60 protein-coding genes, 3 tRNA genes and 1 other RNA gene (1 of these 64 cut by a window edge) are annotated in these 52,009 nt (G+C 68.9%); 28 read left to right on the top strand and 36 right to left on the bottom strand.

Annotated features, from left to right (window positions below; translation table 11 throughout):
- Nucleotides 1–116 precede the first annotated feature (116 nt).
- The 3 genes from ACK4JY_RS06575 to ACK4JY_RS06585 all read right to left on the bottom strand — a co-directional run bounded on the left by ACK4JY_RS06575 (nt 117) and on the right by ACK4JY_RS06585 (nt 3,849).
- Nucleotides 117–389, bottom strand: a complete 273-nt coding sequence (locus tag ACK4JY_RS06575) for a hypothetical protein (protein WP_409603984.1) — start codon at nt 387–389, stop codon at nt 117–119.
- Between the two features lie 60 nt (nt 390–449).
- Nucleotides 450–526 (bottom strand) — tRNA-Val (locus tag ACK4JY_RS06580).
- Nucleotides 527–537: 11 nt separating this feature from the next.
- Nucleotides 538–3,849, bottom strand: a complete 3,312-nt coding sequence (locus ACK4JY_RS06585; protein ID WP_409603986.1) for an autotransporter domain-containing protein — start codon at nt 3,847–3,849, stop codon at nt 538–540.
- A 199-nt stretch (nt 3,850–4,048) separates the two neighbouring features.
- Between ACK4JY_RS06585 and ACK4JY_RS06590 the strand changes: the two genes are divergently transcribed.
- The 3 genes from ACK4JY_RS06590 to ACK4JY_RS06600 all read left to right on the top strand — a co-directional run bounded on the left by ACK4JY_RS06590 (nt 4,049) and on the right by ACK4JY_RS06600 (nt 6,519).
- Nucleotides 4,049–4,939, top strand: a complete 891-nt coding sequence (locus ACK4JY_RS06590) for an SPFH domain-containing protein (RefSeq protein ID WP_409603988.1) — start codon at nt 4,049–4,051, stop codon at nt 4,937–4,939.
- Nucleotide 4,940: 1 nt separating this feature from the next.
- Entirely contained in the window at nt 4,941–5,135 is a 195-nt protein-coding gene (locus ACK4JY_RS06595; protein ID WP_409603990.1) for a hypothetical protein, read from the top strand.
- Between the two features lie 133 nt (nt 5,136–5,268).
- Nucleotides 5,269–6,519, top strand: a complete 1,251-nt coding sequence (locus ACK4JY_RS06600) for a glycosyltransferase (protein WP_409604209.1) — start codon at nt 5,269–5,271, stop codon at nt 6,517–6,519.
- A gap of 28 nt (nt 6,520–6,547) precedes the next feature.
- Here the strand turns inward: ACK4JY_RS06600 and ACK4JY_RS06605 are convergent, their stop codons facing one another.
- The 4 genes from ACK4JY_RS06605 to ACK4JY_RS06620 are packed head-to-tail and all read right to left on the bottom strand — an operon-like array spanning nt 6,548 to nt 10,550.
- Entirely contained in the window at nt 6,548–6,895 is a 348-nt protein-coding gene (locus ACK4JY_RS06605) for a type II toxin-antitoxin system PemK/MazF family toxin (protein WP_409603992.1), read from the bottom strand.
- Nucleotides 6,882–7,097, bottom strand: a complete 216-nt coding sequence (locus tag ACK4JY_RS06610; RefSeq protein WP_409603994.1) for an AbrB/MazE/SpoVT family DNA-binding domain-containing protein — start codon at nt 7,095–7,097, stop codon at nt 6,882–6,884. The genes ACK4JY_RS06605 and ACK4JY_RS06610 overlap by 14 nt, the downstream gene beginning before the upstream one ends.
- A gap of 23 nt (nt 7,098–7,120) precedes the next feature.
- On the bottom strand, nt 7,121–9,232 hold the full coding sequence (parE, locus tag ACK4JY_RS06615; protein WP_409603996.1) for a DNA topoisomerase IV subunit B: 2,112 nt from the start codon (nt 9,230–9,232) through the stop codon (nt 7,121–7,123).
- Complete coding sequence (locus ACK4JY_RS06620; RefSeq protein WP_409603998.1) at nt 9,198–10,550, bottom strand: O-antigen ligase family protein; 1,353 nt, start codon at nt 10,548–10,550, stop codon at nt 9,198–9,200. The genes parE and ACK4JY_RS06620 overlap by 35 nt, the downstream gene beginning before the upstream one ends.
- A gap of 179 nt (nt 10,551–10,729) precedes the next feature.
- Here ACK4JY_RS06620 and ACK4JY_RS06625 point away from each other — a divergent pair, with 179 nt between their 5' ends.
- The gene (locus ACK4JY_RS06625; RefSeq protein WP_409604000.1) at nt 10,730–10,972 is read left to right on the top strand and encodes a DUF378 domain-containing protein; all 243 of its coding nucleotides are present in this window, start codon (nt 10,730–10,732) and stop codon (nt 10,970–10,972) included.
- A gap of 39 nt (nt 10,973–11,011) precedes the next feature.
- On the opposite strand, the gene ACK4JY_RS06630 is transcribed toward ACK4JY_RS06625, so the two are convergent.
- Complete coding sequence (locus tag ACK4JY_RS06630) at nt 11,012–13,351, bottom strand: ATP-dependent helicase (RefSeq protein ID WP_409604002.1); 2,340 nt, start codon at nt 13,349–13,351, stop codon at nt 11,012–11,014.
- Between the two features lie 119 nt (nt 13,352–13,470).
- Between ACK4JY_RS06630 and ACK4JY_RS06635 the strand changes: the two genes are divergently transcribed.
- Together ACK4JY_RS06635 and ACK4JY_RS06640 are read left to right on the top strand one after the other, a co-directional pair.
- A complete protein-coding gene (locus ACK4JY_RS06635) occupies nt 13,471–13,680 on the top strand; it encodes a hypothetical protein (RefSeq protein ID WP_409604004.1) in 210 nt (69 codons plus the stop codon).
- Nucleotides 13,681–13,683: 3 nt separating this feature from the next.
- The gene (locus ACK4JY_RS06640) at nt 13,684–14,013 is read left to right on the top strand and encodes a hypothetical protein (RefSeq protein ID WP_409604006.1); all 330 of its coding nucleotides are present in this window, start codon (nt 13,684–13,686) and stop codon (nt 14,011–14,013) included.
- Between the two features lie 4 nt (nt 14,014–14,017).
- Here ACK4JY_RS06640 and ACK4JY_RS06645 read toward each other — a convergent pair whose 3' ends face one another.
- Together ACK4JY_RS06645 and ACK4JY_RS06650 are read right to left on the bottom strand one after the other, a co-directional pair.
- The gene (locus tag ACK4JY_RS06645; RefSeq protein ID WP_409604008.1) at nt 14,018–14,734 is read right to left on the bottom strand and encodes an SIMPL domain-containing protein; all 717 of its coding nucleotides are present in this window, start codon (nt 14,732–14,734) and stop codon (nt 14,018–14,020) included.
- Nucleotides 14,735–14,777: 43 nt separating this feature from the next.
- Nucleotides 14,778–15,014: a ribbon-helix-helix domain-containing protein gene (locus tag ACK4JY_RS06650; RefSeq protein WP_409604009.1), complete on the bottom strand. Its 237-nt coding sequence runs from the start codon at nt 15,012–15,014 to the stop codon at nt 14,778–14,780.
- A gap of 114 nt (nt 15,015–15,128) precedes the next feature.
- On the opposite strand from ACK4JY_RS06650, the gene ACK4JY_RS06655 reads away from it, so the two are divergent.
- Complete coding sequence (locus tag ACK4JY_RS06655; RefSeq protein ID WP_409604011.1) at nt 15,129–15,875, top strand: Coq4 family protein; 747 nt, start codon at nt 15,129–15,131, stop codon at nt 15,873–15,875.
- 90 nt (nt 15,876–15,965) lie between these two features.
- On the top strand, nt 15,966–16,910 hold the full coding sequence (locus ACK4JY_RS06660; RefSeq protein ID WP_409604013.1) for a DMT family transporter: 945 nt from the start codon (nt 15,966–15,968) through the stop codon (nt 16,908–16,910).
- Here ACK4JY_RS06660 and ACK4JY_RS06665 read toward each other — a convergent pair.
- Both ACK4JY_RS06665 and ACK4JY_RS06670 read right to left on the bottom strand, forming a co-directional pair.
- On the bottom strand, nt 16,907–17,074 hold the full coding sequence (locus ACK4JY_RS06665) for a hypothetical protein (RefSeq protein ID WP_409604014.1): 168 nt from the start codon (nt 17,072–17,074) through the stop codon (nt 16,907–16,909). The genes ACK4JY_RS06660 and ACK4JY_RS06665 overlap by 4 nt on opposite strands.
- A gap of 1 nt (nt 17,075) precedes the next feature.
- Nucleotides 17,076–17,252 carry a DUF4169 family protein gene (locus tag ACK4JY_RS06670; RefSeq protein WP_409604016.1) on the bottom strand — a complete coding sequence of 59 codons (177 nt, stop codon included), beginning with the start codon at nt 17,250–17,252 and terminating at the stop codon, nt 17,076–17,078.
- Between the two features lie 70 nt (nt 17,253–17,322).
- Between ACK4JY_RS06670 and ACK4JY_RS06675 the strand changes: the two genes are divergently transcribed.
- A complete protein-coding gene (locus ACK4JY_RS06675; RefSeq protein ID WP_409604018.1) occupies nt 17,323–17,556 on the top strand; it encodes a DUF2171 domain-containing protein in 234 nt (77 codons plus the stop codon).
- Nucleotides 17,557–17,662: 106 nt separating this feature from the next.
- Complete coding sequence (locus ACK4JY_RS06680) at nt 17,663–18,058, top strand: YccF domain-containing protein (protein ID WP_409604019.1); 396 nt, start codon at nt 17,663–17,665, stop codon at nt 18,056–18,058.
- A gap of 13 nt (nt 18,059–18,071) precedes the next feature.
- Here ACK4JY_RS06680 and fumC read toward each other — a convergent pair whose 3' ends face one another.
- Nucleotides 18,072–19,463 (bottom strand): class II fumarate hydratase, encoded by a 1,392-nt coding sequence (gene fumC, locus ACK4JY_RS06685; protein WP_409604021.1) that lies wholly within the window; start codon nt 19,461–19,463, stop codon nt 18,072–18,074.
- An 84-nt stretch (nt 19,464–19,547) separates the two neighbouring features.
- On the opposite strand from fumC, the gene ACK4JY_RS06690 reads away from it, so the two are divergent.
- Together ACK4JY_RS06690 and ACK4JY_RS06695 are read left to right on the top strand one after the other, a co-directional pair.
- Entirely contained in the window at nt 19,548–20,159 is a 612-nt protein-coding gene (locus ACK4JY_RS06690; protein WP_409604023.1) for a peptidylprolyl isomerase, read from the top strand.
- Nucleotides 20,156–20,509, top strand: a complete 354-nt coding sequence (locus ACK4JY_RS06695) for a RusA family crossover junction endodeoxyribonuclease (protein ID WP_409604025.1) — start codon at nt 20,156–20,158, stop codon at nt 20,507–20,509. Before ACK4JY_RS06690 ends, ACK4JY_RS06695 begins: the two co-directional genes overlap by 4 nt.
- A gap of 21 nt (nt 20,510–20,530) precedes the next feature.
- Here ACK4JY_RS06695 and ACK4JY_RS06700 read toward each other — a convergent pair whose 3' ends face one another.
- Together ACK4JY_RS06700 and ssrA are read right to left on the bottom strand one after the other, a co-directional pair.
- Entirely contained in the window at nt 20,531–21,016 is a 486-nt protein-coding gene (locus tag ACK4JY_RS06700) for an SspB family protein (protein WP_409604027.1), read from the bottom strand.
- A gap of 149 nt (nt 21,017–21,165) precedes the next feature.
- Nucleotides 21,166–21,529, bottom strand: a transfer-messenger RNA (tmRNA) gene (gene ssrA, locus ACK4JY_RS06705).
- 60 nt (nt 21,530–21,589) lie between these two features.
- On the opposite strand from ssrA, the gene ACK4JY_RS06710 reads away from it, so the two are divergent.
- The 3 genes from ACK4JY_RS06710 (at nt 21,590) to ACK4JY_RS06720 (ending at nt 24,557) form a co-directional block, all read left to right on the top strand.
- Nucleotides 21,590–21,979: a hypothetical protein gene (locus ACK4JY_RS06710; protein WP_409604029.1), complete on the top strand. Its 390-nt coding sequence runs from the start codon at nt 21,590–21,592 to the stop codon at nt 21,977–21,979.
- A gap of 64 nt (nt 21,980–22,043) precedes the next feature.
- The gene (locus ACK4JY_RS06715) at nt 22,044–22,439 is read left to right on the top strand and encodes a hypothetical protein (protein WP_409604031.1); all 396 of its coding nucleotides are present in this window, start codon (nt 22,044–22,046) and stop codon (nt 22,437–22,439) included.
- 54 nt (nt 22,440–22,493) lie between these two features.
- Nucleotides 22,494–24,557: a TonB-dependent receptor family protein gene (locus ACK4JY_RS06720; protein WP_409604033.1), complete on the top strand. Its 2,064-nt coding sequence runs from the start codon at nt 22,494–22,496 to the stop codon at nt 24,555–24,557.
- A 22-nt stretch (nt 24,558–24,579) separates the two neighbouring features.
- On the opposite strand, the gene miaA is transcribed toward ACK4JY_RS06720, so the two are convergent.
- A complete protein-coding gene (miaA, locus tag ACK4JY_RS06725; protein ID WP_409604034.1) occupies nt 24,580–25,455 on the bottom strand; it encodes a tRNA (adenosine(37)-N6)-dimethylallyltransferase MiaA in 876 nt (291 codons plus the stop codon).
- Between the two features lie 76 nt (nt 25,456–25,531).
- On the opposite strand from miaA, the gene ACK4JY_RS06730 reads away from it, so the two are divergent.
- Nucleotides 25,532–26,602, top strand: coding sequence for an Mrp/NBP35 family ATP-binding protein (locus ACK4JY_RS06730; protein WP_409604036.1), 1,071 nt, complete (start codon nt 25,532–25,534; stop codon nt 26,600–26,602).
- Between the two features lie 64 nt (nt 26,603–26,666).
- Nucleotides 26,667–27,764, top strand: a complete 1,098-nt coding sequence (locus tag ACK4JY_RS06735; protein WP_409604038.1) for an NADH:flavin oxidoreductase — start codon at nt 26,667–26,669, stop codon at nt 27,762–27,764.
- Between the two features lie 119 nt (nt 27,765–27,883).
- Here the strand turns inward: ACK4JY_RS06735 and ACK4JY_RS06740 are convergent, their stop codons facing one another.
- From ACK4JY_RS06740 to ACK4JY_RS06755, 4 genes are read right to left on the bottom strand one after another with little or no spacing between them, the layout of a single operon-like run.
- Nucleotides 27,884–28,402 (bottom strand): dihydrofolate reductase, encoded by a 519-nt coding sequence (locus ACK4JY_RS06740; protein WP_409604040.1) that lies wholly within the window; start codon nt 28,400–28,402, stop codon nt 27,884–27,886.
- The gene (locus tag ACK4JY_RS06745) at nt 28,399–28,698 is read right to left on the bottom strand and encodes a phosphoribosyl-ATP pyrophosphohydrolase (protein WP_409604042.1); all 300 of its coding nucleotides are present in this window, start codon (nt 28,696–28,698) and stop codon (nt 28,399–28,401) included. The genes ACK4JY_RS06740 and ACK4JY_RS06745 overlap by 4 nt, the downstream gene beginning before the upstream one ends.
- Nucleotides 28,695–29,549: a TIR domain-containing protein gene (locus ACK4JY_RS06750; protein WP_409604211.1), complete on the bottom strand. Its 855-nt coding sequence runs from the start codon at nt 29,547–29,549 to the stop codon at nt 28,695–28,697. Before ACK4JY_RS06750 ends, ACK4JY_RS06745 begins: the two co-directional genes overlap by 4 nt.
- Complete coding sequence (locus ACK4JY_RS06755; protein ID WP_409604043.1) at nt 29,549–30,406, bottom strand: thymidylate synthase; 858 nt, start codon at nt 30,404–30,406, stop codon at nt 29,549–29,551. Before ACK4JY_RS06755 ends, ACK4JY_RS06750 begins: the two co-directional genes overlap by 1 nt.
- 156 nt (nt 30,407–30,562) lie before the next feature.
- Here ACK4JY_RS06755 and ACK4JY_RS06760 point away from each other — a divergent pair, with 156 nt between their 5' ends.
- A complete protein-coding gene (locus ACK4JY_RS06760) occupies nt 30,563–31,087 on the top strand; it encodes a hemerythrin domain-containing protein (protein ID WP_409604045.1) in 525 nt (174 codons plus the stop codon).
- 12 nt (nt 31,088–31,099) lie between these two features.
- Here the strand turns inward: ACK4JY_RS06760 and ACK4JY_RS06765 are convergent, their stop codons facing one another.
- The 3 genes from ACK4JY_RS06765 to ACK4JY_RS06775 form a co-directional block, all read right to left on the bottom strand.
- Nucleotides 31,100–31,684 (bottom strand): peptidase S14, encoded by a 585-nt coding sequence (locus ACK4JY_RS06765; RefSeq protein ID WP_409604046.1) that lies wholly within the window; start codon nt 31,682–31,684, stop codon nt 31,100–31,102.
- A gap of 7 nt (nt 31,685–31,691) precedes the next feature.
- On the bottom strand, nt 31,692–31,877 hold the full coding sequence (locus ACK4JY_RS06770; protein ID WP_409604048.1) for a hypothetical protein: 186 nt from the start codon (nt 31,875–31,877) through the stop codon (nt 31,692–31,694).
- Between the two features lie 77 nt (nt 31,878–31,954).
- Nucleotides 31,955–32,677, bottom strand: coding sequence for a sterol desaturase family protein (locus tag ACK4JY_RS06775; RefSeq protein WP_409604050.1), 723 nt, complete (start codon nt 32,675–32,677; stop codon nt 31,955–31,957).
- Between the two features lie 185 nt (nt 32,678–32,862).
- On the opposite strand from ACK4JY_RS06775, the gene ACK4JY_RS06780 reads away from it, so the two are divergent.
- The gene (locus ACK4JY_RS06780) at nt 32,863–33,513 is read left to right on the top strand and encodes a TetR/AcrR family transcriptional regulator (protein WP_409604052.1); all 651 of its coding nucleotides are present in this window, start codon (nt 32,863–32,865) and stop codon (nt 33,511–33,513) included.
- Nucleotides 33,514–33,909: 396 nt separating this feature from the next.
- Here ACK4JY_RS06780 and ACK4JY_RS06785 read toward each other — a convergent pair whose 3' ends face one another.
- Nucleotides 33,910–34,461 carry a DUF924 family protein gene (locus tag ACK4JY_RS06785; RefSeq protein ID WP_409604053.1) on the bottom strand — a complete coding sequence of 184 codons (552 nt, stop codon included), beginning with the start codon at nt 34,459–34,461 and terminating at the stop codon, nt 33,910–33,912.
- Between ACK4JY_RS06785 and ilvC the strand changes: the two genes are divergently transcribed.
- Nucleotides 34,460–35,479 carry a ketol-acid reductoisomerase gene (ilvC, locus tag ACK4JY_RS06790; protein WP_409604054.1) on the top strand — a complete coding sequence of 340 codons (1,020 nt, stop codon included), beginning with the start codon at nt 34,460–34,462 and terminating at the stop codon, nt 35,477–35,479. The genes ACK4JY_RS06785 and ilvC overlap by 2 nt on opposite strands.
- A 54-nt stretch (nt 35,480–35,533) precedes the next feature.
- Nucleotides 35,534–36,073, top strand: a complete 540-nt coding sequence (locus ACK4JY_RS06795; RefSeq protein ID WP_409604055.1) for an AprI/Inh family metalloprotease inhibitor — start codon at nt 35,534–35,536, stop codon at nt 36,071–36,073.
- A gap of 69 nt (nt 36,074–36,142) precedes the next feature.
- On the opposite strand, the gene ACK4JY_RS06800 is transcribed toward ACK4JY_RS06795, so the two are convergent.
- Nucleotides 36,143–36,219, bottom strand: a tRNA-Pro gene (locus ACK4JY_RS06800).
- A gap of 156 nt (nt 36,220–36,375) precedes the next feature.
- On the opposite strand from ACK4JY_RS06800, the gene ACK4JY_RS06805 reads away from it, so the two are divergent.
- Nucleotides 36,376–36,449 (top strand) — tRNA-Gln (locus ACK4JY_RS06805).
- A 112-nt stretch (nt 36,450–36,561) separates the two neighbouring features.
- Here the strand turns inward: ACK4JY_RS06805 and ACK4JY_RS06810 are convergent.
- Together ACK4JY_RS06810 and ACK4JY_RS06815 are read right to left on the bottom strand one after the other, a co-directional pair.
- Nucleotides 36,562–36,789, bottom strand: a complete 228-nt coding sequence (locus ACK4JY_RS06810) for a hypothetical protein (protein ID WP_409604057.1) — start codon at nt 36,787–36,789, stop codon at nt 36,562–36,564.
- Nucleotides 36,790–36,880: 91 nt separating this feature from the next.
- The gene (locus ACK4JY_RS06815; protein WP_409604059.1) at nt 36,881–37,483 is read right to left on the bottom strand and encodes a sensor histidine kinase; all 603 of its coding nucleotides are present in this window, start codon (nt 37,481–37,483) and stop codon (nt 36,881–36,883) included.
- Between the two features lie 135 nt (nt 37,484–37,618).
- Here ACK4JY_RS06815 and ACK4JY_RS06820 point away from each other — a divergent pair, with 135 nt between their 5' ends.
- Nucleotides 37,619–38,074, top strand: a complete 456-nt coding sequence (locus ACK4JY_RS06820; protein WP_409604061.1) for a response regulator — start codon at nt 37,619–37,621, stop codon at nt 38,072–38,074.
- Between the two features lie 27 nt (nt 38,075–38,101).
- Here the strand turns inward: ACK4JY_RS06820 and ACK4JY_RS06825 are convergent, their stop codons facing one another.
- The 4 genes from ACK4JY_RS06825 to ACK4JY_RS06840 are packed head-to-tail and all read right to left on the bottom strand — an operon-like array spanning nt 38,102 to nt 42,739.
- Nucleotides 38,102–39,520 (bottom strand): hypothetical protein, encoded by a 1,419-nt coding sequence (locus ACK4JY_RS06825; RefSeq protein WP_409604063.1) that lies wholly within the window; start codon nt 39,518–39,520, stop codon nt 38,102–38,104.
- Between the two features lie 56 nt (nt 39,521–39,576).
- Nucleotides 39,577–39,915, bottom strand: coding sequence for a DUF2946 family protein (locus tag ACK4JY_RS06830; RefSeq protein WP_409604065.1), 339 nt, complete (start codon nt 39,913–39,915; stop codon nt 39,577–39,579).
- A 31-nt stretch (nt 39,916–39,946) separates the two neighbouring features.
- Nucleotides 39,947–40,504, bottom strand: a complete 558-nt coding sequence (locus ACK4JY_RS06835; RefSeq protein ID WP_409604066.1) for an N-acetyltransferase family protein — start codon at nt 40,502–40,504, stop codon at nt 39,947–39,949.
- A 9-nt stretch (nt 40,505–40,513) separates the two neighbouring features.
- Nucleotides 40,514–42,739, bottom strand: coding sequence for a S9 family peptidase (locus ACK4JY_RS06840; RefSeq protein ID WP_409604068.1), 2,226 nt, complete (start codon nt 42,737–42,739; stop codon nt 40,514–40,516).
- A gap of 94 nt (nt 42,740–42,833) precedes the next feature.
- Between ACK4JY_RS06840 and ACK4JY_RS06845 the strand changes: the two genes are divergently transcribed.
- Nucleotides 42,834–43,652 carry a serine protease gene (locus tag ACK4JY_RS06845; protein WP_409604070.1) on the top strand — a complete coding sequence of 273 codons (819 nt, stop codon included), beginning with the start codon at nt 42,834–42,836 and terminating at the stop codon, nt 43,650–43,652.
- Here the strand turns inward: ACK4JY_RS06845 and ACK4JY_RS06850 are convergent, their stop codons facing one another.
- Nucleotides 43,653–45,437: an acyl-CoA dehydrogenase gene (locus tag ACK4JY_RS06850; RefSeq protein WP_409604072.1), complete on the bottom strand. Its 1,785-nt coding sequence runs from the start codon at nt 45,435–45,437 to the stop codon at nt 43,653–43,655.
- Nucleotides 45,438–45,565: 128 nt separating this feature from the next.
- On the opposite strand from ACK4JY_RS06850, the gene ACK4JY_RS06855 reads away from it, so the two are divergent.
- Nucleotides 45,566–46,117, top strand: coding sequence for a cytochrome b (locus tag ACK4JY_RS06855; protein ID WP_409604074.1), 552 nt, complete (start codon nt 45,566–45,568; stop codon nt 46,115–46,117).
- Between the two features lie 152 nt (nt 46,118–46,269).
- Nucleotides 46,270–47,196, top strand: coding sequence for an L-threonylcarbamoyladenylate synthase (locus ACK4JY_RS06860; protein ID WP_409604076.1), 927 nt, complete (start codon nt 46,270–46,272; stop codon nt 47,194–47,196).
- Here the strand turns inward: ACK4JY_RS06860 and ACK4JY_RS06865 are convergent.
- The 4 genes from ACK4JY_RS06865 to ACK4JY_RS06880 all read right to left on the bottom strand — a co-directional run bounded on the left by ACK4JY_RS06865 (nt 47,193) and on the right by ACK4JY_RS06880 (nt 50,837).
- A complete protein-coding gene (locus ACK4JY_RS06865) occupies nt 47,193–48,242 on the bottom strand; it encodes a patatin-like phospholipase family protein (protein ID WP_409604078.1) in 1,050 nt (349 codons plus the stop codon). The genes ACK4JY_RS06860 and ACK4JY_RS06865 overlap by 4 nt on opposite strands.
- 17 nt (nt 48,243–48,259) lie before the next feature.
- Nucleotides 48,260–49,108 (bottom strand): 3-hydroxybutyrate dehydrogenase, encoded by an 849-nt coding sequence (locus ACK4JY_RS06870; protein WP_409604080.1) that lies wholly within the window; start codon nt 49,106–49,108, stop codon nt 48,260–48,262.
- Nucleotides 49,109–49,172: 64 nt separating this feature from the next.
- Nucleotides 49,173–49,943 carry a peroxide stress protein YaaA gene (gene yaaA, locus ACK4JY_RS06875; RefSeq protein WP_409604082.1) on the bottom strand — a complete coding sequence of 257 codons (771 nt, stop codon included), beginning with the start codon at nt 49,941–49,943 and terminating at the stop codon, nt 49,173–49,175.
- 66 nt (nt 49,944–50,009) lie between these two features.
- Nucleotides 50,010–50,837: an NAD(P)H-hydrate dehydratase gene (locus ACK4JY_RS06880; RefSeq protein WP_409604084.1), complete on the bottom strand. Its 828-nt coding sequence runs from the start codon at nt 50,835–50,837 to the stop codon at nt 50,010–50,012.
- Nucleotides 50,838–50,957: 120 nt separating this feature from the next.
- Here ACK4JY_RS06880 and ACK4JY_RS06885 point away from each other — a divergent pair, with 120 nt between their 5' ends.
- On the top strand, nt 50,958–51,296 hold the full coding sequence (locus ACK4JY_RS06885) for a P-II family nitrogen regulator (protein ID WP_409604086.1): 339 nt from the start codon (nt 50,958–50,960) through the stop codon (nt 51,294–51,296).
- 70 nt (nt 51,297–51,366) lie between these two features.
- Nucleotides 51,367–52,009 carry the 5' end (the start) of a type I glutamate--ammonia ligase gene (glnA, locus tag ACK4JY_RS06890; RefSeq protein WP_409604087.1) on the top strand. 764 nt of this gene lie beyond the right edge of the window, so only the first 643 of its 1,407 coding nucleotides appear in the window; its start codon is at nt 51,367–51,369; its stop codon lies off the right edge, out of view.

A 52,009-nucleotide genomic window follows, 5' to 3' on the forward strand; every position in this document is an offset into this window, starting at 1 on the left:
CGGCTCGATCAGCCGCCACTCCACCTCGCTCAGATCGTATCGCGCCATGCCAAGGCTCCTTCCGGAATCCTTGAATCAGCGAGACCGGGTCACCGCAAGCTTTATGGGTTCAGAACCTAGCAGTCGCGTCCCTCGCGCTGGCGCTGTTCGCAGCGGCGCTGTTCGCGCTCATGGTCGCGCTGTTCCCGCTCGCGTCTGGCGCGGGTCTCCTCGTCGGAGGTGGTGACGGCGTCGACGCCGGCCCCGACCACCGCGCCGGTCGCCTTGGCGGCCCCTCCGACCACGGCGGCTCCCGTGCCGACCACGGCGCCGACAAGGCAGGCCTGCAGCATGAGAGCGCCGCCGAGGACGGCGGCGAGGGCGGCTGTGCGCCTGAACATGGACTTCATGGAACTCTCCCGGCGCCGCATGGCGCTGGATCGGTGAAGGACGTCTGGCCACGGCCGGGATGGTGGGCGGCGAGGGGTTCGAACCCCCGACCCCCTCGGTGTAAACGAGGTGCTCTGACCAGCTGAGCTAGCCGCCCGTCCGTCCCTTCTAGAAGCGGAAGCTGGCCCGCAGGAACAGCATGTACCGGACATAGTCGTCGATCATCTCCGCGTCAGCGCTGACCGACAACATGCCCAGTTCGTTGCCGACATTGAGGCGGAAGCCGAGGATCGGTCCGCCGCCCTCGATGGTGTCGGGCGTCAGGGTGAAGTCGCCGCCGCCCGAGCGGAAGCGGGCGATCGTCTCGCCGGGATCAACCGATATGTTCTGACGCCAGCCGACCCTCAGTTCCGGACGCAGCCAGTCGTTCTGGCCCATCTTCATGCCAAAATTGACCGCCGCCGTGGCGGAGAACATGTGGCCTTCGCGATCGTCGATCTCGAGATCGAAGCCGTCGCCTCCGCCTTCCTCGACGTGGCCGTCCTCGCTCAGCGAGAAATACTCGAGATAGGCCTCGGGCCGGATGGTGAACCGTCCGAACTCACGCTCGTAGGAAAGGCCGCCGGCCGCCGCCAGCGTCATGCCGTTCCAGTCCGACTCATTCGACAGGTTCAGCCCCTCGCCGACGAGTCGTCGTTCGGAGGTGAATGAGGCGTAACCGGCCGCGGCGCGCGCCCATGTGGTCCAGTACTGGCCTTGGGCGCGCCAGTAGAGGCCCAGTTCCAGCAGGCTGGCGGACAGGACCTCCTCGGCCTCGGCCTCGGGGTCCTCAAGGTCCGACGAGGTGAAGGCGACGCTCAGCCCGACATTGCCCAGGCCGGTGCCGCGCTCGACGCCGCCGGCGACGCCGAAGCCTTCCGAGCGGAAGCCGTAGGTGTCGGTCTGGTCCTTGTCGGCGTAGAAATTGATCTCCTGCACCCAGGCGCTGGTTTCGCCCGGCGCCGCGGCGGCGTTGCGCCCCGTCAGGGCCCGGGTGACCGCGTCCACGCCCGAGGCCAGCGACAGCAGCGGGCCGCCGGAGTGGTCCGGAAGCAGCTGTTCATAGAGGTTGCCGAAGTCCTCACGGTTGGTCTGGGCCAGGAAGGCGTTGCGAACCTCCTCGGCGTCCTCGGAGCCGAGCGCGCCATAGAAGGCGTCGTACATCTGCTCCTCGACCGGGATCAGGTCCGCCTCGGCCGCCGTACGACGCCGCACGTCGACAAAGACTTCACCGGCCGGCACATTCGCCCCGGCCTCCACCACGTAAAGGAAGGGCGAATTCTCCTCAAGCGACGTAAGGTCGATCGCCCCGTAGTTCAGCGTGGTGGCGTCGATCAGGGTGAAGGTTTCCGGCTCCTCGAGCAGAGAGGTGAAGCGGATGCCGAGGCCCGCCCCGTCGGCGAGCGTGGCCGTGCCGGAGACGTTGAAATAGCCCGTCGTGCCCGCGGTGGGATCCACCGTCACGATCAGATTGCCGTCGGCGCCGACATTCAGATTGGTGACATCCAGGGCCCCGTTCTGACGGGCGTCGAGCGTGCCGTTGGTCACGCTGATGTCCAGGGCGCCGTCGCTGTCGGAAAGCTCGCCGCGCACCAGGGCGCCGCCCGTGATGGACAGGGCGTCAGCCCCGGCGCCGAAGGCGATATCGCCGAGAACCAGGCCGTTGCGAATATCGAGCGTATCGCCGCCTATGCCGAGATCGATCGCGCCCACGATGTTCGGCTCGGAACCGTCGGGCACGCCGTCGCCGTCGCTGTCCGGATTGTCGCTGGTCGGCGTCCCGGGCGTCCCGGTCTGGATCAAGGTAACGCCGGTGGTGCTGGCGCTGACGTCGATCGCTGTATTGACGCCCGTGACCGGATCGCCATCTTCATTGGCGGCGACCTGCGCCTGGATGACGCCGGTATTGCTGATCGAGGTCAGGCTGCCCGACAGATCGCGGATGGCGAAGGAGTCGCCGACGCCGCCCGTGGTGCGGCCCAGAATGGTCCCGCTGTTGACCAGGCTGATGACGTTCGCCCCGGCGTCGATCTGGACCGCGGCGGCGGTGGCCGCTTCGGAACTGTTCGAAATGGCCGAAATGACGTTGGTGTTGACAAGGGACGGAGCGGTGACGCCGGCGCCGAAACGGACGGCCGTCGAGTCCGCCTGTTCGGCCGTTGCGGAAATCGTCCCTTCGTTGCGAACGCCGCCGGCGATGCTGACGGTCTGGCCGGCGTTGCCGCCCAGGACCAACCCCTGGCCTTCGGCGTCGGCATAGATTCCCTGACCGCTGATCGTCCCGCGGTTGATGAATCCGTAGGCGTTGTCGCCCGTGCCAACAGCTCCCAGCGCGATGGATTGCGTGGCGGATCCGATCTCGACGGCGGGCGCCGAACCGAAGCTGGTGATCGTGGGCGTGGTCTCCAGCGAGTCCGTCAGACCGTCGCCATCGCGATCGGTATCAGTGCGGTTGACGGTGCCGTCGCCGTCATCGTCCTCGTCGCCGTTCTTGACACCGTCGCCGTCGTCGTCGCCTTCGATTCCTGCGCTGGAGTAGGCGGGCCCGCGGTTGAGCAGCACCCCGCCGGCCACATTGCCCTGAATACTGAGGGCCGCTCCGCCCTGGAGCAGATCGTCGGCGTCCAGTTCGTCCAGCAACAGAATGTCGTCGTCGTCCGCCGCCGGTTCAACATAGCCCTCCGGGCGGGTCGTGGGGCGGGTGGTGAACCGGTAGCCGGTCGCGGTGATCAAGGAATGGACGACCAGGGCTCCGCCCACATCACCCTCGATAGAGGCGCCGACGGTGTTCTCGCCCCGGGTGTTGATCGTCCCGGCCATGGCGACGTCCCCGCCCACGTCGCCGGTGACGCGGAGGCCGTAGCTGTCATTGCCCGTCACCTGCAGTGAACCGAGCATGTTGACGTCGCCCGTCACCGGAGCTTCCAGCGATATGGCGTAGGAGTCGTTGCCCTCGACGATGATGCTGCCGCCACTCTCGATCGTAACGTTTCCGGTCAGGGGAGCGGCTCCGGCGAGGCGCAGGCCGTAGCGGCCGGTTCCGTTCGCGAAATCGCCGTCGCCGTCGCCGTCGTCGTCCGTGTCGATGTCGGCGTCGTTGGCGATATTGTCGCTGAGAACGACCGACCCTCCGAGGATCACATTCGCCGTATTGCCGCCGTTGACTTGGACACCGACCGACCCGTCCGAAGTGTTGCTCATCGTGATGGAGCCGCCCGAGTCGAGGTCGAAGCTGTGGCTGGAGTTCACCGTGACGGCGACGCCGGTGTTCAGGGCGATCGAGCCGCCGGACGCAATGCGAATGCTGTCCGGGCCGGTCCCCGTGGCGTTCGCCGTGGCGATCGGCGTCGTTCGCGCCGTCGAGATCACGATCTCGGCCATGGCGCCCGAAGCCGCCAGCAGGGGAGCGACCGCGACCGCGCTCGCAAGCAGAATACGCATTCGGAATTTAACCCCTGTGGACGACACGCGCAGAGACGCCGGCGACCCTCTAACAGGGACCATGCCAGCCTGCCTCAAGTTTCGCGAATTTGAGGCGAATGCAAGGCCGAAGGCGGCTTCTTGCCCTTGGGCGCAAGCGTAGCTATTGCAGAAAGCGGTATCGAAGTGATATCACTTTCATATCGAACAGGAGGGATCGATGAGCACCACACATTCGAAATCGAGCGAGCGCCCGGCGTCCACCGCCAACGGGCTTCTGATGCTGCTGTTTGGCGTTCTGCTAATGCTCGCCGGGCCGGCCCTGGTGGCCATGGATCCTGACAACGCCTGGCTGGTCATCGGCGGGATTGTCGTCGCCGTGATTGGCCTGCTGCTGCTCTGCGGCCTCTATTCGCTGCAGCCCAACGAGGGCATGGCGATCCTGTTGTTCGGCGATTATCGCGGCACCGACCGCAAGACCGGCCTGCGCTGGGTGCTGCCGTGGTACAGCCGCAAGAAGGTCAGCCTGCGCGTGCGCAACCTGACCAGCGACAAGCTCAAGGTGAACGACAAGCGCGGCAATCCGATCGAGATCGCCGCCAACGTCGTCTGGCGGGTCGAGGACTCGGCCCAGGCGCTGTTCGATGTCGACGATTATCAGGCCTTCGTGAACATCCAGGTCGACACCGCCCTGCGCGATATCGCCTCGCACTACGCCTACGACCACGGCGAGGAGGACGCCGAGCCCGAAATGACGCTGCGCTCCGACGCCGAGGACGTTGCGACCCGACTCCGCGACGAGCTGGTCGGGCGGGTCAGGGTCGCCGGGGTGGCTGTCGACGAGGCGCGCCTGGCGCACCTCGCCTACGCCCCCGAGATCGCCGGGGCCATGCTGCGCCGCCAGCAGGCCGAGGCCGTTCTGGCCGCGCGCCGCCTGATCGTCCGCGGGGCCGTCAGCATGGTGGAGAACGCCCTCGTCGACCTTGGAGAACGCGGCGTCGTCGAACTGGACGAGGACCGCAAGGCGGCCATGGTCTCCAACCTGCTGGTTGTCCTGTGCGGCGACCGCGACGCCCAGCCGGTCGTCAACGCCGGCACCCTGTACGGCTGAGATGGCGCGTCCGAGGAAGCCGTTCCTGATGCGCGCCTCCTCCGGCGTGATGGCGGCAGTCGAGCGATTGGCCGCCGCCGAGCTGCGCTCGGTCAACGCCCAGGTGGAGACGCTGCTGCGCGAGGCGCTGGCGCGGCGGGGCATTGTTCCGTCCGAAGACCCTCCGCCGACGGACGGCGCAAAGGATGACGCTTGAGCTTGGCCCTCGCGGGCGCTACGGCGCGCTGATGGTCAAGTCGCATATGTCCAAGGTTCGCAAGGCCCGCCGCATCCAGAAGCGGGTCCGGCGCGTCGGCCCGCTGGGAATCAGCGCGGCCGAGACGGAGCTGATGAACCTGGCCGGGCTGGAGGTTCAGGAGGGCGAGCTTCGCCTGTTCCCGGGCTGGGACGAGGAGGTTTCCGAGACCCTGAAGGCGACCAAGGCCGCCGGCGATGACGAACGTCCCCGCCTCGTCGACACCACCATGCTGTATGCGCCCCGGTCCGGCGGGGTGAAGCGCTATCTGTTGTCCAAGAAGGCGTGGCTGGAGGCCGAGCGCCCCGGCGTGGCCCATTCCCTGGTCGTGCCGGGCGCCCACCACAAGGCCGGTCCGGACGGGATCGTCCAGTTGCACGCCACCAAGCTGCCGTTCGGCGACGGTTACCGCTGGCCGACCTCGGTGCGGCGCTGGGGCGCCTGGGTCGCCTCGCTCAATCCATCGCTGATCGAGGCCGGCGATCCCTACACCCCGGGGCAGGGCGCTCTTGAAGCGGGGCAGCGCGCCGGCTGTCCGGTGGTCGGCTTCTGCCATTCCGACCCCGCCGGCCTGGCGGCCCTCCACTTCGGCGAATGGGCCAAGAAGCCGGTCGAGAAGCGCTGGGCCCGCCTGTTCGGCCAGTTCGACCGCGTCATCTCTCCCAGCCGCTACATCGCCCGCCGGCTCGAGGAGGCCGGCATCGAGGACATCGTGATCCAGCCGCTGGGCGTCGAGGTCGACACCTTCCACCCGGACCGCCGCGACCGCGACTGGCTGCTGAAGAAGCTGGGCCTGCCGGCCTCGGCCCGGCTGCTCTGTTTCGCCGGCCGCCCCGCGCGCGAGAAGAACATCGGCGTCCTGATCGAGGCGGTGCAGCGGCTGGGCGCGCCCTACCACCTCGTCCTCGTCGGCGCCGGCGCCGGCCTGCCGGCCGAGGAGCGGGTCATCTCCCTGCCGTACGAGGCCAATCCCAGGGCGGTGGCCAGGATCATCGCCTCCTGCGACGCCTTCGTGCACGCCAATGACAAGGAGCCGTTCGGCCTGATTGTGCTGGAGGCCATGGCCTGCGGCCGCCCGGTGGTCGGCGTCAACGCCGGCGGGGTCAAGGAGACGGTCGACGAGAGCGTCGGTCAACTGGCCGGGAGCGCCGACCCGGTCCACTACGCCGCCGCCATCGAGGCCCTGTTCGCCCGCGACATCGAGGCCATCGGCGTCGCCGCCCGCGCCCGCGCGGTCGAACGCTTCTCGTGGGGCCGGGTGTTCGAGGACCTGTGCGTGACCTACGCCGACGTCAGCGGCGAACGCGCCTTCGTCGAGCCGCGCGGCGAGTGGGCCGAGCACTGACGGGCCGGACGGATGCGACCGCCGAGAGTCAGGCTTGGCGACCCAGGACTTGATCCAGTTCGGCCCGGACCGTCTCCATGAACGAGTCGGGCAACCGACCCAGTGGGTCCATGCGGGCAGCTTCGACTGTCGCAATCTTGCTGGTCCGGATCAGTGACGGCGCGGGCAGGCCCGCCTCGCCATAGCGCCGTCCGAGAGCGACATCTCCCGGCCATCGACGATGTTCCGCGCTGGTGATCATCAGAACCCAGTACAGCCTGCCATCGTCTCCCAGCGGGGTGGCGGACACCACGAGGGCCGGGCGGCGCTGTCGAACTTCCCGGTCGGTGTACGGGAATGGGACCTTGACGATATCGCCAGCGCTAAAGCCCGGCATAGGCTCGCCGGTCAGCCTCGCTGTCCCATTCCTCGAAGGTGGCGAAAGGATCGTCCTGCACACCCCCTCGCGCCTTCGTCAGGGTGACCTGCCCGTCGCGAATCTCGTAGGCCAGTTCATCGCCTTCACGCAGGCCCAAGGCATTACGAACCGCCTGAGGCACGGTCGTCTGGGCCTTGCTGGTGATGCGGCTCGTGATCATGCGGTAAGGATAATCCTTACCGCCTAGACGTCAAGCTCATCCACCACGAACCGGGCGTTGTCCTGGATGAACTGGTAGCGGGCCTCGGCCTTCTTGCCCATCAACCGCTCGACCAGATCCTCGATTTCGTCCTCCGACGCCGGCACCGTCACCCGCGCGAGGGTGCGCTTCTTGGGGTCCATGGTGGTCTCCTTGAGCTGGGAGGCCATCATCTCGCCCAGACCCTTGAACCGCCCGATCTCGACCTTCTTGCCCTTGAACACCGTCGCCAGCAGCTCGTCGCGGTGGGCGTCATCGCGGGCGTATTCGGACAGCGGCCCGGCGCTGATCCGGTAGAGCGGCGGCAGGGCCATGAACAGCCGGCCCTGCCGGATCGTCTCGGGCATCGACCGGTAGAAGAAGGTGATCAGCAGGGCCGCGATATGCGCCCCATCGACGTCGGCGTCGGTCATGATGACGATGCGCTCGTAGCGCAGGTCCTCGATGTTGAACCGGCTGCCCGGCTGCACCCCCAGCGCCAGCGCCAAATCGGACAGTTCGATATTGGCGCGCAGCTTGTCAGCCGTGGCCGAGGCGACGTTCAGGATCTTGCCGCGCAGGGGCAGGATGGCCTGGGTCGTGCGATCGCGCGCCTGTTTGGCCGAGCCGCCGGCCGAGTCGCCCTCGACGATGAACAGTTCGGTGCCCTCCGCCGTCTGGCGCGAACAGTCCGACAGCTTGCCGGGGAGGCGCAGCTTGCGCGTCGCCTGGGCCCGCTGGACCTCCTTGTCCTTGCGCCGCTTCAGCCGGTCCTCGGCGCGCTCGATGACGAAGCCCAGCAGGCTGTTGGCCTGTTTCGGGCTCTCGGTCAGCCAGTGGTCCAGCGGATCGCGCATCAGCGTCTCGACCAGTCGCTGGGCGTCGGGCGAGGACAGCCGGTCCTTGGTCTGGCCCTGGAATTCCGGATTGCGCACGAACACGCTGATCATCGCCCCGGCGTTGGCGATCACGTCCTCGGCGGTGATCAGCCCGGCGCGCTTCTCATTGGTCAGCTCGCCATAGGCCTTGAGCCCCTTGACCAGCGCGGCGCGAAAGCCGGCCTCATGGGTGCCGCCGTCCGGCGTCGAGACGGTGTTGCAATAGGAGCTGACGAAGCCGTCGGCCTCGCCGAAGCCGATCGGCGACCAGGTCACGGCCCATTCGACCGCCCCGGCCTCGCCCTTGCGCTCGACCCGTCCGGCGAAGGCCGGCGTCACCGTCTCCAGCTCGCCGATCCGTTCCGACAGGGCGTCGGCGAGGCCGTTCGGGAAGTGAAACACCGCCTCGGCGGGCGTGTGGTCGGTGATCCGCTCGGGAGCGCACGTCCACCGGATCTCGACGCCACGGAACAGATAGGCCTTGGACCGGGCCATGCGGAACAGGCGCGCCGGCTTGAAGGCGGCGCCAACGCCGAAGATCTCCTCGTCCGGTTTGAACCGGATCAGGGTGCCCTTCTTCTTCGATGGCTGGACCTGCGTGATGGAGCCCAGCGGCAGACCGCGGCTGAACGACTGTTTCCACTCGAAACCGTCGCGCCAGACGGTGACGTCCAGCTTCTCGCTCAGGGCGTTGACCACCGAGACGCCGACGCCGTGCAGGCCGCCGGAGGTCTCATAGGCCTTGCCCGAGAATTTGCCGCCCGAGTGCAGCACCGTCATCACCACCTCCAGCGCCGACTTGCCGGGGTGTTTCGGATGCGGGTCGACCGGGATGCCCCGCCCGTCGTCGCGCACCGCCAGCCAGCCGTCGGCGTCGAGGTCCACGGTGATCAGCCTGGCGTGCTTGGCGACCGCCTCGTCCATGGCGTTGTCGAGGACTTCGGCGAACAGATGGTGCAGGGCCCGCTCGTCGGTGCCGCCAATATACATGCCCGGCCGTTTGCGGACCGGCTCCAGCCCTTCCAGGACCTCGATCGACGAGGCGGAATAGCCGGTCGCGACGGCTGATGCGGAGGAGGGCGCCTCCACCGGACGCGGGGCCGGGGCCGGTTCCGGCCTGGGTGCGGCCACCTGCGGCGTCAGGGCCGGCTCGGGCGCCCCGTTCGCGGCAGGAGTCGGCTCCGGGCCTTGCGGCTCGGGGATGTCATCGAACAGGGAAGGCGCGGCGGTGGGACCCATAGCGATACTGTGCTGCGATTCGGGAGCCGGTCTGGTAGGCCCGGCGGCGCTTCTCCACAAGCGGCGCGGGTCCGGGCGCCGGAGACGGCAGGACGGCCCGGGTCAGCACGGCCATGAACAGCACCCACGGCAGGCCCTGATGGGCCAGCAGGATCGATTCCGACAGGCTCAGCACGAAGAAGGCGGCGAGGAAGCCCGGCGCCCACCAGCCCTCACGCAGGCCCTGGCCCATGGATCGCAGCACCGTGACCCCCGCCGTGATCGCCATCAGCGTCCCGACCAGAATCGCCCCCGGCCAGCCCAGCTGCACCAGCAGGTCGATCCAGCCGTTGTGGGCGTTCGGCACCGGCCACTGGGTCTCCTTGCGCACCCAGTCGGCGGGCGCGGACTCGCCCTCCCGGCCCCAGAAGGCGCCATAGCCGTAGCCGGTCCACGGCCTGTCGGCGACCTTGCGCATCAGGGCGTCCCAGATCTCGGTGCGCCCGGTCAGCGACGGGTCCTTGCCCAGCACCTCCAGCACCGCCACCGAATGGGTCTCCCACGTCCACAGCCCCAGACCCGCCACGACCACGGCGCACCAGATGGCCACGACGCTGAACGCCGCCCCGCCGCGGCGCAGGCTCCAGAACCCGCCGACGAAGGCCAGGCCGACGACCAGGCACAGCAGCGAAGTCTTGGACTGGGTCGCCAGCACCAGCACCGAGGCCAGCAGCAGGGCGATTGCCGGCAGCAGCCGTCGCGGATCGGGCGAGGCCAGACACGCGGCCGAGGCCGTGGCCCCGATGACCATCACCGCCCCCATCTGATTCTTCTCGTACCAGAGGCCCCGCCACAGGCCGGCGTTCTCGGCCTGGTGCACGCCGATCGAGGGGAAGGCGACAACCATGACCAGACTGCCCACCGCCATGATCAGCGCCGTATGCATCAGCAGGCGCGGCAGGTGCGGTCCCCGGAACACCGCACCCAGATACAGGGCGAACACGCCGCTGATGGCCAGGGCGATCACCCGCCGGCTGGTCGTCTCGTAGTCGATCGACCAGTACCGCGACGCAAAGGTCAGCCCGACCAGCAGCGCCACCGCGATGGCCGCCGGCCACGCCCGCCACAGCCGGTCGGTGCGGTAGATGGCCATGGCGAAGATCGCCGCATAGGCCGGCAGCCACACCAGCCGCAACACCGGCGTCTCTTCCTGCAGCGGCGCGAACACCGGACCGATCAGCGCGCCGGTCATCATGGCGATGATGGCGCCGCAGATCACCCGCTCCCACAGGGTGGGGGCGGTTTCGGTCAGGACCTCGGCTGAACGGGATTCGCGCACGGGCGCAGGGTCGGCCAACGGGCTTAAGGAAGGATTGGCGGGCTGTTCGCAGCGCGCTGTCCCGGCTCCGCGGCCGACGCGTCAATGGTCAAGCCAGGGTATTATTCTTTCAAACTCTTTGTGGCCGGGGAACGTGCGGGGTCGACGCCTGCTTTACCGGGCGACCAAGGAGGTTACCCATGAAAGCTCTCAATCTCATCACCCTCGTCCTGCTCATCGTCGGCGGCCTCAACTGGGGTCTGGTCGGGGCGTTCGAGTTTGACCTTGTCGCGGCGATCTTCGGCGATGGCTCGGCCCTCTCCCGTGTCGTCTATGTCCTCGTCGGCCTGTCCGCCCTGTGGCAGATCATGCCCCTGATGAAAGCCTTCAGCGTCGGAGAAGTCGACGCCGAGGCCAACCGTAGCACCTCGGTGCGCCTGTAGGCTCGATGGCGGCGGGCAAAAGCGTCCGCCGCTCCACCCTCACGCCTTCTCCACAAACGTATCGATCACCTTCTTCTCCCCCGCCTTCTCGAAGTCGATCAGCAGCTTGTTGCCCTCGATGGCCCGCACCGCGCCGTAGCCGAACTTCTGGTGGAACACCCGCTCGCCCTTGCTCCAGTCGCCGCCCGACTTCGGATCGGCCGTGGCGACCAGCCGTCCGTCCCCCTCGATCAGCGCATGCCGCGCCGGCCGCGCCGCGGGGGCCCGCGCCGCCGTGAACGACTGCGCCCGCTTCCAGCCCGGCGAGGTGTAACCGGCGCCGAAGGTCGGCATCTCGTCCCAGCGGCTCTTGGCCTCCTTCATCCCCGGCGTGACACCGTAGTAGCCGGTGTCGCTCTCGGCTTCGACGTGGTCGATCGGCAGTTCGTCGACGAACCGGCTCGGCAGCTGCGAGGTCCAGCGGCCGTACACGAGCCGGTTGGCCGCGAACGATATCCTCGCGTCCGACTTGGCCCGGGTGACGCCGACATAGGCGAGGCGGCGCTCCTCCTCGAGGCCCTTCTCGCCCTTCTCGTCGATGCTGCGCTGGCTGGGGAAGACGCCTTCCTCCCAGCCCGGCAGGAAGACCAGCGGGAACTCCAGCCCCTTGGCCCCGTGCAGCGTCATGATCTGCACCGCGTCGTCCGAGCCGCCGCGATCCAGATCCATGACCAGCGAGACGTGCTCCAGATAGGCGGTCAGGGTCTCGAACTGTTGCATCGACTGCGTCAGCTCCTTGAGGTTGTCGAGCCGCGTCTGCCCAGTCGCCCGGTCGGCCTTCTGCATGTCGGTGTAGCCGCTCTCCTCCAGCACGGCCTCGGTCAACTCCCAGTGCGTCGTCGACTGCGCCAGCGCCCGCCAACGGTCGATGTCGCGCACGAAGTTCGACAGCGCCGTCCGCGTCCGCGCCTGCAGTTCGTCCGAGACGATCAGGTCGCGCACCGCGCTCATCGCCGACACCCCCGACAGTCGCGCGATCTGCAGCACCTTCTGCACCGAGGTGTCGCCGATGCCCCGCTTGGGCACGTTGACGATCCGCTCGAAGGCCAGGTCGTCGTCCTCGCTCAGGATCAGCCGCAGATAGGCGTGGGCGTCGCGGATCTCGGCCCGTTCGAAGAAGCGCGGCCCGCCGATGACCTTGTAGGGCACGGCCAGCAGCACGAACCGCTCCTCGAAGGCCCGCATCTGGAACGAGGCGCGCACCAGCACCGCCATGTCGCTGTAGGCCACCCCCTCGCGCCGCGCCGTCTCGATCTCGTCGGCGACCAGCCGGGCCTCGGCCTCGCCGTCCCAGACCCCGCGCACCCGCACCTTGTCGCCGCTCAAATCCTCGGTCCACAGCGTCTTGCCCAGCCGCCCCTTGTTGGCCGCGATCAGGCCCGAGGCGGCGCCGAGGATGTGCTGCGTCGAGCGATAGTTGCGCTCCAGCCGGATGACCTTCGCGCCCGGGAAATCACGCTCGAACCGCAGGATGTTGTCGACCTCGGCTCCGCGCCAGCCATAGATCGACTGGTCGTCGTCGCCGACGCAGCAGACGTTGCCGGTCGAGGAGGTCAGCAGACGCAGCCACAGATACTGGGCGACGTTCGTATCCTGATACTCGTCGACCAGGATGTAGCGGAACCGACGCCGGTATTCCTCCGCGATATCCGCGTGCTGCGACAGGATCGTCAGATTGTGCAGCAGCAGGTCGCCGAAGTCGCAGGCGTTCAGACTGACCAGCCGCGCCTGATAGGCGGCGTACAGCGCATGCCCCTTGCCGTTGGCGAAATCCTCGGTCGACGGCAGTTTCTCCGGCGTCCAGCCGCGGTTCTTCCAGTGGTCGATCAGGCCGTTCAGCGATTTGGGCGTCCACCGTTTGGTGTCGAGATTGGCGGCCTCCAGCAGCTGTTTGCAGACCCGCTCCTGATCGTCCGTGTCCAGAATCGTGAAGGTCGACTTCAGCCCGACCAGTTCGGCGTGCCGCCGCAGGATCTGCGCCGCCACCGAGTGGAAGGTGCCCAGCCAGCGCAGCCCCTCGGCCGACGGCCCGATCAGATGGGTGATCCGCTCGCGCATCTCGCGCGCCGCCTTGTTGGTGAAGGTGACGGCCAGCAGCTCCCACGGCCGCGCCCGTCCGGTGGCCAGGATGTGCGCCAGCCGGGTGGTCAGCACCCGCGTCTTGCCGGTGCCGGCCCCGGCCAGCACCAGCACCGGCCCGTCGACGGTCTCGACAGCCTCGCGCTGTTCCGGGTTCAGCCCGGCCAGGTAGTCGGGCGCGCCGGAGGGCGCGACGCCCCCGGGGCCGCGCGAGCGGGCGAGATCGGAAATACGCGGGGCAGGGGATTCAGGCAGACTCATCGGGAGAACATAAGGGGCACGGGCCCCGATGTCAGCGCCCGCGTTCCGGCGCGGCGCTGGAACCGCCAAGCCTGTTCCCCGTTCCGCTTGCCGACACGGGGTTCAGGGAAGGGATGTCCATGACAGACAACACCAACAACACAGGCAATACGGGCGGCGGCAGCGGCAACACCGGCCTCGCCTTCATCGTCGGGGCGATCGTGGTCGTGCTGGCGGTCGTGGCCTATTTCGTCTTCGCCCGCGGCGGCGCGCCCGAGACCAAACAGATCGATGTCGACGTCAATCTGCCCGAGGTCTCGGCCCCGGCCATTCCCGGCACGGAGGGCTGATCGATGACCGATCCCAACATGCCCCCGCCGCGTGATCCCAACGACCGGCCCGAGGTCGTGCATCACACGACCATTAACAACCCCCCGCCCGGCGGCGGCGGAGGCGGCGGCTCCGGCTGGATCGGCTTCCTCGTCGGCGGCATCGTGGTGGTGCTGATCATCATCGCCGTCGTCATGCTGTCGAACGGCGGCCTGGACGCCGGCAAGGACACCAATGTCGACATCGACGTCGACCTGCCAACGCCGACCTTGCCGGAGGCGCCGAAGATGCCCGACATGCCGGACATCGAGCCGCCGCGCCTGCCCAGCCCCGAACCGGCGCCGGCGAACTAGACGGCTATTTCAGCCGATAGCTGATCGTGGTCACGACCCGGACCCTCTGGTCCGGGGACTGGCTCGCGTCGCCATAGCCCTCGCGCGGCAGGATTTCGAACGATCCCTGGTTGGCCTGCCGGATCGACCCAAGCGGCGCGCCCGAGTCCTTGGCGAACTGGGCCGCTCCGCTGCGGGCCGAGGCCGTCGCCTCGGCGATCATCGCCGGGCGCACGTCGTTGAGCTTGGTGAAGATATAGGTCGGGCCGGCGAAGTCCTGCAGCACCACCCCCTGCCGGACCAGATCGTTGAGCGCCCGCGTCGTCGCCTGCACCCGCGCGACGTCGGTCGTCCTCACGATCACCGTCTGGGCGAGAATGAAGCGCGGGCCGCCGTCCTGGCCGCCGTACTCGCGCGAGCGCCGGTCGGCGACCTCGAGCCGGCCAAGGGTGACAGCGTCGGCCGGATAGCCCTGCGCCGTCAGGAATCGGCGAACCACCGCCAGATGGCCGTCAATCTGCGCCTGCACCTCGGACAACACCTCGCCGGACGCGGTGAAGCGCAGCGGCAGCACGGCCAGATCGGCCTGGACGTCCCGCTCGGCGAGGCCGCGCACGGTCACCGCACGGTCGCCGACCCAGGCGTTGACCACCCCCTGACCGACCAGGGCGCCGGCCCCGATCAGCCCCACGGCCAGCAATCCGCCCACGACGGCGGCGGGGATCAGTCTGTTGTCGACCATGATGCGCTCTCCGGACCGGAGGATGCGCCAACCTTGGCCGCTGTCAATCGGCCGACCGCTGATCGGCGAAAGACCGGTCGCCGCCGGCCCAGTCCAGCGCCAACAGCCGGCAGGCCGAGGCCAGCGGCCGACGTCCGCGCCGCTCGTCGATCCGCTTCATCAGCCCGGCCTGGGTCAGGCCCGCCTCGACCGCGATGGCGTCCAGCACGGCCCAGAACTCCGGCTCCAGCGCCACCGAGGTGGCGTGGCCGGACAGGGAGACGGAGCGTTTCTTCAGCATCCGGCCAGCCTAGCCGAGGCGCCGTCGCGCGGCGAGCGGCCGCTGGTTCATGATCGCCGTTCACCTGACCCGCGTATCGCGCTATGATGCGGCCGCCAAAGGCAGGATCACCGCATGACCGCCACCGCTGAATTCGAACGTTTCCGGCCCCAGCCGCTGGAGCCGCTGACCGCCTTCCGCGCCTTCCGCAAGCTTGTCCGCAACAAGGAGGACACCGCCCAGGTGTTCGAGATCATGCGCGCCCTGTCCGGCCGCTCGATCGCCCGAGGCTACGATCGCATGCTGCGGACCATGGAGGGCGGACGCCAGGCCTTCCTGCGCGACGAACTGGCCCACCGGCTGGACGACCCGGCCTGGCTGGCCCGCTTCGGCCCCGGCACGGTCGGCGCGGCCTACCGCGACTTTCGCGAGGCGCGTGGCTTCACCGCCGAGGGTCTAGCCGAGGAGGCGCGCAAGGTCGCGCCTCTGGTCGACGCCCAGCACCCCGTGATCTGGTATTCCCGCCGCCTGCGCGACGTGCACGACATCTGGCACGTGCTGACCGGCTACCGCACCGACGCCCTCGGCGAGGCCTGCGTCGTCGCCTTCTCCCACGCCCAGACCGGCAACCTCGGCTTCGCCTTCATCGGCTGGGGCGCGGCGCGCGAGATCCAGCGCGAGAACCGCTCCATTCCCGCCCGCCGCGCCGTGCTCCAGGCCTGGCGGAACGGCCGCGCCGCCCGCTGGCTGCCGGGGTTGGATTACGAAGCCCTGCTGGCCGAGCCGCTGGAAACCGCCCGCGCCCGGCTGAACCTGCGCTCCCCGACGGTCTATGACGCCGTGCCGGAGGCCGCCTTGGCGAGCCTCAAACTGCGGGCCTGACGGCGCTTTCCGGACGCCATAAGTCCAGCTTGTGACGCGGCGCCGATTCCTCGGCTTGCGCGCGACCGCTGGCTCGGCCACTTGGCGATCATGACCGCCCCCACCGAGTCCCTCGCGCCGCCGCCGTCGCCCGGCCTCTCCCGCGCCACCCTGTGGGCGATCTCCGGCGTCGGCCTGTGCGCGACCATCTGGGGCACGACCTGGTTCGCCATTACCCTGCAACTGGGCGAGGTGGCGCCGCTCGCCTCCATCGTCTGGCGTTTCGGCCTCGCCGCCATCGTCCTGTTCGCCGGCTGCCTGCTGACGCGCCGCTCACTGAAGCTGTCGCTCAACCAGCATCTGGCGGCGGCGGGGCAGGGCGTCTTCGCCTTCTCGATCAGCTACAGCTTCACCTACGCCGCCGAGGGGCGGATCGCCTCGGCCGTGGTGGCGGTGATCTTCGCCTCGCTCGCCTTCCTCAACCTGATCCTGTTCCGCGTCGCCGCGCGCCAGCGGGCCGCTCTTGCCTCATGGGGCGGGGCGGCGCTCGGCGTCGTCGGGGTGGCGGTGCTGTCAGGGTCGGAAGTGCTGGGCGCCGGGCTCGACGCGGCCAGTGCTGCGGGCGTCGGCTTCGCTTTCCTCGCCGTGCTCGCCTCGGCCTTCGGCAACTATTTCGCCTGGCGCGGCCAGAACGCCGGCTCGGCGGTGATCCCGTCGACCGCCTGGGCCATGGCTTACGGGACAGCCCTGCTGGCCCTCTACGGCCTCGCCACCGGGGTCGAATGGTCGATCCAGCCGACCTTCACCTACATCGGCTCCCTGCTGTACCTGTCGGTGTTCGGCTCGGTGATCGCCTTCGTCGTCTATTTCACCATCGCCCGCAGCCACGGCTACGCCCTCGCCAGCTACATCTCGGCCCTGACCCCGCCGATCGCCATGCTCGTTTCGGTGCTGTTCGAGAACGCCAGCTTCGGCTGGCTGGCGCTGGCCGGTCTGGCCCTCGTCCTCGCCGGTCAGGCCCTGCTGATCCGCGCGCCCAAGGTGTCGGCGGTCTAGCCGAACCAGCCCCGCTTCTTCTTCGTCTTCTTCTCAGGCTCCGCGGCCCCCGGCGCTCCGCCTTTGGCCTGAGTCTCGGCCTCGCGCCGCTTGCGCTCGTTGGCGATGCGGATGGCCACCAGCATCGGGATCAGGCCGTGGCGGTTGCGCGGCATGTCGCCCATCTCAATCCTCCAGCTTCGAGCCGTCCAGCAGGCGCTCGGCGCGGGCCCGTTCCGCCTCCGCCCTGGTCCGCTCCGCCTTGCTGCGGCCATGCGCGGCGCGGTTCTCGACGGCGGCCACCTTGGCGTCGGCCTTCGCCCGCGCCTTGCGCGCCCGGTTCAGGTTGACGACCTCGCCCATGACACCTCCGTTATGCAACCGGCTCGCGGCCGGGCGGTTTTCCTGACATCCCATCCGTCAGGAGTTCCCCATGGTAGACCTGTCCCTGCTTCGCGAAAGCCTTGAAGTCGTCGGCTCTGACGGCGAGCACGTCGGCCGTGTCGATCACGTCCACGGCGACCAGATCGAACTGGCCAAGCTGGACCTCGGCGCCGGCTTCAAACACCATATGATCCCGGTCAGCTGGGTCGACCACGTCGACGCCCACGTCCACCTCAACCTCACGAAGGACGAGGCCAAGGCGCGCTGGACCGAGAAGCAATAGTCCGCCCCGGCTTACCGCGAATTCACGAAGGCCCCGCTGTTCCCGGCGGGGCCTTCGCCTATGTGTGAGGGACGGCGTCCGTCGCGGCGCGTTGGAGACGACCGCCTTGATCCGCCTGATCCTCAACATCCTGTGGTTCATCTTCGGCGGCTGGCTGTCCGGCCTGCTGTGGCTGCTGGGCGGCGCGATCCTCGCCCTGACCGTCGTCGGCCTGCCGTGGACCTTCGCCGCCTGGCGCATCGCCAGCTATTCCTTCTGGCCGTTCGGTCGCGAAGTCGTATGGCGCGAGCCCGACGCCACGGCCCTGGGCGCCGGCTGCTTCGGCATCGGCCTGAACGTCATCTGGTTCGTCTTCGCCGGCTGGTACATCGCCCTGACGCACATCATCATCGCCGTCGCCGAGGCCATCACCATCATCGGCATCCCGTTCGCGATCAAGGACTTGGAGCTGGCCAAGCTCGCCATCGCCCCGATCGGCCGCACGATCCGCGACAAGCCCTGATCAGGAGGTCACGTCACCCCGGCGAGATCATCTTCTCCGGCCGCACCCATTCGTCGAACTCCTCGTTCGTCAGATAGCCGCCGCCGACCGCTTCCTCGCGCAGGGTGGTGCCGTTTTTGTGCGCGGTCTTGGCGATCCTGGCGCAGGCGTCGTAACCGAGCTTGCCGTTCAGCGCCGTCACCAGCATCAGCGAATTGTCGAGCCCGCGCTTGATGTTGTCCTCGCGCGGCTCGATCCCGACGACGCAGTTGTCGGTGAAGCTGATCGCCGCATCCGCCATCAGCCGCACCGACTGCAGGAAGTTGTAGGCCATCACCGGGTTGAAGACGTTCAACTCGAAATGCCCCTGCGAGCCGGCGAAGGTCACCGCCGCGTGGTTGCCGAACACCTGGACGCAGACCTGGGTCAGGGCCTCCGACTGGGTCGGGTTGACCTTGCCCGGCATGATCGAACTGCCCGGCTCGTTCTCAGGCAGGGCCAGCTCGCCCAGCCCCGATCGCGGTCCCGAGCCGAGGAAGCGGATGTCGTTGGCGATCTTGAACAGCGACGCCGCCACCGTATTGATGGCTCCGTGGCTGAACACCATGGCGTCATGCGCCGCCAGCGCCTCGAACTTGTTCGGCGCAGTCGTGAACGGCAGGCCGGTGATCGCGGCGATCTTCTCGGCCACCGTCTCGGCGAAGCCGACCGGCGCGTTCAGCCCGGTGCCGACCGCCGTGCCGCCCTGGGCCAGCTCCATCAGCTTGGGCAGGGTCTGTTCGATCCGCTCGATGCCGTTGGCCACCTGCCGGGCGTAGCCGCCGAACTCCTGGCCCAGCGTCAGCGGCGTCGCGTCCTGGGTGTGCGTCCGGCCGATCTTGATGATGCCCTGCCAGGCGTCGCTCTTGGCCTTCAGCGCCGCGTGCAGATGCTTCAGCGCCGGGATCAGTTCGCGCACCACCTGTTCGGCGCAGGCGACGTGCATGGCCGTCGGATAGGTGTCGTTCGACGACTGGCTCATGTTGACGTGGTCGTTGGGATGGACCGGCTTCTTCGAGCCCATCTCCCCGCCCAGCATCTCGATGGCGCGGTTCGAGATCACCTCATTGGCGTTCATGTTCGACTGGGTGCCCGAGCCGGTCTGCCAGACCACCAGCGGGAAATGGTCGTCCAGCCGGCCCTCGATGACCTCGTTGGCCGCCTTGACGATGGTCTCCCCGATCGCCGGATCCAGCTTGCCCAGCGCCATATTGGTCTCCGCCGCGGCCCGTTTGACGATGCCCAGCGCCCGCACGATCGGCAGCGGTTGCGTCTCCCAGCCGATCCTGAAATTCCCCAGCGACCGCTGCGCCTGGGCCCCCCAATAGCGGTCGGCGGCGACCTCGATCGGGCCGAAGGTGTCGGTTTCGGTGCGGGCGTTGCTCATGTCGGCGAGGCTCTTCAGGCGTGACGGGAGGATGGGCGGCGGTGTAGCACGGGGAGGCGAGGGGACAAGGCGGAGGAGCCGGCGATGCGGACGATGACGACGATGGCGGCGGTGCTGGCCCTGTCCGCCTGCGCGACCACGGCGACCGGGGCCGACAACCCCCGCGTGGTGCTCGAGACCGACGCCGGCCGCATGGTCCTCGAGCTGGAGCTGGAGCGCGCGCCCCTGACCGTCTGCAACTTCCTGAGCTATGTCACCGACGGCGATTACGAAGCCGGGTCTTTCTTCCGCGCAGTGGTCAGCGCCACCAACGACAACCCCAACCCCATCGACGTCATCCAGGCGGCGACCCCGCGCGGTTCCGACGACGATTCGCGGCCGCCGATCCCGCTGGAGCGCACCCGCGACACCGGCCTCGGCCACACGGCGGGCGCCATCTCCATGGCCCGCGACGGCCCCGACACCGCGACCTCCAGCTTCTTCATCGTCACACAGGACACGCCCAGCCTCGACTTCGGCGGCGGCCGCAATCCCGACCGCCAGGGCTTCGCCGCCTTCGGCCGGGTGGTCGAGGGGCTGGAGGTCGCCCGGGCCATCCAGATATCGCCGGCCGACGATCAGGAGCAACTGACCCCGCCCGTGGCCATCCGCTCCGCGACCCTGATCGGCGAGGTCCCACCGGAGTGTCGCCCTTGACCGCCGGCTGGATCGGAACCGGCAAGGTCCGCCTGCGCGAAACCGGCGAGACGGTCGAAATCACCATCGACGGCCTGACCACCCAGGCCAAATACTACAAGCCGCTGGTCTATGAGTTCATGCGCAAGGAGTGGGCCTCGCGCCCCTCCTGGGGCGACTATGTCGTCGAGATCGTCATGGAGCATGTCGGCGAGCCGCCGCACATCGACCTCGACAACCTCGCCAAGGCCCTGCTGGACGCCATCAAGGGCTATCTGTTCCACGACGACGCCCAGGTCGCCCGCCTGCTGGTCGAGCGTCAGCCCGGCGAGCGCGAGCGCATAACCATCCGGGTGTTTCCCCGCGCCTGACCCCGGGGCGGGGACGGCAGCCTACTTCTTGCGGAACTGGTCCAGCGAGACGACCTTGGGGCCGTCGTCGCCCGTGGGCGGAGGCGGCGTCTGCGGGTCGGCCTCGGGTTCTTCCGCGACCGGCTCGGCCTCCATCGGCGCCTCGAACTGCAGCAGGAACTGCACCGACGGGTCATAGAACCGCGTCACCGCCGTATAGGGCATCGACAGCACCTTCGGCAGGCCGCCGAATTTCAGCATCACCGAGAACCGGTCGGCCTCGACCTTGAGGTCCCAGTACTGGTGCTGCAGCACCACCGTCATCTCGTCCGGATATTTGGCCATCACGTCCGGCGGCACGCTCACGCCGGGCGCCTTCGTCTTGAACGTGACGTAGAAATGGTGCGCGCCGGGGATGCCCTCGGGCTCGGCCGCACGCTCCAGCGCTGAGCGGATGACGCCGCGCAGGGCGTCCTGCGCCAGCTGCTCATAGTGCATCTCGTCGACTGGCGGGGTCTCGTCGGCCATCGGGTCCCTCGGCGTTTCAGCCGTGGGTTTAGACGGGCCGGCGCCCGGGCGGAAGATAGCGATCGCGGTAAACTGGAGGGAAAGTGCCGGGATTCTGTTGGCAGGCTCCCCATTTCCAGAAGAAAGAGGAGGGCGCGTCCCTGAAGATAGGTGGAGGGCTTCTGTTGGCAGGCGCCCTCCGGGCCCCGCCTGGGGAACTGATCCCCCAGGACTTAAGTGTTCGAAATCAACCGAACCGCATTACGCGGCGAGGCGGACTTCTCCAGCGAAGTTATCGTTCGCAGTTAGAAAATGGCCCGATACGGTGGGCCAGGACGAGCGAAAGCAGTCTTCTTTACACGTCCGTCGATGCTAGTCGGCCCCGCACCGCCCGCCGATACACGGGAGGAAATGGTGGAGCCGCCGGGAATCGCACCCGGGTCCGGTCCGCTTATTACAAGCGCGTTTATCGCCATAGTCCGGGCGAACCCGGACGGATGGAATATAGGTGAGGGCGGGCGGGTTTCCAAGCGGCGCGTCGACGGGAACCAGCGAACAGCGGTAGGGGTTGAAGATCGTCAGGAGACATCCGCCATGAAACTGCCTGTTCTCGTCACCGTCGCCGGGGCCGTCGCCGCCCTCTCCGCCTGCGCCCCGGTCGACGACCTTCACACCTCCGCCGATGCCGCCGCCCGCTGTTTCACCGGAGCGGACGTCGATAATTTCCGCGTCGACGGGGACAGGCGGATCTACATCCACTCGCGGCGCGGCGACGTGTATCGTCTGGATGCGGCCGCCCCCAACTGTTTCAGCGGCTCGACGGCGACGATCGCGGTCGAGCCTTGGGGCGGGTCCTCCCCGAACATTTGTCCGGGAGACCAGGCGAGGGTGCGCGCCACCGACCGCTCGGCCATCCCGCTGACCTGCGTCGCCCGCGTCTCCGGGCCGATCACCGATTCCAGCGTCTCGGGCCTGCCGGGCTGATCACGGCGGAAGACAATGTCGCGGCCGCTTCCACCGCGGCCGCCCCCGGTCTAGAGGACGCCTCGTGAATCGCCCCGCCGCCCGGTCCTGGTCTGTCGCGAAGTCGCTGGCGCTGCTGGCGGCGCTCTTCGCCGTCGTCCTCGCCGCGGCCCTGCCGTCGGCCGTCGCGGCCTCCGCCGCGGCCGGTCATCCGGTCCAGCTCTGCGACGGCGACCAGATCTTCGTCGTCTACGACGGCGCCGACCGGCCTGCACCGCAGGACACTGATCCGTCTGACAGCCTCGACTGCGCCGACTGCCTCGCCGGCGCCTTCGCCTCGCTGCTGCCGCCGCCCCCGCCGCAGGCGTCGGCGCCGCGCATTGCCCCGCCGATTGACCGGCCCCGGCCGGTGCTCGCTCACCTGACCCCGGGCGCGGCCATCACGCTCCGCCCGCCATCGACAGCCCCTCCCACCGCCTGAAGACGCAAGGCTCGCGGACTCCGCTCCGCCCTTTTCCGCTTCAGGACATCCCTCATGAAATTCATGTTCCCGGCGGCGCCCTGCGCGCTGCTGCTCGCCGCCTACGCCGTTCCGGCGGCGGCGCAGTCCGCCGCCCCCGACGCGGCGACGCTCGACACCGTCATCGTCACCGGCCGCCCCAACCCGGAGGACCCCCCCGTGGTCGCCGAGGCCCGCGCCCGCCTGTCCCGCACGCCCGGCGCTGTCGCGGTGGTGTCTTCGGAAAGCTATGCCGGCCGGCGCGCGACCAATCTGGCGGATGTGCTGCGCGACGTCCCTGGCGTCTACGCCCAGGCCAAATGGGGCGGCGACATCCGCCTTTCGATCCGCGGCTCCGGCATCGGCAACGCCAATCACAATCGGGGCACGTTGGTGGCCCAGGACGGCATTCCGTTCAACGAGGCCGACGGCTTCGGCGACTTCCAGCTGATCGATCCGCTGATCGCCCGCTACACCGAGGTCTACAAGGGCGGCAACGCCCTGCGCTTCGGCGGCTCCCTGCTGGGCGGGGCCATCAATCTGGTTACCCCGACCGGCCGGACCGCGGGCCATGACGCCCTGCTGCGGGTCGACGGCGGCTCCGACCAGAGCCTGCGCGGCCACGCCGAGCTGGCGCGCCAATGGGACGGCGGCGACCTGTTCGTCGCCCTCACCGGCGCCCGGGCCGACGGCTGGCGCGAACACAGCGCGGGCCAGCAGCAATACGCCAGCGTCAATCTCGGCCGCTCGCTGGGCGAGGACCGCGAGGTCCGGCTGATCGTCAACGGCGGCTATGTCCACCAGGAGATCCCCGGCGCCGTCGGCCTGACCGCCGCCCTGGACGAACCGAGAGCGGCCAACCCGGGCAATGTGGCCCTCAACTACCAGCGCGACATGGCCTCGGTGCGCACGGCAGTGCAGACCCGCTGGCGCGTCGACGACGCCCTCGTCTTCGAAGGCGGCGTCTATTCGACCTGGAAGGACCTCGACCATCCGATCTTCCAGGTCATCGACCAGCAGAGCCGCAACTATGGGGCCTTCGGCCGGTTCGACTGGTCGGGTCAGGCCTTCGGCCGGCCCGTCGATGTCTTCTACGGCGCCTTCTATCGCTCCGGTGATCTCGACGCCCAGCAGTGGGTCAACCTCGCCGGCTCGCACGGGACGCGCACCGCCAACAGCCGCCAGAACGCCCGCGCGCTCGACCTGTTCGCCGAGGGACGGCTGTTCGTCAGCGACCGTCTGGCGGTCGTCGCCGGCGGGTCATGGGGCAAGGCCTGGCGGGACTATCAGAGCGTCCAGCTGCCCGGCGTCCCCGCCAGTTTCGACTTGGCGGCGGCGCAGACTTGGAACTGGTTCGCCCCGCGCATCGGCCTGCTCTGGGAAGCCGACAGCGGCGCCCAGGCCTACGCCAACGTCACCCGCTCGGTGGAGCCGCCCAACTTCTCCAGCCTCGCCCCGACGGCCGACGGCTTCAAGCCGCTGGAGGCGCAGGAGGCCGTCACCTGGGAGGCCGGCCTGCGCGGCCGCACCGCCCGCCTTGCCTGGGATGTCGCCGTCTACAGGGCGGAACTCGACAACGAGCTGCTCAACTTCATCCCCAACGCCGCCCTCGGCATCCCCGCCGCGACCTTCAACGCCGGGCCGACGATCCATCAGGGCGTCGAGGCCGGGCTCGACTGGCGCATCCGCCCCGACCTGCGCCTGCGGCAGACCTGGTCGGTGTCCGACTTCCGCTTCGACGGCGACAAGGTCTATGGCGACGCCCGCCTGCCGGTGGTGCCCGAGCACCTCTACCGGGCCGAGCTGCGCTACGATCATCCGGCCGGGTGGTACATCGCCCCGTCGGTGGAATGGTCGCCCACGGACACCTGGGTCGACTACGCCAATACCCTGAAGTCGCCGGGCTACGCCGTGATCTCGCTCAGCGCCGGGTGGAATTTCGGTCGTGAAACCAGCCTGTTCGTCGAAATTCGTAACCTCACAGACGAACGTTACGTCTCCAATTTCGGAGCCGTGACCGACGCCCGGGTCGCCTCGACCGCGGTCTTCCATCCGGGCGAGGGCCGCAGCCTGTTCGCGGGCCTGACCCGCCGCTTCTGAGACGGCCGGGCCGGGCGGCGTCTCAGCCGCGCCGCCTGGCCCACTCCGGCGTCTGGTTCCGGAACCATGTCAGCTGCCGCTTGGCGTAGTTGCGGGTCGCCTGACGGGTCGCGTCGACGGCGGCCGCCAGCGTCGTCTCGCCGGCCAGATGGGCGGCGAACTCGCGCACCCCGACCGCCTTCATCGCCGGCAGGGCGGGGTCCAGTCCGCGCGCCACCAGCGCCCGCACCTCTTCCAGCGCCCCCGCCTCGACCATCTTCGCCACCCGCAGATCGCATTGGGCGTACAGCGTCTCGCGGTCCGGCTCGATCACCAGCCCGGTCCACGATCCCGGCGCCAGCAGCGGCGTCGTGTCCGCCGTCCAGTCGCTCAGCGCCCGGCCGGTCTGTTCGGCGACGGCCCAGGCCCGCGTCAGCCGCTGCCGGTCCCCGGACTCGATCCGCCGCGCCGCCGCCGGATCGACCCCGGCCAGCCGCTCGCGGAAGACGGCCTCGCCGACCGCCTCATACAGGCCGTCCGCGGCCTCGCGGACCACAATCGGCACATCGGGAATATCCGCCAACCCCTTGGTCAGGGACGTGAAATACAGCCCGGTTCCGCCCACCAGCAGCGCCGGCCGTCCCGCCGCCGCCAGGTCCTCCAGCACCGGCGCCACGGCCCGGGTCCAGCGCCCCACCGACCAGGCGTCGGCCGCGTCCGCCACCCCGTACAGCCGATGCTCGGCCCGCGCCTCCTCTGCCGGCGAGGGCCGGGCGGTCAGCACCCGCAGGTCCGCGTACAGCTGCTGGCTGTCGGCGTTGACGATCACGGCCCCCGTCCGCCCGGCCATCTCCAGCGCCAAGGCCGACTTGCCCGAGGCGGTCGGGCCGGCCAGCAGGGTGATCAGAGGTTCGGTCAAAATGCGGGCTCGCGGGGCAGGGGTGTTCGGCGATAGAACGCGGGCCCCGACCCGGCAACCCGTCAGGACTTACGCCTTGCCCGACCGCGCCTCCGTCATCGCCGCCCTCGACGCCGTCCGCGACCCGAAGAGCGGGCAGGGGCTGTTCGCCGCCGGCCTCGTCCAGGGCCTGACCGTCACCGACGACCGGGCCGGCTTCGTCATGGAGGTCGCGCCGGGCGACACCGCCCTCTACGCCCCCGTCCGCGACGCCGCCGAGGCCGCGCTGAAGGCCATCCCCGGCATGGCCCGCGTCTCCGTCGTCCTGACCGCCGAGACCGCCCCGGCGACCCGCCCGGCCCGCACCGCCTCCCTCTCGCCCCAGGCTGTCGACCAGACGCGGGCGAAGGCGCCCGTCCCCACCGACCGCCCCGCCCACGTCCGCCGCGTCCTCGCCGTCGCCAGCGGCAAGGGCGGCGTCGGCAAGTCGACCGTCGCCGTCAACCTCGCCGCCGCCCTGTTGGCCCGCGGCCTGTCCGTCGGCCTGCTCGACGCCGACGTCTACGGCCCCTCCCTGCCGACCATGCTGGGGATGTCGGGCAAGCCCGAGTACCGCGACGGCATGATGCAGCCGCGTGTCGTCCACGGCCTTAAGGCCACGTCTGTCGGCCTGCTGACCGGCGCCGGCGACGCCATGGTCTGGCGCGGCCCGATGGCCTCCCAGGCCCTGACCCAGATGCTGACCCAGACCCGCTGGGGGACCGAAGACGAGCCGCTCCACATCCTCGTCGTCGACCTGCCGCCGGGCACCGGCGACGTCCAGCTGACCCTGATCCAGAAGACCCCGCTGGACGGCGCCGTCATCGTCACCACCCCGCAGGAGGTCGCCCTCGCCGACGCCCGCCGCGCCCATGCCCTGTTCCAGAAGGTGGGCGTCCCCACCCTCGGCCTGATCGAGAACATGAGCGGCGACGTCTTCGGCCGTGGCGGCGGCGCGGCCGAGGCCGGTCGGCTTGACATCCCCTACCTCGGCGACCTGCCGCTGGACGGGGCCCTGCGTCAGGCGGGCGACGCCGGTCGGCCGCTCGTCGTCAGCGACCCGCGGGGCGCCATCGTCGGGCGTTTCGGCGTTTTCGCGGGCGTGCTGGCGGAAAAACTCGGCCTTTAAGGGTTTTCATTCGCAACCCTGATCGCCACATTCTCGGTTCCAATAGCAGACCGAGTAGCCGCCCATGTCCGTCGACGCCCTGTTCCGCCCCTTCCAGGTCAAGTCCCTGAAGATGCCCAACCGCATCGTCATGGCCCCGATGACGCGGTCCTTCTCGCCGGGCGGCGTTCCGACCAGCGACGTCGCCGGCTACTATCGCCGCCGGGCCGAGGGCGGCGTCGGCCTGATCGTCACCGAGGGCACGGTCGTCGAACGCCCCGCCGCCCGCAACGACGCCAAGGTCCCGGTCTTTCACGGCGAGGCCCTGCCCGAATGGAAGAAGGTCGTCGAGGAGGTCCACGCCGCCGGCGGCCTGATCGCCCCCCAGCTTTGGCACGTCGGCTCGGCCCGCGGCCAGGGCGAGGACTGGCAGCCACTCGGCAAGGTCGACAGCCCGTCCGGCATGACCAGTCCGGGCAAGCGCAAGCTGGAGCCGATGACCGAAGAGGACATCGCCGACACCATCGCCGCCTTCGGCCGCTCGGCCCGCGCCACGCGCGAGCTCGGCTTCGACGCCGTCGAGATCCACGGCGCCCACGGCTATCTGATCGACCAGTTCTTCTGGTCCGGCCTCAACGACCGCGACGACCGCTGGGGCGGCGGGACCATCGCCGACCGCGCCCGCTTCGGCGCCGAGGTGGTCAGGGCCGTGCGCGAGGGCGTCGGCCCCGACATGGCCCTGATCCTGCGCCTGTCGCAATGGAAGTCGCACGACTTCGCGGCGAAGAACGCCCACGACCCCGCCGAGCTCGATCAATGGTTGACGCCCCTCGTCGAGGCCGGCGTCGACGTCTTCCACTGTTCGCAGCGCCGCTTCTGGGAGCCGGAATTCGAGGGCTCCGATCTGAACTTCGCCGGCTGGACGAAGAAGATCACCGGCCTGCCGACGATCACCGTCGGCTCGGTGGGCCTGGACGGCGAGTTCATCGCGGCCTTCGGCGGAGCCGGCTCCAGACCCGCCTCGCTGGACGGCCTGATCAAACGGCTGGAAGCCGACGAGTTCGACCTCGTCGCCGTCGGCCGCGCCCTTCTCGCCGACCCCCACTGGGTGGAAAAGATTCGCGACGGCCGGCTGGGCGAGCTCAAGGATTTCGACCGCTCGGCGATGGCGACGCTGAGCTGAGGGTAGGAGTGATTAGTGGTTAGTGATTGGTGGTCGCGCATCACCAATGGCGGCGATTTGTCACCAGCGGTGGAGCCGGCAATCACTAATCACTAATCACTAACCACCCGGTCTCGCCCCTACCGCCGCTCCAGCACCCGGAAGACGAAGGCGTGGTCGTCCTTCTCCCCCGCCGCATGCGGCTCGGACGATACCTCGACCCAGGCCGCCTCGTCGAACGGCGGAAACACCGCATCCCCCTCCGGCTCGGCCTCGACCTCGGTCAGGTACAGTCGCTTCGCCCGCGGCAGGGCCGTGGCGAACAGCGCCGTGCCGCCGATGACGCAGACCTCCCCGACCCCGTCGTCCATGGCCGTCTCGCGTGCGATCTCGACCGCCTCGTCCAGCGTCGTGCAGATCACCGCGCCCTTCGCCTCGAACGACTCGTCGCGCGACAGCACCAGGTTCAGCCGCCCCGGCAGCGGCTTCAGCGGCAGGCTCTCCCACGTCTTGCGGCCCATGATGCACGGCTTGCCGATGGTCACCGCCTTGAACCGCTGCAGGTCGCTGCGCAGCCGCCACGGGAGGTCGCCGTCGCGTCCGATCACCCCGTTGCGGGCCCGGGCGACGACGAGGGCGATATGGGGCAGGGCGCTCACGCTTTGTCCTCCAGCCAGTGCAGCCATTTGCGCTGCATGGCCTGTTCGATGTCTATCCCGGCCCGGTCGCAATAGATCAGCAGCATGCCCAGCACGTCGGCCGCCTCGTCGCCCAGCCTGCCGGCGTCGGCCACCCCGCGCGCCCGCCCGCTCATGCGCAGATGCTCGGCCGTCAGCTCGCCCAGCTCCTCCTGCACCTTCAGCAGGGCCCAGTCGCCGGACCGCTCGATGCCGTGCTCGGCGGCGTAGATGTCGGAGATGCGCAGGACCGAGGCGGTGAGGTCAGAGAGGTTCATCGTGCGGCCTGATGCCATCGCCGCACGAGTTGCGCCAGCGGGGGAAGAGGTTGCCAGGCCTCTTCTGGGTCGGCTCCGGCAGGCACAAAGTAGGTGTAGGCCGCAGTCCAGACGGCGGTCATGGCTTCCGAGAAAGTCTGCCTGGCGAGCCCTTCGTCAACGGAGCCCGTCAAAACTCCGTCGGCAACACTGTTCAAGAATTGATAGGCGTCGGACAGTACTTGGGTGGTTTGACCATCGTCGTCTTCCGACATGTGTGCCGGTACTCCGGCCCGGAGAGTTTCACGGACCTCAAGCAGGGCTTCTGAATTCCAGGCGGCAATCAGTTGATCGGCGAGTTGGTGAGGCGTCGCCAACCGCTCCTGATGTATCTCCGTGCCTGATGAAGCTTGGGGGGGCGCGATCGAGCGCGTGGCCTGCCTGATCCTGTTGGATGCAGGACCCAACGCAGCCCTCAGATTTCTGTCGCGCCGGTCCGCGACGTAGCGCAGGGGCTCAACACCGATCAGATCTGACGGGAGATGCAGATCCTCGCCGTAAGGCACGACATAGAAACACCGGCTGGGACCCAGCGCGCCGACGAAAAGGCCCAGCTCGAAAATGACGTTATCTCGCGCAACCGGGACGACTTGGCCGCGCATATTGAGGATATCGTCGGGCGTGAAGACGAATACGGCGAACTCCGCCCGACCACTGAAGGCAAAAAGATCGGTCAGGGTTGCGCTCGTGGGTTTGAAGACGCCCTGCGACCACACCGTTGGCTCGCAGTCGAACTCCAGATTCTCCTGGATGGCATAGGCCACATCGAGCGCTTCAACGGATGACCCGATGAAGAGCGACGGGCGGCGCATCACTTCGAGACTTCAGCCTTGATGTGCGGCCACGGCTCGTATCCCGTCAGCACGAAGTCCTCCAGCCGGTAGGCGAACAGGTCGTCCTTCGGCGTGATCGTCATCACCGGCAGCGGCAGCGGCTCGCGCGCCAGCTGCGTCTCCGCCTGTTCCACGTGGTTCAGATACAGATGCGCGTCGCCGAAGGTGTGCACGAACTCGCCGGGCTCCAGCCCGACCACCTGGGCCACCATCATGGTCAGCAGCGCATAGCTGGCGATGTTGAACGGCACGCCCAGGAACACATCCGCCGACCGCTGGTACAGCTGGCAGCTCAGCTTGCCGTCGGCGACGAAGAACTGGAACAGGCAATGGCACGGCGGCAGGGCCATGTCGTCGACATCGGCCGGGTTCCACGCGCTGACGATGTGCCGACGCCCGTTGGGATTGGTCTTCAGCCCCTCGACGACCTTTTCGATCTGGTCGATCACCCGCCCGTCGGGCGCGGCCCACGAGCGCCACTGCTTGCCATAGACCGGCCCCAGCTCGCCCTCGGCGTCGGCCCATTCGTTCCAGATGCTGACGCCGTTGTCCTTGAGCCAGCCGATATTGGTCTCGCCGCGCAGGAACCACAGCAGTTCGACGATGATCGATCGCAGGTGCAGCTTCTTGGTCGTCAGGACCGGAAAGCCCTTCGACAGGTCGAACCGCATCTGTCGCCCAAACACCCCCAGCGTTCCGGTCCCGGTCCGGTCATCCCGCCGCGCGCCATTGTCGAGAATGTCGCGCAGCAGATTGAGGTACTGCCACTCGGGGTGGTCAGCCGCGGCCGCCCCCGTTCGGGCCTGCAGTTCGGCGAAGGTGGCGACGGCGTTCATGACCGCAGTTTGACGCCGATTCGCGACCGCCCGGCAGGGCCCGCGAATCACTTGCCCACAGAAGCCCCGACCTGTCCCCGGATCAGATCGCTTTCGCTCCGGGAACAGTCGCGGACCTTGGCGGTTGGTGCGGCGAAACAAGCCATGGAGGCCCGCGTGTCCGTCATCGACAAGGTTCTCGGCGCGGTGACCCCGCCCGTATCGGAAGAGAAGCGCAACGAGGCCACGGCCACGGCCCGCGCCGCCGCCGATTCTGGCGACTGGCTGTCGCTGGCCCTCGACCACCACGACCTGATCCGCTCGGCCTTCGAGGCCTGCCGCCAGGCCGAGGCCGCCGCCGACCGGACCGCCGCCATGAAGGCTCTCGCCACCGTCCTCAACGGCCACTCGCTGGCCGAGGAGGTGGTGCTCTATCCGGCCCTCGCCAAGGCCGGGGAGAAGATCCACGCCGGCCACGCCTATACCGAACAGACCACGGCCAAGATGCAGATGGCCGAATGGGAGAACATCGCCCCGTCCACCCCGGAGTGGAAGGACAAGCTCGAGCATATCGAGGGCGCCGTCCTGACCCACATCTACGAGGAGGAATCCAGCTGGTTCCTCAAACTCAAGGAGAAGGGCGAGCGCCAGGCGCACCTGACCGAACGCTACCGCGAGGAGTTCGACCGCTACTGCGGCTGAACCGGACCCGGCTCAGATCAGTCCGGCGATCAGCCGCCGCTCCAGCGCCTGCTCCGAGGTCAGATACCAGTCGCCGATGGTCTGTTTCTCCAGCTCCTCCAGCGCCACATCGCTGCCCTCGATCAGCTGTTTGAAGCCGGCCCGCTCGATGCGCAGCCCCTCGTCCATCGCGGCCAGCAGGGCCTCGACCCGGGGCCGTTCGAACCGCAGCGGCCCGTCGATCTCCAGCGTCTTCTGCAGCTTCCGGCCGTGGATCATCAAGCCGGCGTCCCGGCTCAGCCAGCGGTCAGCGCGGCGGAAGCCGGACATGATGGTGACGCCGGCGGAATAGACCGTCGTCCGGCCCAGAAACAGCGCCCGCCGCCCCGTCCGCTCACGGAACAGCCGCACGTCCTCGGCCATGCGCCGACCGACCTCGGCGTCGCCGCCCGTGGTGCTCAGCTCCAGAACCAGCGGCCCTGTCCCTGCCCGCACCGTCGCGACGGCGTCCAGCCAGATCGCCAGCATGGCGTCGTCGACCGATCCGTGCAGCGAGACGGTCGGCTGTTCGGCCAACTCCGGCGGCGCGGCCAGCGCGCCCTTCAACAGTCCCGTCATGGCCCGTTCAATTCCCTGGCAAGCCGGCGCGCGGCCGCTGGACGACCCGCCGCAGCTCCGCGCCTTCGCAGACGATGGCGATGGCGAGGCCCGGCTCGCTGAACAACAACCTCAGCCGCGCCAGGTCTTCGGCCTCGTCGGCGTCGATGGCCTCGATCGTCTCCATCGCGCCGGTCACACTGAGGTACTTCAACTGATAGCGGGCCATGCGTCTGCAACACCCCGCCGCGCCGCCTTGTTCCTCTGTCCCAAGGCGGCGCGGCGGACGCGTCAGGCCAGCTTCCTGCCCACCAGCAGCGCGCCCAGTTCGCTGGACGCCCCGTCATAGAAGCCGGCCTCCTTCGGCGCGGTCTTCGGGTTGCGGTACGTCCCGAAGATCATGTCGATCAGCGGCAGGTCGCAATAGTTCGACCGGTGCACGCCCCGTTCGTGGTGCGCCGCGTGCATCTCCGGCCGGGCGATGAACCAGCCCAGCCAGCGCGGGGTGCGGACATTGGCGTGGGTGAACATGGCCATGAAGCTGTTCACCAGCACGATCGGGATCACCGCTTCGACCGACAGGCCGACGATCCACACCAGCGCCAGGCTGCCCTGCAGGGTGAAGCCCAGCATGTCCAGCGGGTGGAACCAGAAGGCGCCGTAAACATCGACCCGCTCGGCCGAATGGTGCGTCTGGTGCAGGTGCCGCCACAGGAAATCGACGCCATGCATGGTCCGGTGCCACAGGTACATGGTCAGCTGGAACATCACGAAGCCGACCCCCAGCTGCAGCCACAGCGGCGTCGCCGTCAGGTCGATCAGCCGGTGCTGGGCCAGGAAGGCGTCCCACACCAGCGGCGCGAACAGGGCGACCACCATATAGGCGGCGAAGGCGGCCAGCCCCTTCAGCCGCCACCCCGGGGAGGAGGGGTAGTCGCGGGGCCGCCAGAGCGTGTCCAGCAGGATGAAGCCGGCGAACATCGCCGCTATGGAAACGGTTACAACATTGATCATCTTTAACCTCCGGAGGGGCGATTTGGGGAGGCGTAAGTGATAGAAGGCGCCGCCACGCGCGGTTAGCCGTCGCATGGTCCAGTGAGCCTACGGGGCGTATTTCCCACTATTTTTCAATGCTGTCTGACCGGTGGCGGCCCGTTTCGCCGCCCGGTCATGTGGCCGAAATGAGGAAAACCGCACTCATGGTGCAGTCCCTTCTGAAAGAACGACCCCAGGTCCGCGTCTCGCGCGGCGAGCAGACCCGCGACCGGATCATGGACGTGGCCGAGGCCTCGGTCCTGGCCAAGGGCTTCGCCGCCACCTCGATCGACGAGATCCTGTACGAGGCCGGCATCACCAAGAGCGGTTTCTTCTACCACTTCCGCGACAAGAACGACCTCGCCCTGGGCCTGATCGAGCGGTTCCGGCTGCAGAACTTGTCAATCTTCGAGGAGATCTTCGACCGCGCCGCCGAGCTCAACGAGGACCCGCTGCACGCCTTTCTGGTCGGGCTGAAGCTGCTGGCCGAGACCCTCGCCGACGTCCAGGCGGAACGGCCGGGCTGCCTCGTCGCCAGCTTCGTCTACCAGGACCAGCAGTATGACGCCCGGGTGCGGGCGGTGATCGTCGACGTCACCCTGGTCTGGCGCGCCCAGTTCGTCGCCCGCCTCGAGGCCATCGCCGCCGTCTATCCGCCGCGCGTCGACGTTGAGCTGCGCGATCTGGCCGACATGCTGACCGCCATCATCGACGGCGGCATCATCCTGTCGAAGACCCTGCGCGAACCGCAGATCATGGCCCGCCAGCTCCTCGCCTACCGCGCCTTCGTCCGCACGGTGTTCCTGGGGGCGTAACGCTCCCTTCTCCCCTTGGGGGAGAAGGTGGCCCGGAGGGCCGGATGAGGGGTAAGCCTGCTCCGGGCCGGCTGCCTGCGAGCCTGCATCCGACATCCCCCTCATCCGTCTCGCTTCGCGAGCCACCTTCTCCCCCGGAGGGGAGAAGGAAGCCATCTGCTGCGCTGCAAATCCGCGACCCGCCATCGCAATCTCGCCGCCCAACCTCCTGATTCCCCCGCACATCCCCTCCGCCCAGCGTCCTGAACCCGCCACAGGAAGCGCCGGCCGTACAATGCGCGGCTCAGGCCGGTCTTTGACAATCGAACCCCTGATCGCCATCCACGACGCGGCTCCAAACCGGACGGTCTGGACGATCTGGACGGTGTTTTCGGTGTTTTACCCGGGTATAAATCGCTACCCCCGAAACCCGTCCTCTCCCAGAAAAGCCTGCTCCTCAGCCGTCGTCTCCCGCCCCAGCGCCCGGTTGCGATGCGGAAAGCGGCCGAAGCGGGCGATGACCCCGTGATGGTGTTCGGCCCAGCGGTCGTCCGGCTCTCTCGCCATCCGCGTCTGGAACAGCTCCACCTGCCGGTCCTGATCGGCCGGATCCTCCGAATGCTGCAGCGGCAGATAGAAGAACCGGCGGATGTCGCCGTCAGTCTTCAGATCATGCCCGGCCTCCAGCGCCCGCACCGCGAACATCCGCGCCAGCGGATCGGTGGCGAAGGCGTGGCCGGTGCCGCGGAAGCTGTTGCGCGGAAACTGGTCCAGCAGGATCAGCAGCGCCAGCGACCCCTCGGCCGTCCCGGCCCAGTCGTCCAGCTCGCGCCGCGCGGCGGCGACGTGGGCGTCATGGAAGCGCCGGCGGAAGTCGGCGTCGAAGGCGTCGTCCTTGGCGAACCACATTTTCGGACCCGCCTCTTTCCAGAAGGCGACGACGGCGGAAGGCGTTATGTCTGTGCTCATGACCGATAACCTAGGCGCCCCGCTCCCCGTCTTCCATGACCGCGACTGCGATCTGTCCATTATCCGCGGCAAGCGAGTCGCCGTGATCGGCTACGGCAGCCAGGGCCGAACCCATGCCCTGAACCTGCGCGACTCGGGCGTCGCCGGCATCGTCGTCGGCCTGAAGGCGACCTCGGCCACCCGGGCGAAGGCGGAAGCCGACGGCTTCCCGGTCCTGACCGCTGGCGCGGCCGCCGCCGGCGCCGACGTCGTCGCCGTCATGGTCTCGGACGAGGCCCACCGCGACCTGTGGCGCGACGAACTGGAGCCGAACATCCGGCCCGGCGCCGCGCTGATCTTCGCCCACGGCCTCTCGGTGCGCTTCGGCCTCGTCGCGCCGCGACCCGACCTCGACGTCATCCTCGCCTCGCCCAAGGGCATCGGCCCGCGCATCCGCGACCTCTATGTCGAGGGGGAGGGGGTGTTCGCCCTGTTTGGCGTGCATCAGGACGTCAGCGGCGGGGCCCACGCCCTGGGCCTGTCCTACGCCGCCGCCCTGGGCTGCGGCCGCAAGGGCATCCTTGAGACCACCTTCGCCGCCGAATGCGAGAGCGACCTGTTCGGCGAGCAGGTGGTGCTGTGCGGCGGCGTCGGCCATCTGATCGATGCGGCCTTCACCAAACTGGTCGAGGCCGGCTACCCGCCGGAAGTGGCGTGGTTCGAATGCTTCTACGAGGTCAAGCTGGTCACCGACCTGATGTTCTCGATGGGCATCGCCGGCGCCTTCGGCCGCATCTCCAACACCGCGGAGTACGGCGCCTATCTGACCGGCCCGCGCGTCGTCGGCGAGGCCTCGAAGGCCGCCATGGACGAGGTCCTGACCGAGGTCCGCTCCGGCGCCTTCGTCAAACGGCTGATGGCTGACTACGACGCCGGCTCGCCCGACCTGCTGGCCCGCCGCAAGGCCCTGGCCGCTCGCCCGATCGAGGCGGTCGGCGCGCATCTGGCCGCGGTCGCCGGGCGCGCCTCCGACGGTTGAACCTTGGCTGTGGATTTTCTAGCCTCCGCCACCTGTTCTCAGCTGGGGGTAACCATGTCCAGATCCATCGCCGTCCTCGCCGCCGCCGCCGTCCTCGCCGTCGGTTCGCCCGTCTTCGCCCAGTCCGTTGAACGCTCGACCACCCGGTCCGAGACCACGACCACCCGCGACGGCGACACGACGCGCAGCGTCACCCGCAGCACGACCGTGGGCGGCGAGGTCTCGGTCGACGGCGAGCGTCTCGGCGAGGCCCTCGCCGGCGCCCTGATCGACCGGCTCGATCCGGACGAGGCCCGTCTGCGCCGTCTCGCCGAACCGGCCCGCACCGAGGACGCCTTCGGCCCCTGGCGCGTGACCGACGGCGGACGCGATGTCGGTGACTGCCGCTTCGAGATGGCGGAGCGGGCCGGCTTTCTGGGGGTTCGCAACGCCGTGGCCGCGGACTGCCCGCGCCGGCTGGCCCAGCTCGCCAAATGGCGCGTCCAGGACGGTCAGCTGGTGTTCTACAGCGGCGCCGGCGAGGAGCTGAAGCGGCTGCGCTACGTCGAAGGCCGCTTCATCGGCGCCGGCGTCGAAATGGTGCGCGTGGAATAGTTTCGGAGGGAGGGGCCGGCGCGGTGATCCGGCGCCGGCGGCGCCCCCGGGTAGGGCGCCTCAGATAAATGGTCGGAGTGAGAGGATTCGAACCTCCGACCCCTGCGTCCCGAACGCAGTGCTCTACCAGGCTGAGCCACACTCCGACTTGAGGAAGGGGCTTATAGCGAGGGGGTTTGGCCCCCGCAAGCCGGGAAATGGTCCGCTGAAAAATAGTCTCGAAACCGGTTCTTGCATCCCCCGCGGCCTTGTCGTATCTCGCACGCCTTCCGGCGCTTCAGCGGCGGAACCGCCGGACCTGCTGGGGAATGGTGTAATGGTAACACTCCGGTTTTTGGTACCGTCATTCTAGGTTCGAGTCCTAGTTCCCCAGCCATCCGCCTTCGCCCGCCGGCCCTCCTGACCGCCTTGCCGGCGTTTCATCCCAGACGAAAAAAAAGCCCCGCCGGCGGACCGACGGGGCTTTTCGTTATCCGAAAGGATAAGGCTTAGTCGCTCTCGGAATCGTCCGTCTCGCTGACACCGATGGCCACGAAGGCGATGGCGGCGACGGTCAGCAGGATCGCGGGAAGCGGAGCGCCGGCGAACTCGCTCGATTCGCCAGCCGTCGCGCCAATGCGGTCGCCCACGCGCGCCGAGGCGCTGTCGTTCGCAGCGGCGGCCTGACCGGCCACCAGCAGCAATCCAGCCGTTACGGCTGCAATCATCTTCTTCATGTGTATCTCCAGAATGGGTATAGTTGGTGAATAGCCGGTAGCTTATCTACCCGGCTCGCGCAAGATTTTACAGTTGAAGGTTGCGAGACAGTCAATGCCGTGGAGATGTCTCCAGCGGCAGACGGATGCGTACGCCGACCCCGGCCCCCGGCGCCGTCTCGATGTTCAGCGAACCGCCCAGATGTTCGACCAAGCCCTGGACCAGGGCCAGCCCCTCACCCGGCGCCAACGTCTCCGCCCCGACGCCCGAATCGCGCACCACCAGGCTGACGCCGCCGACGGCGCGCGAGAAGGCCACGGCGATCGAGCCGCGCCGTCCCTCCGGAAAGGCGTGGCGGCAGGCGTTGGCGATCAGTTCGTGAGTGATGATGGCCAGGGGCAACAGGTGGCTGTCAGGCAGCAGGGCCGACTGGCCGCGCACATCCAGCCGCACCGGCCGGCCCTCGCAGGCCCGCGTCCAGAAGGCGGCCACGTCCTCGAGATAGGCGGCGAAGTCGAGCGGACCTTCGGCTGTCATCCGCCGGCTGATCAACTCCATGGCGGCGGTGACGTCGCTCAGCCAGGTCAGATGCCGCACGCTGTCGGGATCGGTCACGCTGCGCAGGCGGATCCCGACGAGGGTCTGCAGCAACTGGTAGCCCCCCAGCAGTCGGCGCTGAAGTTCAACGATGCCCTCTGCGGCAGCGGTCGCCATTGATCCCCCAGCGATTGAAAAAGCCCCGAAATTTCTTAGCCCAAGGCGAACCGAATTGCCAATCAGGCGTTGTTAAGTCCGCTATCGGACACAACAGTGGTAGACGACTTTCAGTCTGCGTTTAGGGGGACCGCCGTGTCCGAGCCGCCTGACCTGCGGGTCATGATCGTCGAAGACCAGGCGCTCCTCGCCATGGAGCTCGAACTGGTGCTGGGCGAATCGGGCTGTGACGTCGTCGGCTGCGCCATGGACCAGGCCAGCGCCTTTGTCGTCGCCGAACGCGAGCGCCCCGATCTGGCCCTGATCGACATTAACCTGCTCGACGGCATGACCGGCCCGCGCATCGCCCAGCGACTGGTCGGCGACTACGGCACGGCGGTGGTCTTCCTCACCGCCAACCCCGAGCAAATCCCTGAGGGATTCGCCGGAGCCCTCGGCGCTGTGTCCAAACCGTTCGACGAGCAGACCATCCGCGCGGTGGTCGGCTTCGCGCGCCAGTTCATCCACCACCACACCGTCGGGGAGCCGCCGCGGCGTTTCCGCCTCGCGCCGTGGCTGACGACCCCGCCGAACGACATCGCGCCGCACTGACTACCGTCAGCGCGGCGCGATCCGTGCTCAGTCGATCTTCAGCCGCAGAAAGACGATGCCGCCGTCCGGGTCGCCGCCATAGGTCGGCTCAAGGACGTCCGGAACCCGGTTCACGCTGTACAGGGCCCCGACCCCGAATCGGACATTCTCCGCCAGACGCCAGTCGTGCACGGCGCCCAGCGATGCCTTTGCCACGGTAAACAGCTCGCCGTGTCCGCCCGCCGCCGCGGGCAGCAGCTCATCCGTCTCGATCCGCTCGGCCCGCGCGAACAGGGTCCAGCGGTCGTCCGGACTGACGGCGGTCTCCAGCAGCCAGCCGTCCTTCGATTCGTCGTGGTCATTGGTCTTGCGACCCCAGGCGAGGGTCGAGGACCACCAACCTTGGGCCCCGAAGCGGCGCGCGTGGATGGCGCTGGCCGACCATTTGGTCTCGTCCTCGTCGGGCTCCAGCTGCTCCGGCGCCGTGACGTCGGCGTACGACGCCTGCAGCGACCATTCGGGCGAGGGATTCCACGACGCCCGCACCGCCCAGCTGTCCAGCTCCGGGCTCTCGATGTCGTAGCGGTCCTCGTCCGGCTCCCGTCCGCGGAAGGACGACGCCTCCAGCCTGAAGGCTTCATGCACCCAGCCCAGCGTCGCCACGCCGAACACGATGTGCGTCGAGTCCAGCCAGTGATGGGTGATCGGCGCCTCGGGACTGTCCATGGCGCTCATCCGGTGCATGAAGGCCGGCGGACCAAAAGCCGGCTCGCCCGGCAGGCCGATATAGGCGAACACGCTGTCCTTGCCGGTCAGCGGGCGCGCGTAGCTGGCCGACAGCTCCATCACCAGCTCGTGAGGGTGCTGCCGGTCGATCAGCGGCGTCACCCCGTCGGCCGTCTCGCCCGCCGCCAGCAGCAGCGGGAAGCCCTCCTTGCCCATCAGCGGGTCGGGGCTGAGCATGGTCCGCAGGTTCAGCGTGGAGCCATCGGCGAAATCGCGCCGCGCCGATCCCATTATCATGCCGCTGGCGAAGGTCTTGTCGTCGCCGCGCGGGCCGTTCTGCCAGTCATGGGTCAGGTTCAGCAGCACGTGGCCCATGAAGGACCAGTCGCCGCGGGTCGTGTGCACGCCGCCGTGCTCCGACAGGTCCGGCTGCCAGCTGGTGCCGGAGGCGTCCCGGGTCATCGGCCACGGCCCGAGCGCGCTCGTCATGACGTGCCCAGCGTCGGCGCCGCCGGTCATGTCATGTGCCTGATGGCCGCTGGGCGTGGCCTGGGGCGTCGGCGCGGCCTGCCCGGGACCGTGTCCGGCGTGCGGATCGACCGCTGGCGTGGCGGGCGTAGCAGCGGCCGGTTGCGCCTGCGCCGGGGGGACGGGGTGATGCGTGTGGTACTGGGCCGCCGCGGGCAGGGCGAGGGCAAGCAGGGATGCGCCGGCGAGGGGCGCGAAAATGCGGTCAGCCATGATGGCCTCCTGAATGAACATGGGACGCGCGGCCGGCGGCCACGCGGCGGACCTGATCAGTCGAGGAGAACCCGGGGCGGATGCGGCTCAGGGGCGGGCCGCTGGCCTGAAGGCAGGGCGGCGAGGGGGCTGGCGACAACGGGCCTCGGCGCCACCAGTCGCGCACGGGCCGGGGGTTTGAGCGCCGGCGCGGCGACACAGGCGACGCAGCACTGCATCGCCGCCATCGCCTTTCCGGAGTCGGATGGGGGCGGTTCCTCCCCACCGGCGTGCGTCGCCGTCTCATGACAGGGCGGCGACGACGGGGCGTCGGCCAGGGCGCCGGCGGGTGCGCCACCCGTCCACAGCACCGCGAGGGCGCCGAGCAGCATCATCATGGCGTGAAGGGCGCGCATCCCGATCACCTAGGCTCTGCCGCCCCGGGCATCAAGCCAGGCTGCTGACCAGATCGAGCCCTGGCCCGTCTGGCGGTTCGCCCCCGGGGGCCAGATCGAGCTGCATCAGGGTCACGTCCAGCCACCGCTCGAACTTCCAGCCGACCTGCCGGTAGACGCCGATCTCTCGGAACCCCAGCGCGCCGTGCAGGCCGATCGAGGCGGCGCTGGTCTCGCTGTCGCTGATGGCGGCGATGACGTGCCGCAGGCTCATCTCCCGTGTCCGCTCGATGAGCGCCTCCAGCAGGGCCCGCCCGACGCCGCGGCCACGCGCCGCCTCCTCGATATAGATCGATCCCTCGACGCCATAGCGATAGGCCGGTCGCGTCCGGAACGGCGAGGTGTAGGCGTAGCCGGCGAAGGCGCCGTCGATCTCCGCCGTCAGCCACGGCAGACCCAGCCGCTGCACCGCCGCGAACCGCTGCGCCATCTCGGCGGGCGTCGGCGGGTCCAGCTCGAAGGTCGCCGAACCGTGCACCACCTCGCGCCCGTACAGGGCGGTGATCGCGGGGATATCGTCGGCGGTCGCGTCGCGCAGGGTCAGGCTCATCGCGTCAGCTCAGACCCGCTCCCAGCCCTTGTCGATGGCCCAGACCGCGAAGGCGTAGTCGTGGGCGACCTCCTTCAGATAGTCGAACCGGCCCGAGGCGCCGCCGTGGCCGGCCTCCATATTGATCTTCAGCAACACCGGCTTGCCCGAGGTCGTCGCCGGTCGCAGCTTCGCCACCCACTTCTCCGGCTCCCAATAGGTCACGCGCGGATCGGACAGCCCGCCGGTGGCCAGCACCGCCGGATAGGCCTTCGCCTCGACCTGGTCGTAGGGGCTGTAGCTCATCATGTAGTCGTAGGCCTCGGGGTCCTCGATCGGATTGCCCCACTCGGGCCACTCCGGCGGCGTCAGCGGCAGGGAGGTGTCGCTCATGGTGTTGATCACATCGACGAACGGCACCTGGCCGATCACCCCGGCCCACAGATCCGGCCGCATGTTGTTGACCGCCCCCATCAGCAAGCCGCCGGCCGAACCGCCCTGGGCGACGATATGCCCGGCCTTGCCGTGACCGCTCGAAATCAGATGCTCGGCGGCGGCGATGAAGTCGGTGAAGGTGTTCTTCTTGGTGAAGCGGCGGGCGCTGAGGAACCAGTTCCAGCCCTTGTCCGAGCCGCCGCGGATGTGGGCGATGGCGTAGATCCAGCCGCGATCGACCAGCGACAACCGGTTGGTCGAGAAGCTCGCCGCCATCGGATAGCCGTAGGAGCCATAGCCGTAAAGCAGCAGCGGGGCCGAGCCGTCCACCGGCGTCGACTTGCGGCGCAGCACGGTTACCGGCACCAGCTCTCCGTCGGCGGCCGGGGCGTTCAGCCGCTCGACCACATAGTCGGCCGGGTCATGGCCCGACGGCACCTCCTGCACCTTGCGCAGGGTCCGCTCGCGCGTCTTCAGGTCGTAGTCATAGGTCGACGTCGGCGTCGACGGCGAGTTGTAGCCATAGCGCATGACCGTGGTGTCGAACTCCGACGCCCCGCCCAGCGACAGCGAATAGGCTGGCTCGTCGACGGCGATTTCGTGCTCGGCCCCGGCGCGGTCGCGGACGATGATCCGGGTGTTGGCGTCGGCCCGCTCCTGACGGCCGATGAAGTCCTTCACCAGGGCTACGCCCTCGACGTAGCGGCCCGGCGTGTGCGGGACCAGGTCGGTCCAGTGCGCCTTGCCCGGCGTCGCGGTCGGAGCCTCGACGATCTTGAAGTCGATCGAGTCGTCGGCGTTGGTGCGGATCACCCAGCGGTCGCCCCAGTGGTCCGGATCGTACAGGCGCGCGACCTGGCGCGGCTCCAGCACGACCGGTTCGGCGGTCGGGTCCGAGGCCGGAATGATCCGCGCCTCCGACGTCTCCTGATTGGCGATCGAAATGACCACGAAGGCGTCGTCGCTGGTGCGGCCGACGCTGATGAACATGCCGTCGTCGGTCTCCTCATAGACCAGCGTCGCCTCGCCCCCGCGCGCCGGGCGGCGGAAGATCTTGTCGGGCCGCCCGTTGTCGTCGCGGTTGGTCCAGAAGATCCACTGGCTGTCGGGCGAGAAGGCGAAGTTCCCCGTCGCCGAACCGATCGGATCGGGCAGCACCTCGCCGGTGGCCAGATCCTTGACGAAGATCTGGTGCACCTCCGACCCCTGGGCGTCCTCGGCATAGGCGAACAGGGCGTGGTCGGGGCTGTGACTCGCCGCGGACACCTGCGAATAGGCCTTGCCCGCGGCCAGTTCGTTGGCGTCGAGCAGGAGTTGCGGCGTCGGCGCGACGACGAAATTCTTCGTCACCGGCTCGCCGTCCACCATCCAGCTGCCCTGGCGTTCGACGCGCATATAGCGGGGATGCTGATCGCCGGTGCGGTACTCGACGAAATACTCCCAGCCGCCGTCCGCGGCGGGGACGGAGCTGTCGTCCTCCTTGATCCGCCCCTTCATCTCCTCGAACATCGTCGCCTGCAGCGGCAGGGTCGAGGCCATCATCGCCTCGCGATAGGCGTTCTCGGCCGTCAGGTGCTCTTTCACATCCGCCTTGATCAGGGTCGGATCGCGCAGCACCGCCTGCCAATTGTCGTCCTTCATCCACTGATAGTCGTCGACCCGGACCCGGCCCAACTGTTCGATCCGTACCGGAATCTTCTTCGCGACGGGCGGGACGGGCGGGGTCTGAGGCATGGAAGCTCCGGAGGGACGGGCCTGGGCGGGCAGGGCGGCCGCCGTCAGGGCGGCGGCGGTGGTGGCGAGCAGGTCGCGGCGGTTCATGGTCTTGGCCCCCAGGCGGAATTGGTCGGCTGACCTTGTGCGACCGGCGCCGCCGCCGTCAAATGAACAAACGGCCAAGGCCCCACTGATCCTCATGTTCGACTTGCAGATCCCGCCCCCCTCGGCCCTCGAGCCGCCCGCCGCCGCCATCTCCGCGCCGTCGTGGGACCTGACCGTCGGCCTGATCGCGGCCACGGTGCAGCTGGACCAGCGCAACGGCGACGCCGCCACCCGCCGGGTCGGCACCGGCTTCCTGATCGATGCGCCGCGCCCGGATGGACAGCCGCGCACCGTGCTGGTCACCGCCCATCATGTGCTGGACGGCATGCCGGACCCCGACGCCCGGATCGGCTGGCGCGTCGAGACGCCCGACGGCGGCTGGCGATTCGCGCCCGAGCCGCTGCGCATTCGCGAAGAGACCGGCGAGCCGGTCTGGACGCGCCATCCGGAGCGCGACATCGCGGTGATGGAAGTCTCCGCCCCGCCGGCCTTCGCCCGCGCCGCCATCCCGCTGGGCTGGCTGGCAGAGGCCGGGTCGCTGGACGCCTGGCAGGTCGGACCCGGGGACGAGCTGCTGACCCTCGGCTATCCGCGCGGCTATTCGTCCAACACCGCCGGCTTCCCCATCCTGCGAGCCGGACGGGTGGCGTCCTGGCCGCTGACCCCGATCAGTCGCTTCCCCGTCTTCCTGCTCGACTTCCCGGTGTTCCCCGGCAACTCCGGCGGCCCGGTGTTCTGGACGCCGACGGCGCGCAAGCTGCCGGGCACGGTCGAGCCCGAGCACCCGTTCATCGCCGGGGTGCTGGTGTCGGAGGTGCGGCCCGGCGACGAGCCGCTCGGCATCGGCATCGTCGCCCATGCGGCCTATGTGCGCGAGGCGATCGCCCTGCTGGACGCGCCCGCCGGACCCTGATTAGCCGGCCAGCACCTCGACGCTCATCCGCTGCAGCAGCTCGCCGCCCTGGCCGACCGCGGCCAGTCGGCTGGAGGCGTGGCCCAGCACATTGGCGGCATAGACCTCGTACAGGGTGATCCGGCCTTCCAGCCACGCCGGATCGCCTTCGCCGGCGTCGAGGATGGCCCGGGCGGCCAGCGCCCCCTTGGCCAGCATCCAGCCCCCGGCCACGTCGCCGACCAGCTTCAGATAGGCGTCGGCGGCGGCCAGCACATCGGCGCCGCGGGCCGGGTCGGCCTTGGCGTCCAGCAGCCACAGGGTGGCGTCCTCGACCGCCTCGACCGCATTGGCGAACCGTTCGACCGGCTTGCCCGAATACAGCCGCGGCAGCACCGCCAGCGTCAGCTTCATGTCGGCGATCAGCTCGCGCGCCGACTGGCCGCCGTCCTGGCCCAGCTTGCGCCCGACCAGATCCATGGCCTGGATGCCGTTGGTGCCCTCATAGATCGGGGCGATGCGGGCGTCGCGATAGTGCTGGGCCGCGCCGGTCTCCTCGATGAAGCCCATGCCGCCGTGCACCTGCACCCCCAGCGAGGCGACCTCGCAGCCGACGTCGGTCGACCATGCCTTGGCGATCGGGGTGAACAGGTCCTCGCGGGCCTTCCAGCGGCGCCGGTCCTCCTCGGTCGCGGCATGTTTGGCCAGATCGGCCGCGACGCCGGTCGACAGACAGATGGCCCGGGCGGCGGCGATCTTGGCCTTCATCACCGACAGCGTGCGGCGCACATCGGGATGGTCGATGATCGGGGCGTTGGCCTCGCCGGTCCAGACCGAGCGGCCCTGCCGCCGCTCTTGCGCATACGCCAGCGCCTGCTGGTACGCCCGCTCGGCGATGCCGACGCCCTCGACGCCGACGGCCAGCCGGGCCGCGTTCATCATGACGAACATGTGCGCCAGGCCCTGATTGGGCTGGCCGACCAGTTCGGCGGTCGCGCCTTCATAGGCCATGACGCAGGTGGGCGAGGCGTGGATGCCCAGCTTGTGCTCGACCCCGACCGGGCGGAAGGCGTTGCGCGCGCCCAGCGAGCCGTCGGCCTGCACCAGATATTTCGAGGCGAGGAACAGGCTGATGCCCTTCGGCCCCGGCGGCGAGTCGGGCAGGCGGGCCAGCACCAGATGGACGATGTTGTCCGTCGCGTCGTGGTCGCCCCAGGTGATGTAGATCTTCTGGCCGGTCAGGCTGTAGGTCCCGTCGCCGTTCGGAACCGCCGTCGCCGTCAGCGCCCCGAGGTCCGACCCCGCCTGCGGCTCGGTCAGCACCATGGCTCCCGTCCATTCGCCGGACACCAGTTTCGTCAGATAGGTGGCCTTCTGCGCCTCTGTACCGACCGCCTCCAGCGCCTCGATCGAGGCCAGCGACAGCATCGGACACAGGCCGAACGCCATGTTGGCGGCGTGCACCGTCTCATAGGCGGCCAGCTCCAGCGCCTTGGGCAGTTGCTGGCCGCCGGCGTGGGCGGGGGCGGACAGGCCGGTCCAGCCGCCCTCGGCGAACTGGCGATAGGCGTCGGCGAAACCGGGCGCGGCGGTCACGTCGCCATCGGCGAAGGTCGAGCCCTTCTGGTCGCCGATCCGGTTCAGCGGCGCCAGCACGCCCTCCGAGAACTGGCCGGCCGCCTCCAGAACCGCCCCCATCACCTCGGCGTCGTAGTCCGGGAAGGCCCCGGTCGCGACGACCGCGTCGAGGCCGGCCACCTCGGTCAGGGTGAAGATCAGGTCACGGACGGGTGCGCGGTAGGTCATCGGGACGGGCTTTCGAAATTGCAGGGACTTCTTGCCCCCTTGTCGTCGCGTCAGGCAAGGCGCGGCTTGGCGAACCTGGCGGTGTGGGCCAAGCTGGGGGTTCCAAGCATCGGAGAGGGAGGAAGATCGTGGCCGAGCCGCGCAACCGCTATTCGACCGTGTCGCTGGTCCTGCACTGGCTGATCGCCGCCCTGGTGGTGGGGCAGATCGCGCTGATCGCCGCCCATGACGCGACCGAGGGTTCCCTGTCCCGCGAGTTCGTCAACCTGCACAAGTCGGTCGGGCTCAGCCTTCTGGTGCTGACCCTGGCGAGGCTGGGCTGGCGGATCGCCAATCCCGCCATTCCGATTCCCGACTCCACCCCGCGCTGGCAGAAGGTCGTCGCCCGCAGCACCCACGTTCTGTTCTACGTCCTTCTGCTCGCCATGCCGCTGGTCGGATGGGCCGCCTCATCGGCGGCCGGGCGGGACATCCTCTGGTTCGGCCTGTTCGAATGGCCGGCCCTGCCGATCGGCGGTGGCCGCGAGACAGCCGGCCAGTTGATGGACCTGCATGAACTGGCCGCCAAGGGGCTGTATGTGCTGATCTTCCTGCATGTCGTGGGGGCGCTGAAGCACCATTTCATCGACCGCGACAACGTCCTTCACCGGATGATCCCGCTGATCCCCCGCCGGCCGTGAGGCGCCGCGCAGACGACATCGCCGGCCGGCGGGCTTGCGCCTCACCGGCGACCGGGCGCATCTGACGCGGCGGTCACGCCCGACCGCACGGACTTCGGAACAGGAGCCACCGGCGCGTGGAACAGGATGGTCGGCCGCGAAGTCACGGTGCGGTGCGCGCTTCCGGCGCGACCGACGCCCAGGCCGCCGAGGCCCTGACCGGCGGCGGTCTCGTCATCTTGCCGACCGAGACCGTCTACGGCCTCGCCGCCGACGCGGCGAACCCGGCCGCCGTCGCCGCCATCTTCGAGGCCAAGGGCCGGCCGCGCTTCAACCCGTTGATCGCCCATGTCGCCGACGCCGTCGAGGCCGAGTCCATCGCCGTCTTCGACGACCGCGCCCGCGCCCTGGCTGAAGCCTTCTGGCCCGGCCCCCTGACGATCGTCGCCCCGGTGCGGGACCGCGACCGCGTCTGCGACCTCGCCCGGGCCGGATTGGACAGTGTCGCTGTCCGCGTGCCGGGTCACGCCCGCGCCCGCGCCGTCATCTCGGCCTTCGGCGGACCGGTCGTGGCGCCGTCGGCCAACCGCTCCGGCCGCCCCAGCCCGACGACCTTCGAGGATGCGTTGGAAGAGACCGGCTTCGCCGCCGCCGACGCCGTCGACGGCGGGCCCTGCGCCGTCGGCATCGAAAGCACCGTCGTCTCGGTGCTGGACGGCCGCGTCGCCCTGCTGCGCCCCGGTTCGGTCACCCGCGAAGAGATCGAAGCCGTCGTCGGCTCGCTGGAGCGGGACGGGGAGGGGCATCGCTCGCCCGGCCGTACGGCCCTGCACTATGCGCCCGACGCCCCCGTGCGGATCGAGGCGGCGGCCGCGCGCTCCGGCGAGATCCTGCTCGGCTTCGGTCCCGGGTCCGGCGATCCGCGCTGGAGTCTCAGTCCCTCGGGCGACCTTCGCGAAGCCGCCGCCAACCTGTTCCGCAAGCTGCGCGAGGCCGACCGCGAGCGCCCCGCCGGCATCGCCGTCTCCCCGATCCCCGCCCAGGGTCTTGGCGAGGCCATCAACGACCGGCTCAGGCGCGCCGCGGGCTTCGTCGGCTAGCCGAGGAAACGGCTCTTGATGTCGATGCTGGAGTTCTCGCCGACGTGGTCGATGCAGTGCTCCAGCCACTGGCCGGCCGCCTCCCGCCCGCGCGACTTCAGGTCGTTGAGGAAGGTCCATTCGGTGTTGAATTTCGAGCTCAACGCCAGGTCGCCGACCCACGGCCCCGGCTCGATCGCGTGCAGCCGCAGGCGGCGGTAGCGGTCCTCGCCCGTCCGCTTCATCCGTCCCTCCTCGATCATGTCAAGGACGAGGGCGATGGTCCTAAGTTCCGCGACCAGCGGGGCGTTGAAGACGATCTCGTTCAGCCGGTCCATGATTTCCCCTGCCGCCCGCGGCGACTCCTCGCGCACGAAGGGGTTGAGCGGCAGCAGCAGGATGTCGTCCGGCGTATCGGCGGCGAACAGCGGCCACAGCGCCGGATTGGCCAGGTATCCGCCGTCCCAGTAGGGCTCCCCATCGATCTCGACGGCCTGGAACAGGTGCGGCAGACAGGCCGAGGCCAGCAGCACCTGATCGGTGATCTCGGCGTTCTGGAACAGCCGCGCGCGGCCCCGCCGCACCGCCGTGGCGGCGACGAACAGCCGGATCGGCGACGCCTGCACCGCCTCGAAGTCGATCGCATTGTCCAGCACCCGCTTGAGCGGGTTCAGGTTGAACGGATTGAACTGATACGGGCTCATCGACATGGCCGCCGTCTCGGCCGATCGCCACAGGCTGGTCTCCTTCAACCAGCCCGGCGTCAGGGCCGCGCTCCAGATCGAGGAGTCGCCGAACACATTGCGACCGCCAGACAGGTTCACTTCGCGCCACAGCAGGTCCAGCCGGGCCCGGGCGCCCTCGGCCCCGCCGGTCTCAAGCCCGCTGATCAGGGCCGCCGCGTTCATCGCCCCGGCGGATGAGGCGGTCACCGCCCGGAAATCGAGCCGGTCCTCCTCCAGCAGCCGGTCCAGCACGCCCCACTGAAAGGCGCCGTGCGAGCCGCCGCCCTGCAGGGCGAGACTGACGGCCTTTCGTTCCGGGGCCGGGGGCTTGCGTCTGGCCATGGCCCCCGCCTCCTGCGCTATTGCGCGGTCCAGCCGCCGTCGATCGAGAAGCTGGCTCCGTTGGCCGAGGCCCCGAGGTCCGAGACGAGATACAGCATCATCCCGGTCAGTTCGTCGGTGGTGACGAACCGCTTGGTCGGCTGCGAGCCGAGGATCACGTCCTTCAGCACCGCCTCCTTCGACATGCCGCGTGTGCGGGCCTGGTCGGCGATCTGCTTCTCGACGATCGGCGTCTCGACGAAGCCGGGGCAGATGGCGTTGCAGGTGATGTTGTCCTGCGCCAGCTCCAGCGCCACCGTCTTGGTGAAGCCGAGGACGCCGTGCTTGGCGGCGACATAGGCCGACTTGAACGGGCTGGCGACCAGGCCGTGGGCCGAGGCGATGTTGATGATCCGGCCGCGGCCCTGGGCCTTCATGATCGGGATCGCCGCCCGCGTCGCATAGAAGGTCGACGACAGGTTGATGGCGATGATCTGCTCCCATTTGTCGGCCGGGAATTTCTCCACCGCCTCGACGTGCTGGATGCCGGCGTTGTTGATCAGGATGTCGACCCGGCCCAGCTGGTGCTTGCCATAGGCGACCATGTCCGCGACCTCGTCGCCGCGCAGCATGTTGGCGGCGTGATAGCGCACCCGCACGCCGCAGCTGGCCTCCAGCTCGGCCCGGGTGCGCTCGATTTCCGACGGATCGCCGAGGCCGTTCAGCACCACCTCGCCGCCGCGCGAGGCGATGGCGCGGGCGAAGGCCAGGCCGATCCCGGAGGTCGAGCCCGAGATCACCGCCACCTGACCCTTCAGGTCGCCGATATCGCGGAAGGGCGCGGCTTCGGCCTCCGGGCCGTCACCGCGTTTGGGCCATTGAAACATAGGGTCTCGTCCGTCTGTGACTCGGGTTCAGCCTAGCCGTTCGCGATGGCGAAGGCGACAGGCCTCACGAATTTCCTGTTCTGGTGAATATCCAGTCCGTCTCGTTCGATCCGGCCTTGTCGAAGCGATAGCCGTCGCGGTCGAAGGCCTTGAGGTCCTCGGCCTTGTCGATCCGCTCGTCGATGGCGAAACGGGCCATGCCGCCACGCGCCTTCTTGGCGAAGAAGGAGATGATCCGGCTCTCGCCGTCGCGCGTCTCGCGGAAATGCGGCGTCACCACCGGCAGCTTCAGCGCCCTGGCGTCGACGGCGCCGAAATACTCCTGACTGGCCAGGTTCACGAGGGTCGGATCGGCCTGCCCCTCGACGTCGGCGTTGAGGCATTTCGACAGCCGGTCGCCCCAGAAGTCGTAGAGACTGGCCCCCCGCCGCGTCTTCAGCCGCGTCCCCATCTCCAGCCGGTACGGCTGGATCCGGTCCAGCGGGCGCAGCAGGCCGTAAAGGCCGGACAGGATGCGGATGTGGTCCTGCGCCCAGGTCAGCGCCGCCGCGTCCAGTTCGCGCGCGCCGAGGCCCTCATAGACGTCCCCGGCGAAGGCGAAGGCGGCCTGCACCCCCTCGGTGGACTCCGGGTCGAAGGCCTGGAACCGCTCGCGGTTCAGTCGGGCCAGATCGTCCGAAATACTCATCAGCCGCCGCAACTCGGCGACGCTGCGGGCGCGGGCGGTGCGGGCCAGCGACCCGGTGTCCTCGAGGAAGCGTCGCTCCGAGGCGGGCAGGGCCGGGTCGGCTTCGGTGAAATCCAGCCGCTTGGCCGGGGACAGGACGATCAGCAACTCAAAACTCCGGCGACGAGACGCCCGCATAGGCCCCTTCGATGACGAATTGAACGGGGATCGCGCTCAGCCGCGCGCGGAGAACAGCCCGGCCAGCACCGCCGGCAACCGGTCCGGCAGGTCCTCGGCGATCAGCCCCGGCCCGAAGGTCCGCCCCGCCTCGGCATGCATCCACACCGCCGCCCGTGCCGCCTTGAAACTGTCCATCCGCTGGGCGATCAATCCGCCGATCATCCCCGCCAGCACGTCTCCGGTCCCCGCGGTGGCCAGCCACGGCGTGCCGTTGTCGTTGATCGCCACCCGCCCGTCCGGCGCCGCGATCACCGTCCGCGGCCCCTTCAGCACGACCACGGCCCCGGCCCGGGCCGCCGCCGTGACCGCCGCCGCCTCGCGTCCGCCCTCGAGCAAGCCGGGAAACAGCCGTTTGAACTCGCCCTCGTGCGGCGTCAGCACATCGTCGCGGTCCAGCGCCTCGAACAGGTCCTCCGGCCAGCCCTCGAACGCCGTCAGCCCGTCCGCGTCGACCACCAGGGCCGCGCCGGTGACGGCCAGGGCCCGGACATGGTGCCGGGTGTCCTCATTGACCCCGGCGGCGGGGCCGATAACCACCGCGTCCATCTCCGCCGCGGCCTCGGCGAGCGCCTCCGGCGACCCGAACGGCGTCAGCATGATCGCCTCGATCGCCGGGGCGATCACCGCCGCCGCGTCCGGCGGGCACAGGATGCGCACCAGCCCAGCGCCGATGCGCAGACCGCCGCGCGCCGCCAGCCGCGCTGCCCCGGTCCGGGGCGCCTTGCCGGACACTACCCCCAGCCGGCCGCGCGCATGCTTGTGCGTCTCCACGCCGGGCCAGGGCAGGCTGTCGCGCCAGTCGTGAGGGGCGGAGGCGGTCAAGGCGCGGGTTCTCCGTTCACGGATGACGACCAAGGCTGAAAAACGCTTGCCTTATTGTGCAATGCAATGTCCCTTTAGCCCCCGAGCGCAAGGCGTTTTGAAGCCTGCCTGGGATCGCCGATGAAAAAGATTGAAGCCGTCATCAAGCCCTTCAAGCTGGATGAAGTGAAAGAAGCGCTTCAGGACGCGGGCGTGCAAGGCATGACCGTGCTGGAGGCCAAGGGATATGGCCGCCAGAAGGGCCATTCGGAACTCTATCGCGGGGCCGAATACGTCATCGACTTCCTGCCCAAGATCAAGATCGAGGTGGTGGTTCCCGACGACATGGTCGCCTCGGTGGTCGACGCCATCCAGACCGCCGCCCGCACCGGCAAGATCGGCGACGGCAAGATCTTCGTCTCCGACGTGCTCGACGTCATCCGCATCCGCACCGGCGAAACGGGACCCCAGGCCGTCTGACCGCGACACCGCCGGCCGCTCTTCGGAGCGGCCGTTTCTCTTTCCTCCCCCAAGAAACGGACCCTCAAGAATGAGCGCCAAGAAAATCCTCTCGGAGATCAAGGACAAGGACGTCCAGTACGTCGACCTCCGCTTCACCGACACCAAGGGACGCATGCAGCACGTCACCTTCGACATCGATCTGGTCGACGAGGAATTCCTCGAAGAGGGGACGATGTTCGACGGTTCCTCGATCGCCGGCTGGAAGGCGATCAATGAGTCCGACATGCTGCTGAAGCCGGACCTGACCAATTTCTGGATCGACCCCTTCTACCAGCAGACCACCCTGTTCCTGTTCTGCGACGTGCTGAACCCCGACACCGGCGAGCCCTACAACCGCGACAGCCGCTCGATGGCCAAGAAGGCCCTGGCCTATGTCCAGTCCTCGGGTGTGGGCGACACCGTCTTCTTCGGCCCGGAAGCCGAGTTCTTCATCTTCGACGACGTGCGCTGGTCCACCCAGCCGCATGACACCGGCTACAGCTACGATTCGATCGAGCTGCCGGCCAACACCGGCGCCGAATATTCCGAAGGCAACATGGGCCACCGCCCGACGCACAAGGGCGGCTATTTCCCGGTCAACCCGACCGACAGCGCCCAGGACCTGCGCGGCGAGATGCTGGGCGTCATGCGCGACCTGGGCATGCAGCCCGAGAAGCACCACCACGAGGTCG

Source organism: Brevundimonas sp., from assembly GCF_046295595.1.
In the GTDB taxonomy this organism is placed as follows: Bacteria; Pseudomonadota; Alphaproteobacteria; order Caulobacterales; family Caulobacteraceae; genus Brevundimonas.

Coding starts and splice junctions, on each gene's coding strand:
- ACK4JY_RS06830 (WP_409604065.1), bottom strand. CDS start 39,915: ATGCGCGCCCTTCACGCCATGATGATGCTGCTCGGCGCCCTCGCGGTG.
- ACK4JY_RS06700 (WP_409604027.1), bottom strand. CDS start 21,016: ATGGCCGACGAGACCCCGCCAGTCGACGAGATGCACTATGAGCAGCTG.
- ACK4JY_RS06780 (WP_409604052.1), top strand. CDS start 32,863: ATGGTGCAGTCCCTTCTGAAAGAACGACCCCAGGTCCGCGTCTCGCGC.
- ACK4JY_RS06835 (WP_409604066.1), bottom strand. CDS start 40,504: ATGAGCCTGACCCTGCGCGACGCGACCGCCGACGATATCCCCGCGATC.
- ACK4JY_RS06600 (WP_409604209.1), top strand. CDS start 5,269: ATGAACCTGGCCGGGCTGGAGGTTCAGGAGGGCGAGCTTCGCCTGTTC.
- ACK4JY_RS06660 (WP_409604013.1), top strand. CDS start 15,966: ATGACCGCCCCCACCGAGTCCCTCGCGCCGCCGCCGTCGCCCGGCCTC.
- ACK4JY_RS06720 (WP_409604033.1), top strand. CDS start 22,494: ATGAAATTCATGTTCCCGGCGGCGCCCTGCGCGCTGCTGCTCGCCGCC.
- ACK4JY_RS06840 (WP_409604068.1), bottom strand. CDS start 42,739: ATGAACCGCCGCGACCTGCTCGCCACCACCGCCGCCGCCCTGACGGCG.
- ACK4JY_RS06585 (WP_409603986.1), bottom strand. CDS start 3,849: ATGCGTATTCTGCTTGCGAGCGCGGTCGCGGTCGCTCCCCTGCTGGCG.
- ACK4JY_RS06625 (WP_409604000.1), top strand. CDS start 10,730: ATGAAAGCTCTCAATCTCATCACCCTCGTCCTGCTCATCGTCGGCGGC.
- ACK4JY_RS06850 (WP_409604072.1), bottom strand. CDS start 45,437: ATGACCTACCGCGCACCCGTCCGTGACCTGATCTTCACCCTGACCGAG.
- ACK4JY_RS06825 (WP_409604063.1), bottom strand. CDS start 39,520: ATGGCTGACCGCATTTTCGCGCCCCTCGCCGGCGCATCCCTGCTTGCC.
- ACK4JY_RS06815 (WP_409604059.1), bottom strand. CDS start 37,483: ATGGCGACCGCTGCCGCAGAGGGCATCGTTGAACTTCAGCGCCGACTG.
- ACK4JY_RS06690 (WP_409604023.1), top strand. CDS start 19,548: ATGCGGACGATGACGACGATGGCGGCGGTGCTGGCCCTGTCCGCCTGC.
- ACK4JY_RS06595 (WP_409603990.1), top strand. CDS start 4,941: ATGGCGCGTCCGAGGAAGCCGTTCCTGATGCGCGCCTCCTCCGGCGTG.
- ACK4JY_RS06775 (WP_409604050.1), bottom strand. CDS start 32,677: ATGATCAATGTTGTAACCGTTTCCATAGCGGCGATGTTCGCCGGCTTC.
- ACK4JY_RS06765 (WP_409604046.1), bottom strand. CDS start 31,684: ATGACGGGACTGTTGAAGGGCGCGCTGGCCGCGCCGCCGGAGTTGGCC.
- fumC (WP_409604021.1), bottom strand. CDS start 19,463: ATGAGCAACGCCCGCACCGAAACCGACACCTTCGGCCCGATCGAGGTC.
- ACK4JY_RS06810 (WP_409604057.1), bottom strand. CDS start 36,789: ATGAAGAAGATGATTGCAGCCGTAACGGCTGGATTGCTGCTGGTGGCC.
- ACK4JY_RS06865 (WP_409604078.1), bottom strand. CDS start 48,242: ATGGCCAGACGCAAGCCCCCGGCCCCGGAACGAAAGGCCGTCAGTCTC.
- ACK4JY_RS06650 (WP_409604009.1), bottom strand. CDS start 15,014: ATGCTGAAGAAACGCTCCGTCTCCCTGTCCGGCCACGCCACCTCGGTG.
- ACK4JY_RS06735 (WP_409604038.1), top strand. CDS start 26,667: ATGTCCGTCGACGCCCTGTTCCGCCCCTTCCAGGTCAAGTCCCTGAAG.
- ACK4JY_RS06745 (WP_409604042.1), bottom strand. CDS start 28,698: ATGAACCTCTCTGACCTCACCGCCTCGGTCCTGCGCATCTCCGACATC.
- ACK4JY_RS06610 (WP_409603994.1), bottom strand. CDS start 7,097: ATGATCACGAGCCGCATCACCAGCAAGGCCCAGACGACCGTGCCTCAG.
- ACK4JY_RS06845 (WP_409604070.1), top strand. CDS start 42,834: ATGTTCGACTTGCAGATCCCGCCCCCCTCGGCCCTCGAGCCGCCCGCC.
- ACK4JY_RS06645 (WP_409604008.1), bottom strand. CDS start 14,734: ATGGTCGACAACAGACTGATCCCCGCCGCCGTCGTGGGCGGATTGCTG.
- ACK4JY_RS06655 (WP_409604011.1), top strand. CDS start 15,129: ATGACCGCCACCGCTGAATTCGAACGTTTCCGGCCCCAGCCGCTGGAG.
- ACK4JY_RS06665 (WP_409604014.1), bottom strand. CDS start 17,074: ATGGGCGACATGCCGCGCAACCGCCACGGCCTGATCCCGATGCTGGTG.
- ACK4JY_RS06630 (WP_409604002.1), bottom strand. CDS start 13,351: ATGAGTCTGCCTGAATCCCCTGCCCCGCGTATTTCCGATCTCGCCCGC.
- ACK4JY_RS06635 (WP_409604004.1), top strand. CDS start 13,471: ATGACAGACAACACCAACAACACAGGCAATACGGGCGGCGGCAGCGGC.
- ACK4JY_RS06785 (WP_409604053.1), bottom strand. CDS start 34,461: ATGAGCACAGACATAACGCCTTCCGCCGTCGTCGCCTTCTGGAAAGAG.
- ACK4JY_RS06710 (WP_409604029.1), top strand. CDS start 21,590: ATGAAACTGCCTGTTCTCGTCACCGTCGCCGGGGCCGTCGCCGCCCTC.
- ACK4JY_RS06795 (WP_409604055.1), top strand. CDS start 35,534: ATGTCCAGATCCATCGCCGTCCTCGCCGCCGCCGCCGTCCTCGCCGTC.
- ACK4JY_RS06605 (WP_409603992.1), bottom strand. CDS start 6,895: ATGCCGGGCTTTAGCGCTGGCGATATCGTCAAGGTCCCATTCCCGTAC.
- ACK4JY_RS06755 (WP_409604043.1), bottom strand. CDS start 30,406: ATGAACGCCGTCGCCACCTTCGCCGAACTGCAGGCCCGAACGGGGGCG.
- ACK4JY_RS06590 (WP_409603988.1), top strand. CDS start 4,049: ATGAGCACCACACATTCGAAATCGAGCGAGCGCCCGGCGTCCACCGCC.
- ACK4JY_RS06575 (WP_409603984.1), bottom strand. CDS start 389: ATGAAGTCCATGTTCAGGCGCACAGCCGCCCTCGCCGCCGTCCTCGGC.
- ACK4JY_RS06670 (WP_409604016.1), bottom strand. CDS start 17,252: ATGGGCGAGGTCGTCAACCTGAACCGGGCGCGCAAGGCGCGGGCGAAG.
- ACK4JY_RS06885 (WP_409604086.1), top strand. CDS start 50,958: ATGAAAAAGATTGAAGCCGTCATCAAGCCCTTCAAGCTGGATGAAGTG.
- ilvC (WP_409604054.1), top strand. CDS start 34,460: ATGACCGATAACCTAGGCGCCCCGCTCCCCGTCTTCCATGACCGCGAC.
- parE (WP_409603996.1), bottom strand. CDS start 9,232: ATGGGTCCCACCGCCGCGCCTTCCCTGTTCGATGACATCCCCGAGCCG.
- ACK4JY_RS06675 (WP_409604018.1), top strand. CDS start 17,323: ATGGTAGACCTGTCCCTGCTTCGCGAAAGCCTTGAAGTCGTCGGCTCT.
- ACK4JY_RS06750 (WP_409604211.1), bottom strand. CDS start 29,549: ATGCGCCGCCCGTCGCTCTTCATCGGGTCATCCGTTGAAGCGCTCGAT.
- ACK4JY_RS06640 (WP_409604006.1), top strand. CDS start 13,684: ATGACCGATCCCAACATGCCCCCGCCGCGTGATCCCAACGACCGGCCC.
- ACK4JY_RS06870 (WP_409604080.1), bottom strand. CDS start 49,108: ATGTTTCAATGGCCCAAACGCGGTGACGGCCCGGAGGCCGAAGCCGCG.